61 protein-coding genes and 2 riboswitches (1 of these 63 running past the window's edge) are annotated in these 57,306 nt (G+C 46.1%); of the genes, 18 read left to right on the forward strand and 43 right to left on the reverse strand.

Annotated elements, in window-relative coordinates; translation table 11 throughout:
* Positions 1-188: 188 nt before the first annotated feature.
* The 5 genes from glnA to EDC33_RS11630 form a co-directional block, all read right to left on the reverse strand.
* Entirely contained in the window at positions 189-1,523 is a 1,335-nt protein-coding gene (gene glnA / locus EDC33_RS11610) for a type I glutamate--ammonia ligase (RefSeq protein ID WP_040105376.1), read from the reverse strand.
* Between the two features lie 18 nt (positions 1,524-1,541).
* Positions 1,542-1,874 carry a MerR family transcriptional regulator gene (locus tag EDC33_RS11615; RefSeq protein WP_188358214.1) on the reverse strand — a complete coding sequence of 111 codons (333 nt, stop codon included), beginning with the start codon at positions 1,872-1,874 and terminating at the stop codon, positions 1,542-1,544.
* 217 nt (positions 1,875-2,091) lie between these two features.
* On the reverse strand, positions 2,092-3,432 hold the full coding sequence (locus tag EDC33_RS11620; RefSeq protein WP_124011301.1) for a sodium-dependent transporter: 1,341 nt from the start codon (positions 3,430-3,432) through the stop codon (positions 2,092-2,094).
* Positions 3,433-3,593: 161 nt separating this feature from the next.
* A complete protein-coding gene (locus EDC33_RS11625) occupies positions 3,594-5,951 on the reverse strand; it encodes an FdhF/YdeP family oxidoreductase (RefSeq protein ID WP_124011302.1) in 2,358 nt (785 codons plus the stop codon).
* Between the two features lie 234 nt (positions 5,952-6,185).
* Positions 6,186-7,451 (reverse strand): L-lactate MFS transporter, encoded by a 1,266-nt coding sequence (locus EDC33_RS11630; protein ID WP_094907197.1) that lies wholly within the window; start codon positions 7,449-7,451, stop codon positions 6,186-6,188.
* 114 nt (positions 7,452-7,565) lie between these two features.
* On the opposite strand from EDC33_RS11630, the gene fdhD reads away from it, so the two are divergent.
* The gene (gene fdhD, locus EDC33_RS11635; RefSeq protein ID WP_124011303.1) at positions 7,566-8,393 is read left to right on the forward strand and encodes a formate dehydrogenase accessory sulfurtransferase FdhD; all 828 of its coding nucleotides are present in this window, start codon (positions 7,566-7,568) and stop codon (positions 8,391-8,393) included.
* 14 nt (positions 8,394-8,407) lie between these two features.
* On the opposite strand, the gene EDC33_RS11640 is transcribed toward fdhD, so the two are convergent.
* The 4 genes from EDC33_RS11640 to EDC33_RS12715 all read right to left on the reverse strand — a co-directional run bounded on the left by EDC33_RS11640 (position 8,408) and on the right by EDC33_RS12715 (position 10,390).
* Complete coding sequence (locus EDC33_RS11640; RefSeq protein WP_094907215.1) at positions 8,408-9,190, reverse strand: N-acetylglucosaminidase; 783 nt, start codon at positions 9,188-9,190, stop codon at positions 8,408-8,410.
* A gap of 58 nt (positions 9,191-9,248) precedes the next feature.
* Positions 9,249-9,782, reverse strand: a complete 534-nt coding sequence (locus tag EDC33_RS11645; protein WP_170156420.1) for an NADPH-dependent FMN reductase — start codon at positions 9,780-9,782, stop codon at positions 9,249-9,251.
* 114 nt (positions 9,783-9,896) lie between these two features.
* Complete coding sequence (locus tag EDC33_RS11650) at positions 9,897-10,100, reverse strand: hypothetical protein (RefSeq protein WP_249036099.1); 204 nt, start codon at positions 10,098-10,100, stop codon at positions 9,897-9,899.
* A gap of 113 nt (positions 10,101-10,213) precedes the next feature.
* The gene (locus EDC33_RS12715) at positions 10,214-10,390 is read right to left on the reverse strand and encodes a hypothetical protein (protein WP_170156421.1); all 177 of its coding nucleotides are present in this window, start codon (positions 10,388-10,390) and stop codon (positions 10,214-10,216) included.
* 219 nt (positions 10,391-10,609) lie between these two features.
* On the opposite strand from EDC33_RS12715, the gene EDC33_RS11655 reads away from it, so the two are divergent.
* A complete protein-coding gene (locus EDC33_RS11655) occupies positions 10,610-11,968 on the forward strand; it encodes an aldehyde dehydrogenase (protein WP_124011305.1) in 1,359 nt (452 codons plus the stop codon).
* Positions 11,969-12,036: 68 nt separating this feature from the next.
* On the opposite strand, the gene EDC33_RS11660 is transcribed toward EDC33_RS11655, so the two are convergent.
* The 3 genes from EDC33_RS11660 to EDC33_RS11670 form a co-directional block, all read right to left on the reverse strand.
* Positions 12,037-12,924: an SDR family oxidoreductase gene (locus EDC33_RS11660; protein ID WP_124011306.1), complete on the reverse strand. Its 888-nt coding sequence runs from the start codon at positions 12,922-12,924 to the stop codon at positions 12,037-12,039.
* A gap of 34 nt (positions 12,925-12,958) precedes the next feature.
* Positions 12,959-14,329 (reverse strand): MATE family efflux transporter, encoded by a 1,371-nt coding sequence (locus EDC33_RS11665; protein ID WP_124011307.1) that lies wholly within the window; start codon positions 14,327-14,329, stop codon positions 12,959-12,961.
* 64 nt (positions 14,330-14,393) lie between these two features.
* A complete protein-coding gene (locus tag EDC33_RS11670) occupies positions 14,394-15,704 on the reverse strand; it encodes a Na+/H+ antiporter family protein (protein ID WP_084217680.1) in 1,311 nt (436 codons plus the stop codon).
* Between the two features lie 153 nt (positions 15,705-15,857).
* Between EDC33_RS11670 and EDC33_RS11675 the strand changes: the two genes are divergently transcribed.
* Positions 15,858-16,208: a YflT domain-containing protein gene (locus EDC33_RS11675; RefSeq protein WP_124011308.1), complete on the forward strand. Its 351-nt coding sequence runs from the start codon at positions 15,858-15,860 to the stop codon at positions 16,206-16,208.
* Between the two features lie 28 nt (positions 16,209-16,236).
* Here EDC33_RS11675 and EDC33_RS11680 read toward each other — a convergent pair whose 3' ends face one another.
* The gene (locus EDC33_RS11680; protein WP_124011309.1) at positions 16,237-17,226 is read right to left on the reverse strand and encodes a YeiH family protein; all 990 of its coding nucleotides are present in this window, start codon (positions 17,224-17,226) and stop codon (positions 16,237-16,239) included.
* Between the two features lie 99 nt (positions 17,227-17,325).
* Between EDC33_RS11680 and EDC33_RS11685 the strand changes: the two genes are divergently transcribed.
* The gene (locus EDC33_RS11685) at positions 17,326-18,210 is read left to right on the forward strand and encodes a LysR family transcriptional regulator (protein ID WP_124011310.1); all 885 of its coding nucleotides are present in this window, start codon (positions 17,326-17,328) and stop codon (positions 18,208-18,210) included.
* A gap of 6 nt (positions 18,211-18,216) precedes the next feature.
* Here EDC33_RS11685 and EDC33_RS11690 read toward each other — a convergent pair whose 3' ends face one another.
* Both EDC33_RS11690 and EDC33_RS11695 read right to left on the reverse strand, forming a co-directional pair.
* Positions 18,217-18,531 (reverse strand): DMT family transporter, encoded by a 315-nt coding sequence (locus EDC33_RS11690; RefSeq protein ID WP_124011311.1) that lies wholly within the window; start codon positions 18,529-18,531, stop codon positions 18,217-18,219.
* Positions 18,532-18,533: 2 nt separating this feature from the next.
* Positions 18,534-18,872: a DMT family transporter gene (locus EDC33_RS11695; RefSeq protein ID WP_040105388.1), complete on the reverse strand. Its 339-nt coding sequence runs from the start codon at positions 18,870-18,872 to the stop codon at positions 18,534-18,536.
* A gap of 46 nt (positions 18,873-18,918) precedes the next feature.
* Positions 18,919-19,018, reverse strand: a riboswitch (guanidine-I (ykkC/yxkD leader).
* A 113-nt stretch (positions 19,019-19,131) separates the two neighbouring features.
* Here EDC33_RS11695 and EDC33_RS11700 point away from each other — a divergent pair.
* Positions 19,132-19,662 (forward strand): cysteine hydrolase family protein, encoded by a 531-nt coding sequence (locus EDC33_RS11700; protein ID WP_124011312.1) that lies wholly within the window; start codon positions 19,132-19,134, stop codon positions 19,660-19,662.
* Positions 19,663-19,675: 13 nt separating this feature from the next.
* Here EDC33_RS11700 and EDC33_RS11705 read toward each other — a convergent pair whose 3' ends face one another.
* The 3 genes from EDC33_RS11705 to EDC33_RS11715 form a co-directional block, all read right to left on the reverse strand.
* The gene (locus EDC33_RS11705; protein ID WP_040105484.1) at positions 19,676-20,746 is read right to left on the reverse strand and encodes a YkvI family membrane protein; all 1,071 of its coding nucleotides are present in this window, start codon (positions 20,744-20,746) and stop codon (positions 19,676-19,678) included.
* A gap of 109 nt (positions 20,747-20,855) precedes the next feature.
* The gene (locus tag EDC33_RS11710) at positions 20,856-21,599 is read right to left on the reverse strand and encodes an alpha/beta hydrolase (RefSeq protein ID WP_124011313.1); all 744 of its coding nucleotides are present in this window, start codon (positions 21,597-21,599) and stop codon (positions 20,856-20,858) included.
* Positions 21,596-21,862 carry a hypothetical protein gene (locus EDC33_RS11715; protein ID WP_124011314.1) on the reverse strand — a complete coding sequence of 89 codons (267 nt, stop codon included), beginning with the start codon at positions 21,860-21,862 and terminating at the stop codon, positions 21,596-21,598. The genes EDC33_RS11710 and EDC33_RS11715 overlap by 4 nt, the downstream gene beginning before the upstream one ends.
* Positions 21,863-21,950: 88 nt before the next feature.
* A riboswitch (SAM riboswitch) is annotated at positions 21,951-22,047 on the forward strand.
* A 67-nt stretch (positions 22,048-22,114) separates the two neighbouring features.
* Between EDC33_RS11715 and EDC33_RS11720 the strand changes: the two genes are divergently transcribed.
* Positions 22,115-23,392, forward strand: coding sequence for an O-acetylhomoserine aminocarboxypropyltransferase/cysteine synthase family protein (locus EDC33_RS11720; RefSeq protein ID WP_124011315.1), 1,278 nt, complete (start codon positions 22,115-22,117; stop codon positions 23,390-23,392).
* Positions 23,393-24,307, forward strand: coding sequence for a homoserine O-succinyltransferase (locus EDC33_RS11725; protein WP_040105393.1), 915 nt, complete (start codon positions 23,393-23,395; stop codon positions 24,305-24,307).
* 26 nt (positions 24,308-24,333) lie between these two features.
* Here the strand turns inward: EDC33_RS11725 and EDC33_RS11730 are convergent, their stop codons facing one another.
* Positions 24,334-24,627: a chorismate mutase gene (locus tag EDC33_RS11730; RefSeq protein ID WP_040105394.1), complete on the reverse strand. Its 294-nt coding sequence runs from the start codon at positions 24,625-24,627 to the stop codon at positions 24,334-24,336.
* 23 nt (positions 24,628-24,650) lie between these two features.
* Entirely contained in the window at positions 24,651-25,688 is a 1,038-nt protein-coding gene (gene aroF / locus EDC33_RS11735) for a 3-deoxy-7-phosphoheptulonate synthase (RefSeq protein WP_094907184.1), read from the reverse strand.
* 403 nt (positions 25,689-26,091) lie between these two features.
* Here aroF and EDC33_RS11740 point away from each other — a divergent pair, with 403 nt between their 5' ends.
* Complete coding sequence (locus EDC33_RS11740; protein ID WP_040105396.1) at positions 26,092-26,955, forward strand: prephenate dehydrogenase; 864 nt, start codon at positions 26,092-26,094, stop codon at positions 26,953-26,955.
* Between the two features lie 82 nt (positions 26,956-27,037).
* On the opposite strand, the gene guaC is transcribed toward EDC33_RS11740, so the two are convergent.
* Positions 27,038-28,021: a GMP reductase gene (gene guaC, locus EDC33_RS11745; RefSeq protein ID WP_124011316.1), complete on the reverse strand. Its 984-nt coding sequence runs from the start codon at positions 28,019-28,021 to the stop codon at positions 27,038-27,040.
* Positions 28,022-28,264: 243 nt separating this feature from the next.
* On the opposite strand from guaC, the gene argF reads away from it, so the two are divergent.
* The 5 genes from argF (at position 28,265) to EDC33_RS11770 (ending at position 33,117) form a co-directional block, all read left to right on the forward strand.
* Positions 28,265-29,260, forward strand: coding sequence for an ornithine carbamoyltransferase (argF, locus tag EDC33_RS11750; RefSeq protein WP_040105398.1), 996 nt, complete (start codon positions 28,265-28,267; stop codon positions 29,258-29,260).
* 160 nt (positions 29,261-29,420) lie between these two features.
* Positions 29,421-29,705, forward strand: a complete 285-nt coding sequence (locus EDC33_RS11755; RefSeq protein ID WP_228311879.1) for a metal-sensitive transcriptional regulator — start codon at positions 29,421-29,423, stop codon at positions 29,703-29,705.
* Positions 29,706-29,818: 113 nt separating this feature from the next.
* Positions 29,819-30,916 carry a DsrE/DsrF/DrsH-like family protein gene (locus tag EDC33_RS11760; RefSeq protein ID WP_124011317.1) on the forward strand — a complete coding sequence of 366 codons (1,098 nt, stop codon included), beginning with the start codon at positions 29,819-29,821 and terminating at the stop codon, positions 30,914-30,916.
* A gap of 60 nt (positions 30,917-30,976) precedes the next feature.
* A complete protein-coding gene (locus tag EDC33_RS11765) occupies positions 30,977-32,338 on the forward strand; it encodes an MBL fold metallo-hydrolase (protein WP_124011318.1) in 1,362 nt (453 codons plus the stop codon).
* Complete coding sequence (locus EDC33_RS11770) at positions 32,338-33,117, forward strand: sulfite exporter TauE/SafE family protein (RefSeq protein WP_094907179.1); 780 nt, start codon at positions 32,338-32,340, stop codon at positions 33,115-33,117. The genes EDC33_RS11765 and EDC33_RS11770 overlap by 1 nt, the downstream gene beginning before the upstream one ends.
* A gap of 50 nt (positions 33,118-33,167) precedes the next feature.
* Here the strand turns inward: EDC33_RS11770 and EDC33_RS11775 are convergent, their stop codons facing one another.
* The 4 genes from EDC33_RS11775 to EDC33_RS11790 form a co-directional block, all read right to left on the reverse strand.
* Positions 33,168-33,713 (reverse strand): redoxin domain-containing protein, encoded by a 546-nt coding sequence (locus EDC33_RS11775; RefSeq protein WP_229716759.1) that lies wholly within the window; start codon positions 33,711-33,713, stop codon positions 33,168-33,170.
* Positions 33,706-34,329, reverse strand: coding sequence for a hypothetical protein (locus EDC33_RS11780; protein WP_124011319.1), 624 nt, complete (start codon positions 34,327-34,329; stop codon positions 33,706-33,708). Before EDC33_RS11780 ends, EDC33_RS11775 begins: the two co-directional genes overlap by 8 nt.
* Before the next feature lie 108 nt (positions 34,330-34,437).
* Positions 34,438-35,262 carry an SDR family NAD(P)-dependent oxidoreductase gene (locus EDC33_RS11785; RefSeq protein WP_124011320.1) on the reverse strand — a complete coding sequence of 275 codons (825 nt, stop codon included), beginning with the start codon at positions 35,260-35,262 and terminating at the stop codon, positions 34,438-34,440.
* A 30-nt stretch (positions 35,263-35,292) separates the two neighbouring features.
* Positions 35,293-36,057 (reverse strand): MerR family transcriptional regulator, encoded by a 765-nt coding sequence (locus EDC33_RS11790; protein ID WP_040105404.1) that lies wholly within the window; start codon positions 36,055-36,057, stop codon positions 35,293-35,295.
* Positions 36,058-36,706: 649 nt separating this feature from the next.
* Between EDC33_RS11790 and EDC33_RS11795 the strand changes: the two genes are divergently transcribed.
* The gene (locus EDC33_RS11795) at positions 36,707-37,801 is read left to right on the forward strand and encodes an aminotransferase class I/II-fold pyridoxal phosphate-dependent enzyme (protein ID WP_124011321.1); all 1,095 of its coding nucleotides are present in this window, start codon (positions 36,707-36,709) and stop codon (positions 37,799-37,801) included.
* 123 nt (positions 37,802-37,924) lie between these two features.
* Here the strand turns inward: EDC33_RS11795 and ssuE are convergent, their stop codons facing one another.
* The 7 genes from ssuE to proC form a co-directional block, all read right to left on the reverse strand.
* On the reverse strand, positions 37,925-38,464 hold the full coding sequence (gene ssuE, locus EDC33_RS11800; protein ID WP_124011322.1) for an NADPH-dependent FMN reductase: 540 nt from the start codon (positions 38,462-38,464) through the stop codon (positions 37,925-37,927).
* Positions 38,465-38,477: 13 nt separating this feature from the next.
* A complete protein-coding gene (locus EDC33_RS11805; protein WP_040105407.1) occupies positions 38,478-38,747 on the reverse strand; it encodes a glutaredoxin family protein in 270 nt (89 codons plus the stop codon).
* Positions 38,744-40,090 (reverse strand): LLM class flavin-dependent oxidoreductase, encoded by a 1,347-nt coding sequence (locus tag EDC33_RS11810; RefSeq protein ID WP_124011323.1) that lies wholly within the window; start codon positions 40,088-40,090, stop codon positions 38,744-38,746. Before EDC33_RS11810 ends, EDC33_RS11805 begins: the two co-directional genes overlap by 4 nt.
* 164 nt (positions 40,091-40,254) lie before the next feature.
* The gene (locus EDC33_RS11815) at positions 40,255-40,926 is read right to left on the reverse strand and encodes an amino acid ABC transporter permease (RefSeq protein WP_040105409.1); all 672 of its coding nucleotides are present in this window, start codon (positions 40,924-40,926) and stop codon (positions 40,255-40,257) included.
* A 23-nt stretch (positions 40,927-40,949) separates the two neighbouring features.
* A complete protein-coding gene (locus tag EDC33_RS11820; RefSeq protein WP_124011324.1) occupies positions 40,950-41,732 on the reverse strand; it encodes an amino acid ABC transporter ATP-binding protein in 783 nt (260 codons plus the stop codon).
* 119 nt (positions 41,733-41,851) lie between these two features.
* Positions 41,852-42,760 (reverse strand): LysR family transcriptional regulator, encoded by a 909-nt coding sequence (locus EDC33_RS11825; protein ID WP_052443658.1) that lies wholly within the window; start codon positions 42,758-42,760, stop codon positions 41,852-41,854.
* 175 nt (positions 42,761-42,935) lie between these two features.
* Positions 42,936-43,724: a pyrroline-5-carboxylate reductase gene (gene proC / locus EDC33_RS11830; protein ID WP_124011325.1), complete on the reverse strand. Its 789-nt coding sequence runs from the start codon at positions 43,722-43,724 to the stop codon at positions 42,936-42,938.
* A gap of 134 nt (positions 43,725-43,858) precedes the next feature.
* On the opposite strand from proC, the gene EDC33_RS11835 reads away from it, so the two are divergent.
* Entirely contained in the window at positions 43,859-44,530 is a 672-nt protein-coding gene (locus tag EDC33_RS11835) for a DUF1129 domain-containing protein (protein WP_124011326.1), read from the forward strand.
* A 151-nt stretch (positions 44,531-44,681) separates the two neighbouring features.
* On the opposite strand, the gene EDC33_RS11840 is transcribed toward EDC33_RS11835, so the two are convergent.
* Positions 44,682-46,190, reverse strand: coding sequence for a malate:quinone oxidoreductase (locus EDC33_RS11840; RefSeq protein WP_124011327.1), 1,509 nt, complete (start codon positions 46,188-46,190; stop codon positions 44,682-44,684).
* A 254-nt stretch (positions 46,191-46,444) separates the two neighbouring features.
* Here EDC33_RS11840 and EDC33_RS11845 point away from each other — a divergent pair, with 254 nt between their 5' ends.
* On the forward strand, positions 46,445-46,627 hold the full coding sequence (locus EDC33_RS11845; RefSeq protein WP_124011328.1) for a hypothetical protein: 183 nt from the start codon (positions 46,445-46,447) through the stop codon (positions 46,625-46,627).
* Between the two features lie 20 nt (positions 46,628-46,647).
* On the opposite strand, the gene EDC33_RS11850 is transcribed toward EDC33_RS11845, so the two are convergent.
* The 3 genes from EDC33_RS11850 to EDC33_RS11860 all read right to left on the reverse strand — a co-directional run bounded on the left by EDC33_RS11850 (position 46,648) and on the right by EDC33_RS11860 (position 48,729).
* Entirely contained in the window at positions 46,648-46,977 is a 330-nt protein-coding gene (locus EDC33_RS11850; RefSeq protein WP_124011329.1) for a hypothetical protein, read from the reverse strand.
* 76 nt (positions 46,978-47,053) lie between these two features.
* A complete protein-coding gene (locus EDC33_RS11855) occupies positions 47,054-47,719 on the reverse strand; it encodes an HAD family hydrolase (RefSeq protein ID WP_124011330.1) in 666 nt (221 codons plus the stop codon).
* Between the two features lie 101 nt (positions 47,720-47,820).
* Positions 47,821-48,729 (reverse strand): LysR family transcriptional regulator, encoded by a 909-nt coding sequence (locus tag EDC33_RS11860; protein WP_124011331.1) that lies wholly within the window; start codon positions 48,727-48,729, stop codon positions 47,821-47,823.
* Positions 48,730-48,843: 114 nt separating this feature from the next.
* On the opposite strand from EDC33_RS11860, the gene EDC33_RS11865 reads away from it, so the two are divergent.
* Both EDC33_RS11865 and EDC33_RS11870 read left to right on the forward strand, forming a co-directional pair.
* The gene (locus tag EDC33_RS11865; RefSeq protein ID WP_124011332.1) at positions 48,844-49,947 is read left to right on the forward strand and encodes a 5-methyltetrahydropteroyltriglutamate--homocysteine S-methyltransferase; all 1,104 of its coding nucleotides are present in this window, start codon (positions 48,844-48,846) and stop codon (positions 49,945-49,947) included.
* Between the two features lie 22 nt (positions 49,948-49,969).
* Positions 49,970-51,331: an MFS transporter gene (locus EDC33_RS11870; RefSeq protein ID WP_124011333.1), complete on the forward strand. Its 1,362-nt coding sequence runs from the start codon at positions 49,970-49,972 to the stop codon at positions 51,329-51,331.
* A 58-nt stretch (positions 51,332-51,389) separates the two neighbouring features.
* Here EDC33_RS11870 and EDC33_RS11875 read toward each other — a convergent pair whose 3' ends face one another.
* From EDC33_RS11875 to EDC33_RS11905, 7 genes are all read right to left on the reverse strand, one after another.
* On the reverse strand, positions 51,390-52,739 hold the full coding sequence (locus tag EDC33_RS11875) for an alanine/glycine:cation symporter family protein (protein ID WP_094907159.1): 1,350 nt from the start codon (positions 52,737-52,739) through the stop codon (positions 51,390-51,392).
* 113 nt (positions 52,740-52,852) lie between these two features.
* Positions 52,853-53,914: a PTS sugar transporter subunit IIC gene (locus EDC33_RS11880; RefSeq protein WP_094907158.1), complete on the reverse strand. Its 1,062-nt coding sequence runs from the start codon at positions 53,912-53,914 to the stop codon at positions 52,853-52,855.
* A gap of 297 nt (positions 53,915-54,211) precedes the next feature.
* The gene (locus EDC33_RS11885) at positions 54,212-55,060 is read right to left on the reverse strand and encodes a MetQ/NlpA family ABC transporter substrate-binding protein (RefSeq protein WP_124011334.1); all 849 of its coding nucleotides are present in this window, start codon (positions 55,058-55,060) and stop codon (positions 54,212-54,214) included.
* A 24-nt stretch (positions 55,061-55,084) separates the two neighbouring features.
* On the reverse strand, positions 55,085-55,747 hold the full coding sequence (locus EDC33_RS11890) for a methionine ABC transporter permease (RefSeq protein ID WP_094907156.1): 663 nt from the start codon (positions 55,745-55,747) through the stop codon (positions 55,085-55,087).
* Between the two features lie 13 nt (positions 55,748-55,760).
* Complete coding sequence (locus EDC33_RS11895) at positions 55,761-56,489, reverse strand: methionine ABC transporter ATP-binding protein (RefSeq protein ID WP_124011335.1); 729 nt, start codon at positions 56,487-56,489, stop codon at positions 55,761-55,763.
* A gap of 145 nt (positions 56,490-56,634) precedes the next feature.
* The gene (locus tag EDC33_RS11900) at positions 56,635-57,273 is read right to left on the reverse strand and encodes a hypothetical protein (protein WP_124011336.1); all 639 of its coding nucleotides are present in this window, start codon (positions 57,271-57,273) and stop codon (positions 56,635-56,637) included.
* Positions 57,257-57,306, reverse strand: partial view of a sensor histidine kinase gene (locus tag EDC33_RS11905; protein WP_308809868.1) — the end only. Its footprint extends 1,285 nt past the window's final position; the window shows 50 of its 1,335 coding nt (coding positions 1,286-1,335); the start codon falls outside the window, past its right edge — the gene reads right to left on this strand; it ends in the stop codon at positions 57,257-57,259. Before EDC33_RS11905 ends, EDC33_RS11900 begins: the two co-directional genes overlap by 17 nt.

The following is a 57,306-nucleotide window of genomic DNA, read 5'->3' on the forward strand; positions in this document are numbered from 1 at the left end:
CTCATCTTTGAAAATTCTTTCACCATATCTTTATAATGGTCAGCGTTACCTCATAAACCCCTCCCGAGCACGCTTATCTCCATTCAAAATAAAAAAACACCGCCCTGCGTTATTGATCTTTCATCCAGCATAAAAGCAAGCTGCACAGCAAAAAAAAGGGATGAGGCCATGGCCTCATCCCTTTTCTTCTAATATTGGTTCAAATACTGTTTGAGCTCCCAATCGGAAACTTGTGAACGGTACATATCCCACTCGACGCTCTTATTGCCATGGAACTGTCTGTATATATGGCTGCCCAAAGCGTCAATGATCACTCTGTCTTCCCTCATCGCCTTGAGTGCTGTATAGAGTGTGGATGGCAGGTCCTCTACTCCTACCGCTTCCCTCTCCTCGCGGGACATCTCATAGATGTTTTCGTTTACCGGCTCTGGCAGATCCGTCTTATTCTTGATGCCTTCAAGTCCGGCTTTCAGGATGACGGCAAGTGCGAGATACGGGTTCGCTGCCGGATCGACCGACCTTACTTCTGCACGTGTGGACAGTCCACGGGAGGACGGTATACGGAGCAGTGGTGAACGGTTCTTCCCACTCCATGCAATATAGCTTGGCGCCTCATATCCCGGTACGAGACGCTTGTAGGAGTTCACAAGCGGGTTGCATACTGCCGTGAAGCCGCGTGCGTGCTTGAGGATGCCGGCCATGAAGTATCTCATATCCTGGCTCAGACCGATATCGTCATTTTCATCATAGAAGGCATTCTCTCCACCCTTGAACAATGACACGTTGAAGTGCATACCATTTCCGTTCAGACCGAATAACGGTTTCGGCATGAAAGTAGCATGCAGGTTATGCTTGCGTGCAACCGTCTTGACCACGAGCTTGAATGTCTGGATGTTGTCACACGCTGTGATGGCATCTGCATATTTGAAGTCAATTTCATGCTGTCCGGGAGCCACTTCGTGGTGGGATGCTTCTATTTCAAAGCCCATGTCTTCGAGTTCAAGCACAATATCCCTCCGGCAGTTTTCGCCGAGATCAGTCGGTGCAAGGTCGAAGTAGCCGCCCTGGTCATTGAGCTCGGTTGTAGGCTGTCCTTTTTCATCAAGCTTGAAGAGGAAGAACTCAGGCTCAGGCCCAAGGTTGAATGCAGAGTAGCCCATATCTTCCATCTCTTTGAGCACACGCTTCAAGTTAGATCTCGGGTCGCCGTCGAAAGGCTCTCCATCGACATTATAGATGTCACAGATGAGTCTTGCTACTTTTCCTTTGCCAGCTGTCCATGGGAAGATTGTCCAAGTGTCCAGGTCAGGTACCAGGTACATATCGGATTCTTCGATTCGAACAAATCCTTCGATTGAAGAACCGTCAAACATCATCTCTCCATCGAGGGCTTTGTTCAGTTGGCTGATCGGTACTTCGACATTTTTAATCGTTCCCAAAATATCTGAGAACTGGAGTCGCAGATACCTGACATTCTCTTCTTCTGCAATACGGATGATATCTTCTCTTTTATACTCGCTCATTGTTCACTCTCCTATAAGTTATTGGAAAAACCTTGATAAATCTCCGCGGTTCAATAAGGGCCGTTGATATTCATTATACTTGAGTATTTCAGGTGTATCGACTTTATGAGGTTCATTTAGGATTTCCCCTATCCTTTTCATAGTGAAACCTTTTTCCATGTAGTTTTGGATCGAAAGAAGAATATCCAAGTCATTCATCGAAAAGATCCGATGGTTGCCTGGTGTCCTTTCAGGAGAAATAAGTGATAGGGATTCATAATATCTGATTTGACGTGCTGTGAGCCCGGTCAGCTTCATGGCTGATGACATTGGAAAAATAGCTGTATTACGTCTTATATGATCCTTATCCAAAATGATCACCCCTCGCCATGTTCATAATATTAGCACAACATTTTTCAAAAATCTAATCCATGTAAGATATTCTGACATGTCACTAAACTATAATGAATTTCTTTAAAGGGTAATCTTTTTCATAATGGTCATGCCAGGCTATAATGATTCTTTTGTATGTATAGGCTCTCCCTTCCAAAAACAAAAAGAACTTCCGGCCTGTGCCGGAAGTTCCCATCTAACCTATTATGCTTACCGCGAATACAATCAATATCACTACTGGAAGTACGAATCTCAGCATGAACATCCAGAACTTATAAAATCCATACATTTTGCTGCCTTCATCGACATTCAGCTGGTTCATCGTTACACGCTTGTCGATGACAAAGCCGACAAACAAGGTCGATACAAGGGCGCCGATCGGAAGCATGATATTGGAGACAAGAAAGTCCACATTATCAAAGATCGACCTGCCGAAAATGATGACGTCACTCAGGACCCCATAGGACAGCGCAGATGGAATGCCCGCCAGAAATACGAAGAACCCGAAGATATAGGCTCTACTGCGACGTTTGCTCTCATCGCCCTTTATTGCATTGGCCACATTGATTTCAATCATTGAGATCGAAGAAGTCAGAGTTGCGAACAGGAAGGCTCCGATGAAGAGGATATAGAACAGCACCCCAAGCGGAATCTCTCCAAATACTTGTGGCAGGACGATGAATACAAGTCCCGGACCTTCAGCGGCTTCCATTCCAAGTGATGCGATTGCAGGAAAAATGGCAAGTCCAGCCATGATGGAAATGACAACATTCATGAGTACGATTGAGAGCGCAGATTGCGTAAGATTGTGCTCTTCTCCCAGATATGATGAATATGTAATCATCGTCGTCGCACCAATGCTTAATGCAAAGAAGGACTGCCCCAGTGCATACAGCAGTGCTGTAGAATCAATTCCGCTGATATCCGGCGTCAGGAAGAATGCGATGCCTTCCATCGCTCCAGGAAGAGTCACTGAACGGATGATTACAATCAGGAAGAGGACGAATAGCAGGGGCATCATCACTTTGGATGCACGTTCAAGTCCTTCCTGCACTCCTTTAGCCACAATGAAGGCTGTCAGCAGGATGAAGACGCCCTGTGCCACAACGACATATAGTGGATTGGCGATGATGCCTTCGAAAGCAGCTCCGTAATTATCAATCTGGATCAGGTTGACGGCATCGCCGAGGGCGACAACAAGATAGATCAGTATCCAGCCCCCAATGACACTGTAGAAGGAAAGAAGCAGGAAGACCGCTATATTCCCGAGCCAGCCAAATACCCTGTAGAACTTCTTTCCGCCAAGATATTCGAACCCTTCAATCGGGTTGCGTTGGCTCGAGCGTCCAATAACAAACTCGGAGAGCAGAAGCGGCATTCCAATAAACAATGTCATTATAAGAAATACAAGAAGAAATGCGCCGCCACCATGCTCGGCAGTCATATAAGGAAAACGCCACAGCGCACCAAGTCCAATTGCTGAACCGGCAGCTGCCAGGACAAACCCTATTTTGGAACCCCATCTCACACTATTCATAAACTAACCTCTCTTTACTATTTATTCACTTTATACATTTTTGATAGAGTTCCTAATATAGTAGCATACCTGTTATACATTTGAACACTCCGTGCCGGAAATTCCCTAAGTAAATAACGCAAAAGGGGCGTCCCCATGAAAGGAACGCCCCTCTTAAGATGTTAGTTTGGATTGTCTTCAAGATCCGGCACCGGCTTTTCGTAGTACTGCCTGTCCTTGTTGGCATTGAAGTGATCCGCCTTCTCCAGTTTCACGTCGACTGTATAGTCGGGCATCTTGGCAAAGTTCTCGTAGATTCCTTTAGGCACAAGATAGTTGCCCTCCGGGAACTGGATACCAAGATTCCCAGATCTGATATCCGCACTTCTTGCAAACCCCTGGAAAACGCCGTTCTTGTTATAGAGTACGATCGCTTCACCATCCTGGATGCCTTCACGTTTCGCATCTTCCCTGCTGATGAGCACATCATATCTGCCCATCGCATTGAATGCATCCGTATCACCATAAACCATGGAGTTGAACTGTTTGCCCCTTCTCATCAGAAGCCTGAACTCTCCAGCCTTCTTATTGTTATCCGGTATGTCGATACCGATGAGATTTGCTCTGCCATCCGGCGTCGGACATACGCCTCCCTCACAAAGCCAGGCACCTCCGTATTGATAGACCTCTCCCGCCTTCTTGAGGTACTGTACTCCGTCATACTGCGGATTGGCCTTGGCAATCTCTTCCCTGATCTCCTGTCCGGAGGCAAAGTCGATGAGTTCTGCAGATTCCGGCTTCACGCGTTTGGCGAGGTCCACATAAATCTGCCATTCGCTCCGTGCTTCCTCGATGCGGTTCCGGTTCCCCTCAATTTCCGGGGAGAAATAGACCATCCGCTCTGTTGATGTCGACAGTCCGCCACCGTCCTGCTCATACCTCGTCTTGGCTGGAAGGACAATCACCGTCTCTTTCGCATCAAGCAGTGTTGAAGTATTCAGGATGATGTCCTGATGCACACGTACTTCCAGATTGGAAAGTGCTTCTGCTACAAAATCAGGATCCGGCATCGTCTCAAGGAAGTTCCCGCCTGACATATAATACAGCTTCAGCTTTCTTTCATTGTCTTCAGGCAGCATGGCATTTTCAATCGTGACTCCAACGGAATCCCCCGGCCATTTCGGCAATGAGAAGTTCCATATCTTTTCGATACGTTCCCTGTTCGCATCATCATAGTCGCCTCCAGGCAGAACGAATGGGTCCGCACCCATTTCACCTGAACCTTGGACGCTGGAATGTCCACGCAGGGGCATGAGTCCACAGTTTTCCCTTCCAAGCCAGCCGCGCAGAAGTGCGAGGTTGGCGACTTGTGAGATATTATCCGTCGCATGCTTATGCATAGTCAGTCCAAGTGCCCATACCATTACTCCACTGTTCGACTTCGCCAGGAGTTCTGCAAGTTCCGTAATACGCTCCCGGCTGATGCCGGAAGATTCGACGATATGTTCCCATGTCTGGTTTTCTACAGTTTTCTTCAGCTCATCGTAGTTGTTCACGTGCTCCTCTACAAACTGATGGTTGACCGCCGAGCCGGAGTTTTCTTCCTCCATTTCGAACCAGTGCTTCATGACGCCATGCATCATTGCAATATCTCCACCGATGTTCACTTCGTAGAAGTCATCTGCAATTTTGGTGCCGAACAGTGCGGACTCCGTCACGGACGGCACCCAGTAATTCTCCATTGCAGGTTCCTTATATGGATTGATGACGATGATCTTGGTCCCACGCTTCTTCGCTTCCATCATATACTTTGTGGATACCGGACTCGAGTTTGAAGCCACACTGCCCCAGAATACCAGTACATCCGTACCGAGCCAATCCTGATAGTTGCATGTCGAAGCCCCTACACCAATGGAACGCTTCATGGCCGTCTTGCTTGGTGAATGGCATATGCGGGAAGCATTATCTATATTGTTTGTACCAAGGAACCTCGATACTTTTGCTGCGGTATAATACGATTCGTTGGTGATGCCTCGGCTTGTCAGGTAAAAAGCATACTGCTTTGGATCCAGGGCCTTCATCTTATCCGCCACCGTGTCCATCGCCTCATCCCATGAAATGCGGATGAACTTCCGATCTCCCTTGCGGCGCATCATCGGATACGGGATGCGCCCCAGCTCCCTGAGTTCTGCACTCGTCATCTTCCTCAGTTCATCGATATCCTGGTGCAGGATTTTAGGCTTGATTGGAGGCGCAGTGTTCAGGCGGAGGACGTTGAAGCGGGTTGTGCACATATGCGGACCCTTCAACGTCTGATCCTGCAGACCGGACACCCCAAGGGCACATCCGTCGCATACTCCTTTAGTGATTATATTTTTGGCATAATTGAGGTTATCTTTATTCTTCCATGCAATTTTGGCCGTATCTCTGATGTGATGTGGTTTCAATTTGGTAAGTCCAAATGGCACCGGACTCACCCACAGGTTCGGATCCCATTTTTTCGTTTTGCTTATCGGACCTTGATGCAGAGTTTTTCCCATTACTACACTTCCTCCAAAAAATTATCTTTCCCTATAGTTATTGTATCCCAATTGTCAGTTTTATCAATTCTCTTCTGTTAACTTATTCTCAAAGAATTCACATTTTCATAGAAGGATGACAAATTGGACAAAATTCAAAGACATGCGCTTGAAGGTCAAGTCGCATGTCTTTGAAAAGCGTAGGTTATTAATTTTTCAATCTGTGATTAGTACAATGGGAAGCTTACTTTGATACTAGTTTTCCATGGCAAGTTCCGAATTCCCCTCGTTCTTCGCCTCTCTATTGATTTTCTTGATATCCACCCTGATGAGCAGGGAGACCAGCAGGGCAACCACGAACATACCTGCAAAAATGTACAGTGTCAGTGTGTAGCTCTGGGTCGCCTCGTAGACGGTGGAGGAAATGAAGGGGCCGACCAGTCCGGCGGCTGCCCAGGCGGTCAGGATATATCCGTGGATGGCCCCCAGCTGTTTTGTCCCGAATATATCCCCTATATAGGCAGGAATCGAAGCGAAGCCGCCACCGTAGCATGAAATGATGATGAACAGCATGGCTTGGAAGAGCAGGGCTTGAGTGACTGAAGGAAGAATCAGGAATAACGCGATCTGTATGATAAAGAACATCGTGTAGACATTGGGGCGTCCCATATAGTCGGACACCGTTGCCCACGCCAGTCTTCCGCCGCCATTGAACACACCCATGATTCCGACCATCAATGCAGCTGCACCTGCAGACAGACCGGCGATTTCCTGGGCCATCGGACTTGCCACTGCAAGAATTGCAATGCCGCATGTCACATTTATGAAGAGCATGATCCATAGGAAGTAGAACCTTCTTGTCTTGATGGCCTCGTTTGCCGTAAGCTGTACTGCATCCTGTTTCGCCGTCTTTTCATCTTCCAAGTCTACACCTTCAGGATGATAGCCTTCCGGCGGCTTCTCCAAGTAGAGGCTTGAGAGCAGCATGATTACAAAGTATACTACAGCAACCACATAGAATGTCATTGCGATGCTGAACGTTTCAATCATGAATTCCATTGCCGGACTTGCCAGCATGGCGGCGAAACCGAATCCCATGATGGCAAGACCGGTCGCCATTCCCCTGCGGTCAGGGAACCATTTTACAAGCGTAGACACGGGAGTGATATACCCTATTCCCAGCCCGATTCCACCCAAAACACCGTATCCGAGATATAATAGCCAAAGACTCTCTAGCTGTACTGCGAATCCGGCAATCGCCAAACCCGAGGCAAAGAAGCCTGTCGAAACAAGTCCCGAGATGCGTGGTCCCTTCGCTTCTACGAAATGGCCCATGAAGGCTGCCGACAGTCCGAGAAACAGAATGGCCAGGCTGAACGTAAATGAAACATTACTCAAACTCCATCCCAATTCGGCCTGAAGTGGTGAAGTGAATACGCTCCACGCATAGACCGAGCCTATCGAAATATGTATTCCCACTCCTGCCAATGCGATGAGCCAACGATTTTTCTTTGTTTTCAATTTGAAGCACCCCTTTATTTTCAATGTTTACAAAAAAAACTTTAAGCTATAGAATATGTTTGGCATTCTATAAAGTAATTTGCATTATAATATACCCAGATACATGACCGGAAAATGGTTTCAAAAAGATTGAAAGGAGGGATATCATTGAAAACCACGACCAATAAAAATATTCTACGCTACAGCGACAACAAATTAGTGGAAATTGAGGATGCTGTAGCAGAGGAATTCCCTCTTACGATCTACTTGAACGATGTAGAATTTGCAACGATGGTGTGTTCTCCAGAACACCTTGAGGAACTGGTCATCGGCTTTCTCGCATCTGAAGGGGCGATAAAACGCTTCAGCGATATAGAATCCATGAACCTGGACGACCATGGCGGTTTCTGCCATATCCGCCTGAACAGGGAAATCCCAACCGATCACTTCATATATTCTAAACGCATCCTCGGCTCCTGCTGCGGAAAAAGCCGGCAATTCTATTTCCAGAATGATGTCGACACTGCAAAGGTCTCAATGGCCAAAACGACTCTGACACCTGCCCAGTGCATAGAATTGATGCAGGGTATGCAGGAGCAGAGCACCATCTTCAAGGAAACGGGCGGCATACATAACGCAAGCCTGGGTACACCTGATGATGTCATTGTCCACAGAGGGGATATCGGAAGGCATAACGCATTGGATAAACTGTATGGCCATTGTCTCCAGAACCGCATTCCCGTACGGGATAAAGTCCTCGTATTCAGCGGACGCATCTCTTCTGAAGTCTTGACGAAAGCTGCTAAAATCGGTGTTGGCATCGTACTGAGCAAATCCGCTCCGACAAACCTGGCCATCCAACTGGCTGAAGACCTGAACATCACTGCTGTGGGTTTTATCCGCGGCAATTCCTTCAACATATACAGCCATCCGTGGCGCATTAAAGAAGATTCCGCCCCCTAGAGGACGGAATCTTTTCAGTTCATATAGTAATCCTTCTCGAAATCTTTCCCTTCAATGCCAAGGCTCCGGTAATGCGATTCGAGGATTTGACCGATCTTCAGCGCCCATTCTATATCTGTTGCATAAAGGTGGGAGCCTGGGGAAGACGGATTCCAGCGCATTGCGTACAATGTCTGCTGCCCCTGATCGAGATAGTTTTCGCTGATGAATTCTGCTCCTCCAAGAATGGCCGTTTCCGGAGTAGACCATCCAGCACGGGCTGCGTAGGCTGATCCTTCTTCAACCGCCTTGCGATCAAAAGCACCGATTCCGAAGAAATTATAGTATGCGGCATCTTCAAGCTGGATGCCCTGCGCAAGACGTGATTCTCCATTGCCCGTTTCAAGCTGGGCATGGCTGATCAGATACAGCACATTGACCCCGTGTCTCTTTTGGGCTTCAAGAAAAATATCTCCGCGGCCCTCGAGGATTCCTTTACCCTTCAACAGACGGTTCACCTCTTCAGCAGTAACATCCGCTTTTTCAGTGAGATTCAAAAATTGGTGTGGGACCGCACTTCCTTCGACTTGCATTGCGTTTCTGATTTCTTCATTTTCTGCTGGCCGTGTCCTGCCATCATCAAGCTTCACGTCCACCGTCCCGTTATCAATCTGCCGCTTCACTGCTTCCTCGAAATTATGAATGTTACCCTCCTCCTTGAACAGTGAGGTTTCAGACACCATGAATGCCATAAAGAATATGGCCATGAGACCGAGCAACAGCAGCACCGTCATGTTTTCTTTCTTCCTTTTATTCATCCGGCCACTTTTCCCATCCATTTAAATTCGTGGTGATAATAAAAAAGCACCTGAGGATTCAGATGCTTATCGTCTCGGAATGCGACTGCCTTACCAGCCCGTCGATCATGACACTCAGGCGTTCCCTCAGCGCATCATTGACCAGCCTGTATCCGTCTCCGGTTTTTTCGAAGTCTTCATCACATGTACAGACCTGAAGCGGGAGCACCATCGCATGGACCCCCCGCATCACCATCCTCAGCTGTGTCAGAGGATCTGAGTTCCTCATGCCGCCGCTGTTGCAGAAGAGTCCGACCGGTTTCATTTCAAATTCATCTATCGACAGGTGGTCCAATGCATTCTTCAACAGACCGGAAAATGAAGTATGGTAATTCGGCGTACCTATGATAATGGCATCCGCATTTTCCGCATGCCGTTTCAAAAATTCGATATCCTCCGTCTTCCCCTGCCCGAATATGGGGATATCCTTTTCTCTGAGATCTATATGGGTCACTTCATGTTCAGGCTGTTCCACTAGAGATTCTATCAGCCTGGCAATCGAATGTGTGTGGGAATCTGGAAAAGCACTTCCTGAAAGTATCAACAATTTCATTGGAAAGGCTCCTTTATACATATATTTAAACGTGTATAATATGTTATCATCTGCATCTTTCGAATTAAACCGCCAAAAGTCGTATAAAATAACTGAGATCGGCTTATGCCTACCTCAGTTCATCAATTTATCATTTAAATTTTTAAGCTTATCTATCGTCTCTTGGTCCAGGTCGTCTAAGTCAGCCTGTCCGTCTATAATTGATTGAGCCTGATCAATGGAAATATCGACAGCTCTGCTTATCTGGTAAGCTGTCAGCTTTTCAGTCATTAAATCAAAATTCATACCAATATCCATGCCTTCACCTTCCTCAATCAACTAATTGAATTCAATTATATCACAAGAGGAAGATTAAACAATGAATGTGAATTGCATTTAAACAGTTTCCCGCGAAATGAACGGGAGATGTATAGTCTAACACTACAGGAGTATCAGGAAAACAGTGCACTTTCCAATACAGTGATCTTTGCTTTAACCGCTTCGTCGAGCTGCTCGACTGCAATTTCATTGGTAAGGAGATTCTGTGCCATTTCAATCGGTATGCCAAGGGCTTCACTCAATTGGTAGGCTGTCAGTCTGCCTTCCAATATTTTTAATTTCGTCTCCATATGATCACCTTTTTCATGTAGTAAATTAAGTATAGTCCCATTTGGATAAAAAGCAATCATTTTTACACAAATAATATAAAAGTTTATTATTTCTTAAAATAGTATTGGCTAAATCAAAGAGCCAATAACAATGCAAGATTAAATGTATCCTATTAGATGATGGGGCTACATGTTCCTCACAAATCCGGGTATATACATAAATAAGGAGTGAAGACAGATATGTATGAATCATTATTCAATAGACAGAAGCAGTTTTATCAGTCTGAAAGTACAAGAAGCATCCCGTTCAGAATCAACGCACTCAAACAGCTCAAAAGAAGCATACAGTACTACGAGGCAGCTCTCCTTGATGCCATGAAGGAAGACTTCAACAAAGGTGAGGCTGAAGCATATCTTACAGAAATCGGTTATGCCTATAACGATATCAACTTTACTATAAAGCACCTGAAAGTGTGGGCAGAAACAGAAAAGGTGAAGACGCCGGTCACACATATCGGTTCCACTTCCAGAATCTATAAGGAACCTTACGGCGTTACGCTCATCATCGCCCCTTGGAATTATCCATTCAACCTGACGGTTGCACCACTGATCGGGGCGATCAGTGCAGGGAATACCGCAATCCTCAAGCCTTCGGAACATACTCCGGCTGTAAGCCGTGTAATCAGCGATATCATATCTTTTGCTTTTCCCGAAAAGTATATCACTGCTGTAGAGGGTGGCATTGAGACCAACCAGAGCCTGCTTACCCTTCCATTCAACTATATATTCTATACAGGCAGTTCCCATGTGGGAAGAATCGTCATGGAGAGTGCTGCACAGCACCTTACTCCCGTCACCCTTGAGCTTGGAGGAAAATCACCTGCCATAGTGACGAGAAATGCTGATGTAAAACTTGCAGCCAAACGGATTGTCTGGGGAAAATTCATCAATGCAGGACAGACTTGTGTGGCGCCAGATTTCGTCTATGCAGACGCCTCGATAAAGGAGGAATTGCTCCGACATATGAAATATTATGCCCATAAATTCTATGAGGAGGATGTAAGGGACGGCAAATATATGAGAATAGTCAACCAAAAGCATTTTGAACGCATCGGAGCCTTGATTCACGGGGACGTGGTCCATGGCGGCCATACAGATCCATCCACCCTCACTATAGAGCCGACCATCATCGATAACGCGGATTTCGGTCATGATGCGATGCAGGAGGAGATCTTCGGTCCTGTGCTTCCCGTACTCAGCTTCACTTCCCTGGACAAAGCAATTCTGGATGTCAGGGATCTGCCCGACCCGTTGGCGCTCTATGTATTTACAGATAAGAAATCCGAAGCCGCCAGTGTCATCAAGGCAGTACCATTCGGTGGAGGTGCTGTAAATGATACCATCTTCCACCTCGCAAATCCCCACCTCCCCTTCGGTGGCCGCGGCAACAGCGGGATGGGGAAATACCACGGCAAATATTCATTCGATACCTTCACCCATGAAAAGAGTATCCTCCATCAGACCACCTGCTTCGATTTACCCTTCAGATATCCGAATGCAAAGCTTTTCGGTAAGATGCTTAAATACCTTTGGAAGTAATCCAAAAAGCCCCCATTGGGACGTTAACGTCCCAATGGGGGCTGGTTGTTTCTTCAGTATATTACCATCTACATATTGATCGGCATGCCGCCGGTCACACCGAATACCTGACCGGTGATATAGCTGCCACTATCTGAAGCGAGCAATACATAGGTGTCGGACAGTTCAACCGGCTGACCTGCACGCTGAAGCGGCGTATTCTGGCCAAATTCCGGGATGTTTTCCGGCGGCTGGCCGCCTGAAATCTGCAGGGCCGTCCATACCGGTCCCGGCGCTACACCATTTACGCGTATACCCTTCTCTCCAAGCTCCTGAGCCATTGAAACGATGAATGATACCTGCGCACTTTTTGTCATGGCATAGTCAGCCAGTATCGAAGCTGGACTGAAGGCCTGCACGGAAGTAGTGATGATTACACTCCCACCTTCGGGAAGATGATCCAATGCTTCCTGGAGCATCCATACATTCGAGAACACATTGATGGTGAAAGTATCTTGAAGCTGCTTTGTCTCCAGACCTTTTATATCATTTATATATTGCTGCATACCCGCATTCATGACCAAGGTATCCAGGCCGCCCAATTGTTTTGCCGCGTCATGGACGAGCTGTCTGGCAAATGATTCGTCCCGCAGATCTCCAGGCAGAAGCACAGCCTTCCTGCCTGCGGCCTCAATCACCTCTTTGACTTCCTGGGCATCGGATTCTTCATCAGGCAGGTAGTTGATTGCAACGTCCGCACCCTCTTTGGCATAGGCAATCGCTGCTGCCCGTCCGATTCCGGAATCCCCTCCGGTGACCAGTGCCTTTCTTCCCGTCAACTTGTCGCTGCCTTTATAGGACTCTTCTCCACAATCTGGTACCGGTGTCATTTCATTCTGGACGCCCGGATATTCCTGTTCCTGTCTGCTGAATTTATCTTCAAAATATTTATGCTTTGGATTATTCAAATCTGGCATGTTCATATTCCCCTTCCATGTTGCTTTTGTATAACTATTGCGCACTTTGGGAGACCTTAAACATATTTTTATATTCAATGTACTTCAATCGGATATGGAAGCCGACGGCTGCAGAAGTAAGGCCGACGGAAATGCCGATCCAGAAGCCGTAAACCCCGAGATCTGTTTGGGAGGCCAGGAGGTACCCTGAAACCATGCCGATGAGCCAGTAGGAAACGATGGCGATCATTGAAGGGATTACGACATCCTTGTATCCCCTCAGTATCCCCTGAAAAGTCGCCTGAAGGGCATCAGAGAACTGATAGATGATGGCGAAAAGGAATAATGGCATTGTAACGGCCACCACTTCCGGATCATCCGTATACAAATACGAAATCGGCTCCCTGAAAAAGTAGAGGAATATGGATGCGATTCCCACAAGGCCCAGACTTGAAATGATTCCCATCATTTTATAACGCCTTGCATCCTCATGCCTGCCGCCTCCGGCACTGAAGCCAATCACAATGGTCATTGCCATGGATATACTCAATGGCAGCATGAAAAGCATCGTCGTAAAATTGAGTACCACCTGGTTGGCTGCGATGACATTTGTTGTAAACATCACTCCAACGAGGAGGGTCATCATAGAAAAGATGCTGGTCTCTACAAATATGAGTACACCGATCGGAACCCCTACAGCCAAATGGTGGCGCAGGGTGTGCAACAAAGGCCGGGACCATCCTCTGAATATGTAGAACTCCTTCAATGGTGCCACCCGCAAGACCATGAGGGAGATGAGGAGGAACATGAGCCAGTAGGTGATGGCTGTCGCATAGCCTGCACCGATGCCTCCAAGTTCAGGGAAGCCGAAATTCCCAAAAATCAATGTATAGTTGAAGAATATATTCAGGGGCAACGACGTTGTTATAACGTATAGCGATATCCTTGTGAACCCCTGTGCATCAATGAAATTACGCAATACGCTGAACATGAATAACGGCAGTATACCGGTTGCTAGTCCAACAAGGTAGTGATAGGCGATATGGTGGACCGAGTTCTCCAGCCCCATGACATTAAGCAGATTATCCAGGAAAAATATACCAAGCAACAGGATCAGGACAGTGAGTGCTGCTGCGATATAGATGGCCTGCTGTACGTTATGGCGTACAGCGTCCTTCTGGCCCGCACCGAGAAGCTGTGCAATGATGGCCGTGACTGCCAGAAGGATGCCGTTGATGCCGGTCGAAACCGGCGCCCAGAAACTGGATCCGATGGCCACACCAGCCAGATCCTCTACTCCCGCCCTCCCGGACATCATGGTATCGATCAGATTCATTGAGTATAGAAGTACCTGGGTGATCATGATCGGCCACAGTATTCTGATGAACTGCTTGTACATTTCACGTTTTGAATCTGTATGATACATAAACTCACCTTTTCTTGATGATATAAATCCATCCGGAGCCATGGCTCCGGATGGATTTTAAATGTTATAGGATCATCCCTGCAAAGAAACCTGCAATCAGTACCGGGATGTTCAGGAATATGAAAGTTGGGACACAAGTATCCCATATATGATTATGCTGTCCATCTGCGGCAAGACCAGCCGTAGGACCAAGCGTCGAGTCGGAAGCAGGTGAGCCGGCATCACCCAGTGCACCTGCAGTGCCGATGATTGCAATGATCGCAGGTATCGACAGACCGAGCTCCATTCCCATTGGTATGAATATGCTCGCAATGATCGGAATGGTTGCGAAGGAGGAACCTATCCCCATCGTCACCACCAGGCCTACAAACAGCATGGAGATGACTACAAGTATCTTCTGATCCGATAGGATGTTCGCAATGCCATCGACAAGCGGACTCACATGTCCGGTCTCTGAGATGACGGCAGCAAAACCGTTGGCAGCCAGCATGACGATGCCGATATAGGCCATCATCTTGATGCCGTTGACCAATTCATTATCCAGCCTGCTCCACTTGAACTGGAAGGAGAGGAAGAATACCATGATTCCCGCCAACGCACCGAAAATCATCGAATCCGTCAAGATCTGAACCCCGAATGTCGCAATGATTGCAGCCACTGCAATGGAGACTGTTTTAACACTTACCTCTGCAACACCTTCAGAGGCGATATCCCTCGTTTCATAACGGCGGTTCTTCCTATAATAGAATAATGCCAGGAACAGGCCGACAACAAATCCACTTGCAGGAATGATGAGTGCAGGCGCCACTTCTCCGAAAGCAATCTCCATCCCTGCGGATTCGAACCCCGTCACAATCGTATTTTGGAATATCTGTCCAAAACCGATTGGAAAGAGGACGTAGGGGAAAGTCAGTCCGAAAGTCAATACCACTGCAATGAGACGCCGGTCGAAACCAAGTTCATTCATCAGGCTGAGCAGTGGTGGAATGAGTATCGGAATGAATGCAATATGTACCGGAATGAGGTTCTGACTCATGATCGATACCGCAAGAAGGGCGATGATGATCGAGACTTTCGCAATGATTCTTGCCTTCCTCGACTGCTCCTTCTTCAACGCCTTGATGATGAATCCCACAAGCACTTCTGTAATGCCGCTGTATGCGATAAGCGCAGCAAATCCGCCGAGCAGAGCATAACTGAGTGCAATTTCCGCACCCCCTACGATACCTTCTGTAAATACGGTGATGACCTCACCATATCCCATGCCTGCCACCACACCACCAGCCAGGGCGCCGATGAATAGTGCCAATACTACATTCAATCTGAAGAGACTTAATAAAATCATTATAAAAACCGCTATCAGGACCGCATTCAAATAGAGTCACCTTCCGAACATTATAGTTTTACAACATCGCAATACTAAATACTTTGGCGGCATTTGTCAATACGACGATGTTTAATTGCATCAACAAAGGGAATCATTCCTGTGGATCGTTAATATCATTACATTCAGGAGGAATCATATATCATGAAACCATTCATTAAACCGTATACGAATGATGAAGCACTCCAAGATGATATTAGTAAACTTACTTCCAAAGATGTCAAAGCAGACGATATCTATGTCATCTCCCACGATGATGACCGTACTAAACGCATTGCAGACAACGCTGGTGCCAGCACAGTGGGGCTGAGTGAAATGGGCATTGGTGAAGCAGTGAAATCGACCTTCGAGAAAAAAGGCGACCTGCTCCGTAAACAGTTGCAGAACCTTGGCTTTTCAGAGTCCGAAGCGGAAAGCTTTGAAAGCGAGATGGATGAAGGGAAAGTCTTCCTGATCGTTACAAATAATGACAGCATTGAACAATATCTTTCCTAAAATAAAGCCGTTCCCTCGGGAAACGGCTTTATTTTATAATGTATACCATTACTGAAATCAATATGGAAACAAAGAAGATGATGGCGAAGGGTCTCAGTGTCCGGCCTGCCATATCCTTCATGTTGATGTTCAGCCCAAGTGCAATCATAGCCATCGTCAGGAGCAGTGTAGTCAAGTTGGAAATAAGATCCATAGTGCCTTCCGACAGTACCACTCCGTTTCCAAGTACATAGCTGTTCAACAGGCTCATCAAAATGAAGCCGATGAGAAAATATGGAAAAGCCACCTTGGCCTCTCCTGTCCTGCTCTGTTTTCTTCTCATATACCAGATGAAGATGAAGCATAGGGGTACGAGCAGAAATACCCTTGAAAGCTTTGCAAGGAGTGCAAATGCCAATGCTTCTTCACCTGCTGGTTCTGCAGCAAGCGCGACATGTGCAAGTTCATGCAGACTGAGCCCAGACCATACCCCATATGCAACATCACCGATGGGCAGATAAGGACGGATGATGAGATAAAATATGGAGAACACTGTACCCAGCAGGGCAATGATGCCTACACTGACCGCCGTATCCTCATCCTTCGCTTTGATTATCGGCGCAACCGCAGCAATGGCAGCAGCTCCGCAAACCCCCGTCCCCACACCAAGCAGCATGGACAGGGTCATGTCGGTTTTGAATATTTTCGCCAATGCATATGATAGAAGGATTGCCAGAGCAATGACGATTGCTGATTTCATCAAAAGCGGCAGACCTTCGGTGAATACCGTATCTATATTGAGTTTGAGCCCATATAAAATGATTGCAGCGCGCAACAGCACTTTCGCTGAAAATTGGATACCTGACCTCAGCCTATCTGGGTATCCGAAAATTTGTCTGTATATGAACGCAAGAATGATTGCCGTCGCCAGCGGACCAATATAGGTGAACCCCGGCAACTGGGCGATTCCAAAGCTGATGACTGCTATGAATAATGTAAAAAGAATACCGTACCAGAATTGCAGCTTTTCAGCTCTCATATTATTCGCCTCCCACCTCAATGATAGAATGGTGGGAGACATAAGTGAAATAGTATATAATTATGTTAATTATAACCAATAGGTTATGGAGGATTAAATATGATCACTCAAGTAGCGAAGGTATTCGTATCAGTCGTGGAGGAAGGCAGCTTCACACGGGCAGCGCATATGCTCCATATGACACAGCCCGCAGTATCAGGATATATCAAGCAACTCGAAGAGGAGCTTGATATCACTTTAATTGAACGCTCCACCCGCGGGATACGTCTGAACCCAGCTGGAGAGATATATTATCATCATGCCAAAGAAGCTTTATCCATCGAGTCGAGGATGCACCATCTCATACATGACCTCCAGGAAGAAACGAAAGGTCCTGTGAAGATCGGTGCAAGCTACACTTATGGAGAGTACATACTCCCCGCCATACTCGCAAAGCTCGTAGAAAAATATCCGGGGGTGGTACCTGAAGTGCAGATCAGCAATTCAGCATCCATCATGGAAGGCATAAACAGTTCCAACCTTGATATAGGAATCATCGAAGATGAAATTGCCGACTCCAGGGTCAATGTCACCTATCTTCTCAAGGATTCCATGTATATTGTCGCCAACGCTGCCTTTCCCGACACCTCCCTGAAAAAACCGGATGCGGCAACCTGGCTGATCCGTGAAGAAGGCTCCGGTACCCGGCATTACCAGGAACAGGTTTTCAAACGTCTTGATATACAGCCTAAAACAATCACTTTAAGCAGTACCCAGGCAATAAAGAACGCCGTAGGAAGCGGCATCGGCCTTTCAGTGCTGTCAAGACACACCGTCCAGCATGAACTTGAAACAGGACGTTTACAGCGCATCGATTACAATGACATGAACCTCGACAGATACTTCTATCTCCTCACACCGGAAGTGCGCTTCCATTCAGCCAGCACACTTGCCCTCCTCAGCCTGCTCAATGAAACGGCCATTGAGCCACACGAAGTTTCATGATGAGTATCAGGAAACCAACTTCAGACCGACTACGGCAAAGATGATGAGCATGATGAAGAAGATCCGCTTCCAGTCTTTCGATTCCCCGAAGAAAACCATTCCCAGCAACGCTCCTCCAGAAGCTCCGATGCCTGTCCATACTGCATAGGTCGTACCCATCGGCAGCACTTCAAGCGCAAGCGACAGAAAGAAGAAGGATAGGCCGAAAAATATCAGCAGCTGTATGAGGGAGAATAGAGATTTGTTCCGATGCAGCCTATTAATTGAAAGCACGCCGCACACTTCGAACAGCCCTGCTACAATAAGCGAAATCCATGCCATAGTCATCGTGCCTCCCCATCAGTATTTTCATCGGTAACCACTTTCAATCCGATCACTCCAAAAAGTATAAGCGAAATCAGAACGATCTTTATGGGTACAAATGGTTCACCAAAAAGAATGATCTCAGAAAAAACGGTGCCGAATGCCCCCAGACCAACAAAGACGGCATATACGGTACCTACCGGCAGATATTTGCCTGCATCAATCATCAGATAGAAACTTAAAAATATCGCGATCAGGGTGGCTCCCCATTCATACCATGTCGTCGAATGGGTGAGACCGACAACCCAGCCCACTTCAAAAACACTGGCGATTACAACTTTAATCCATTGCCTAGTCATTTCCTACCTCCTGTAATATAAAAAAAGCCTGAAAGAGAATGGTATCTTCTCCCAGGCTTTTATCCTTCCGTGTCATGAATAAACTTCATGCGCCACCTCTCGGACCAGACCCATCGTCAGATGACGGAACCCTAGGCGACTTTTATATGATTACCTGCATGGTAACTAAAATGAAGAGGATTTTCAAGGGAGACGGTATGAAGGCACGGCAAATGGGTAAATGAATATCATGAACCTTCACTATAAAGGAGTAGATTGAATGCTCATTGCAATAGATCTTCAAAATGATATATTTGATGAAAATGGCACAGGGTACGCAGAATCCACTAAAGAAGTGCGGGATGGCATCGAGTCGCGTATACGACAGGCTATAGATGAGGGCGAGTCCGTTCTCTATACCCGCAATCTCTATCCGGAATTTGAACAGGAGAAGCGGAGCCTGGAAAGCATCCGCTTCGATGAGGAAATCTTTCCGCAGTTCCGCCAGCTGCTCGAAGACCACGGAGATGAATATGTAAAGACGTTCTACGGCATTCCTCCTGAAGAAGCGCGAAAAATCCAGAAGAAGTATGGCGATGAAGTAGAGACCAACCGCACCGTGGAATTTGTCGGTGCTGAGACGAATGTCTGCGTACTTGCAAACATCATGGTCATCCAGAATATTTTTCCCCAGGCAGACATCACACTCAACAAAGATCTAGCAGCCAGTACTGACAGGACACTTCATGATAAGACAATTGATGTCCTCTCCAATATGAACGTCTTCATCATAGGAAAGGGTGGAAAATGAAGAAAGCTCCTCATCATTGAGGAGCTTTCTTTGCCATCATAAGTTTAATCCATTTGAAGAACATCGCCAAACCGAGCAGTAATCCTACATAGCCCATCACCGGATAGACAGTCCCCACAAGGTCGGCAAAACCTACAAAGCTGAGGAAGTAGCCGAGAATCAGCGCACTCGGCAGCAGGATATTGTAGCGACGGCTTTTCGGTTGGCTGAACCTGACAAGAAACGGGTACAGCATGCCGACAGCTGTATTGTAGATGACAAGCAGCATCGCTATCGAGAGCAGGAAGCCGAGTATCGGATGGATTTCGTTGGCCAGAAGCAGCATCGGCAGTTCAAATTCATTCACCTGGTCCATACGGGCCAACAGGCCATTATTAATGAGGAACATGAGCAGAATGATGATGATGCTCCCTATCATGCCGCCCCAGCCAGCTACTTTCCTTGAACTTGAATCAGAACCCATCATCGTAAGGAAGCTGAAGGCTACCGCAATCGTAAAGCCGCTATATGTAATGGCATCCCACCACCACGGCCCGAACGTCGTTTCAGAAGGTTGGGCATGTTGATCCACTTCACCAAGTGATACAGCTGGACTCAGGAAATTGACGACAGCAATGATCACCACAAGTGCAAGCAAGTACGGCGTGATGGCTCCGAGAGCCAGGACAATCCGGTTGAAGCCCATATTCAATGTGATATAGACGCCGATAATCAGTATGAGCGACCCGATCCATGGTGCTACACCAAAACTTTCATAGAAGGTCGAGCCTGCGCCGGCAAACATGATGACGGCTACTCCATACAGGAAGAACGCAAGCACAATGTCGATGATCCGTCCGAATATATTCCCGAACATGTTCAGGAGGGAATCCACATGGGACTCCGCCTTGATGTCGAAACCGACATCCGCCGTCCATTTACCAGTAAAAAGTATCAAAAGACCTGACAATAATATCGCAAAGATGCTCACTGCACCATTATTTGTGAAAAACTGGAGTATCTCCTGTCCGGTGGAGAACCCCGCTCCAACTACTACACCTGTATAGGCAAAGCCTATCTTCAAGGCTTGTCTGAAATTCTGCAATTTGACCACTCCGAATTATCTTAATATTTTAAAAACAATAACTTCATATTAAACTTATTGAAGAAGGTTGGCAAATGAAGAAAGACCTTCTCCCATCATTTTATCTTCGTCACTGCCAGTCGAGCGAATCGAAGAACTTCCGGGTATCCTCAAAAAGCGCTTGCTGATCTCCGCCCCTCGTCATCAGGTGGCCGGTGTCCGCATAGGACTGCAATGTCTTTTCATTATGGCCAATGCCATCATATATATGTTTCGCACTGTCCATGTATGCTTCCGCATCCTTCCCTCCATACTTGACTGCTGCCGGAACACCAATATCTCCAAGATTCCCATGTACTTCGTCGATCAGCTTCCGGAAGTCATCCAGGCTTTCCATCGGATTGTCCTTGTAGTACTGGACCCTCTCCATGATCTTTTCATCATCTTCCCCAGTAAACTTCAGGAAGTTCCTCGTATAGTTCAGGACTCTTCTATTTATATCCCCAACATCTCTGCCCTGGGGCACAGACATGGCCACAATGCCATTGATGCTGTCGAGTTCCTCGGCTGCCCTGAGGGCGAGCACACCGCCCAGGGAAACACCGCCGACTGCTATGCTTTCATGCCCTTGATCCTTGAGCTGATCATATCCATCCAATACATTTTTCCACCAATCTTCAGGGCTGCTCTGTACAAGTACCTCCGGTCCCATGCCATGTCCCTCGAAGCTTGGTACATGGACGGTATATTCGTGCTGCTCAAGGTGCTGGGCCAACGGCTTCATGTCCCTGACCGTTCCGGTGAAGGAATGGAGCAGCATGACTGCCCTGGGGCCACTTCCATAGTTCAACGCTTCAGGCTTTACGATTTTCATGATTTATCCTCCTTCTGGATATCTGGTGTCCGATGATATATGTATTCCGCTTCATCCTCATCGAGTCCATAGTCCTTCTTCATCATTGCAATAATCTCCTCTTTCGTCTTCCCCGCCCCATGCGCTTTTGAAACTCGGTTATACAGTTCTTGAGCATAATTATGGGCGGCCATGCTTTTTGTCGTCCTGCCTAGTTGATAACGGCTCAAAACGAAAAGCACAAGAGCTATGACCATCAGAATGATGACCAGGAAATCGATCATATCCTCTCCTCCTCTCCATTATTTAAATTTTTAAAAGTGTTTGACAAATTGTCCTCCATTATAGTAACATAGTCCCTAATCAAATATTTGCTTATCCAGAGTGGTGGAGGGATTGGCCCTGCGAAGCCCGGCAACCTTTTAAGTAAGGTGCTAAATCCAACAGGTACGTTCCTGAAAGATGAGTGACTCGAGAGTCTCCCTTAATCTTTGGGCAGGCTCTTTTTTATAATATATTACTGGAGGAATGAAACAATGACAGAGAATCATCGCTTCGAAACTAAACAGCTTCATGCCGGACAAGAAGTGGACCCTACCACAAATTCACGCGCGCTTCCCATCTATCAGACGACTTCCTATGTATTCGACGATACTAAGCATGCTGCAGAACTATTCGGCCTGCAAGATGTAGGCAACATCTATACCCGTATCATGAATCCAACGACTGCCGCTTTGGAGACGCGTGTTGCAGAACTCGAAGGTGGAGTTGCCGGCCTTGGCGTTGCATCCGGCATGGCTGCCATTACATACGCCATACAGGTTATAGCAAATGCCGGGGATCATATCGTCTCCTCTGCCAGCCTATATGGGGGTACTCACACACTGTTCACCCATACATTCAAAAAGTTCGGTATCGAGACGAGTCTTGTCGATGCGAAAGATCCTGAGAACGTTTCACGTGAAATCAAGGAGAACACCAAAGCGATCTTTGTAGAGACCATCGGCAATCCGGAAGGCAACGTGGAAGATTTGGAGGCATTAGCGAAAATCGCGGAGGATAATGGTATACCACTTATCGTGGATAACACATTCGCCACTCCGTACCTCTGCCGTCCAATCGAGCACGGCGCACATGTAGTCGTCCATTCGGCCACAAAATTCCTTGGCGGCCATGGCACTTCCATCGGAGGTGTAATCGTTGATGGCGGAAACTTCAACTGGGATAACGGAAAATTCCCTGGACTGACGGAGCCGGATGCTTCCTATCACGACCTTGTCTTCACTGAGGCATTCGGCCCAGCTGCCTATGCGTTCAAGATCCGTACTACCCTGCTCAGGGACACCGGAGCAGCACTTTCTCCATTCAATGCATTCCTGCTCACGCAAGGAATCGAAACATTATCACTCCGGATGGAAAGGCACGTGGAGAATGCAAAGGCCGTTGCAGAATTCCTGGAAAACCACGATAAAGTGGAATGGGTCGACTATGCTGGCCTCGAATCCAGCGAGTATCATGAGCTCCAGAAGAAATACCTGCCGAAAGGTGCTTCTTCCATATTTACATTCGGTGTCAAAGGCGGATATGAAGCCGGAAAGACGTTCATAGAATCCCTCGAACTCTTCTCACTGCTTGCGAATGTCGGGGATGCCAAGTCACTCGTCATCCATCCCGCTTCCACCACCCATTCCCAGCTTAAGGAAGATGAGCAGTTGGCAGGGGGGGTAAGACCGGAAATGATCCGTCTGTCTGTCGGATTGGAGCATGTGGATGACATCATAGACGATCTAAAAAAAGGTCTGGATGCGATTTAAATGCCTATAAAAATCATTGAAGGCCTCCCGGTACGGGAGCGCCTCCATAAGGAAAATGTATATACAATAGAAGCGACCCGTGCGCATACACAGGATATACGTCCGCTGCGTATGTTGATTTTGAACCTGATGCCTAAAAAAGAGGAAACGGAACTTCATCTTTTGCGCCTTCTGGGCAATACACCGTTGCAGATAGATATCGATTTTATGTATATGACCACACACCACAGCAAAAATACGCCGACCAGCCACCTTCAGAAGTACTACCACAATTTGGAAGAGGTACGCAACCGGCGTTATGATGGCATGATCGTCACAGGTGCACCAGTGGAGAAGCTCGATTTTGATCAAGTCGATTACATCGAAGAACTGCGTGACATCATCGAGTGGTCAAGAACCCACGTCTTCTCCAGATTCTTCATCTGTTGGGGCGCCCAATTCGCCTTGAACCACTACTTTGGCATACAGAAATCAATTCTGCCCACCAAGTTGTTCGGCGTCTTCGACTATAATAACCTGATGCCGACCCATCCCCTTCTCAGAGGGTTTGATGATGTGTATCAGGTGCCCCAGTCACGTCACACCCAGGTGGATATGGATGCGATAGATGGCACTGAGGAATTGAAAGTCCTCACCTCACATCCTCAATTCGGCCCGGACATCCTGAGTACAGAGGATCAGCGGGATCTGTTCATATTTGGCCATCTGGAATATGAAAGGGACACACTAAAGAATGAATATGACCGCGATCTGGCCAGCGGCCGTGAGATTGCCATCCCACACAACTACTTCCCTGAAGATAATCCGACGGCGGCTCCAATATTCAGCTGGAAAAGCCATGGCCATCTCCTTTTCAGCAACTGGATCAACGAAACTTATCAGAATACCTACTATGACCTGACAGAATTAAAATAGCCTGCGATAATATCGCAGGCTATTTTTTATAGTTTATGGGAGAGTGGGTAATTCTTCAGGTTTTCATGTTGCCGCTTTCTGGAGAGTGCCATGAGGTGGCTGAAAAATGAAGCGGCATAAACCTCCAAGCTCTGATCCTGTAATCTTCCTACATTTTTACAAATGACCTGCTCTTCCCGCGTTTCATCAAATACGGGAATGTCATTTTCCATCTTGTATTCTGCAATACGGCCTGCAACTTCCATTCTTGCTTCAAATAACGCAATCAGTTCTGCATCCAGCTCGTCGATTCTACGCCTCAATTTTTCATGTTCATTCATGGTCATCCCTCCTTAACCTGGATTTATTGCTGGACGATCTGCTTTCCTGTCGCTGTCTTCTTTTCTATCTCAAGCAGCATATCGATCGTCTGCATCAGTTCTGCAAACTCATCAGGAGTCAGGCACTGCTGTCCATCACTCCATGCATTTTCAGGGTCTTCGTGTACTTCTATCTGGAGGCCGTTCGCTCCAGACATTACTGCCGCTTTGGCCATGGACGGGATGATGTGCCTTACACCTGCTGCGTGACTTGGATCGATGACGATAGGCAGGTGGGACTCCTTCTGGATGACCGGTACAGCTTGAAGATCGAGTGTGTTGCGGGTGGCAGTCTCGAAAGTGCGGATGCCCCTTTCACAGAAGATGACGTTGTCATTGCCCCCGGCCATGACGTATTCTGCAGACATCAACCACTCTTTCATCGTTGCAGACATGCCACGCTTGAGAAGTACCGGCTTATCCGTTTCACCGATTGCTTTGAGCAGATCGAAGTTCTGCATGTTACGGGCGCCCACCTGGATGACGTCGACAGATTCGACGAATTCATCGATGTAGTCTGTAGACATCAACTCGGATACGATTGGAAGTCCTGTTTCTTCCTTTACTACATTAAGGATGCGCAGCCCCTCGAGACCGAGCCCCTGGAAAGCGTATGGAGATGTTCTTGGCTTGAAAGCACCGCCGCGGAAAGTGTTTGCACCTGCGGCTTTAAGCTTCTTGCCGAGCGCCACCATATCGTCCTCGTTTTCAACAGAACATGGCCCTGCACATACCAGGAAGTTTTCTGCGCCTACTTTGACACCATCGATGTCAATCACACTATCGTCCTCGTGGAACTGTCTGTTCGCCTTTTTGTAGGGTGCCTGGATGCGGTGTACGCCATCCACTATCTTGTATTTCGCGAAATCGTTCTCAGTCACTCTTGAAGTATCACCGATCAACCCGATCACAGTCCGGTTCTTGCCATCCGAACGGTTCACCCCGAAACCAGCTGCTTCTATATTCTTGACCAGCTCCTGAATCTCCTTCTCTTTTGAACCATGCGCAACATGAATTATCATAATAAAGACCTCCCAATAGAATTTGTATAAATAAAACCGCCACTCATTGTATAAATAAGTGGCGGTGGAATTTGATAAAATGATATACCTGAACCCTAGCCACTTATTTATATAAATGGCTAGACATCACAAAATGCTTTAGCCATCACTGATACAAACAAATTTGTTTTACGTTTGTACGCAATGATGGGTACAAACGGTATCAAAAATAGCTAAAGTAAAATCGATTATGCTGTTGTTGTTTAATGTGTAACATATAATCGCCTCTTTTGAGATGTGTTGAGAGTCATTATATCCCCCTAATATTATTTTGTCAATACAGAATTATCAGAAATGTCTATATTGCTTAAACATTTATTTCCGTTTATACTACTCTAATATGAATGAAAGTGGAGGTATAGGAATGAACATTGTCATAGTAGGCCTCGGAAACATTGGCGGCTCGTTCGCATTATCCTTGAGGGAAAACGCCCGCGAACACACTGTATACGCAATTGACGTAGACGAAGATACACTGGAGCATGCCGAACATGAAGGCATCATCCGGCAGGGGTTCACCGATCCGGAGAAAATAATTCCCCGCGCAGACCTGATTATTTTTTCAGTATATCCACTCATACTGAAATCATTAGTGGAAAAATACATACCTCTTCTGAAGGAGAACGTCATCCTGACGGATGTCACCGGAGTAAAACGTTCGATAATAGGACAGATCGAACCGCTTCTGCCTGAATCTGCAGACTTCGTCTTCGGTCATCCGATGGCCGGCAGAGAAAACAGGGGACTGAAATATTCCAGCGCTGAAGTGTTCAAGGGCGCAAATTATCTATTTACATTGACAGACAGGAACAGGGACGACAATGTCGAACTTATGACTTCCCTCATCAAAAGGATGGGTTTCAAAAATGTCTCCTCTGTAACTCCCGAATTCCACGATGACGTCATCGGGTTTACAAGCCAGTTGACACACGTCATCGCCCTCTCCCTCATCAACAGCGATGATGTAGAGAGGAATACAAAACAGTATACAGGCGACAGTTACAGGGATTTGACGCGCATCACCAACATCAATGAAAATTTGTGGCCGGAACTATTTGTAATGAATAAGGATTATCTGATTGACCACATCGACCGTTTCAAGTCACAGATGGATCTTTTGAAAGATGCAATAGAAACGGAGGACGTGGAAACAATGCAGGAAATGATGGTGGAAGCCAGGCGCAGATATCATGATCTCCACAACCTCGAAATGCCGGAATCAGAATAATCTTCATACTAAAGATCACCCCCGTTCGTTGAGTACTGACCAACGATCGGGGGTGATTCAAATAGTTGTGAGATTTTAAAAATCAGTAAACATTATCTCCATTGAAGATTGAATTTTTGACCATTACATAATCGACGGTACGGATTGCATCCAACCGATCACCTCCAGCATAGGAGATGGAGGATTGCAGATCCTGCTCCATTTCCTTCAATGTATGGCGCAGCGGTCCTTTATACTCAACATACATCTTCTTGCCTTCCACATTCTTCTTTTCGCCCTTCTGGAACTCTGAAGCAGAACCGAAATATTCCTTATATTTCTTGCCGTCCTTCTCCACAGTTTCTCCCGGTGATTCCTCATGCCCTGCAAACAGCGAACCAATCATCACCATAGAGGCGCCAAAGCGCACGGATTTTGCAATGTCACCGTGCGTCCTTATACCGCCGTCGGCGATAATGGGTTTTGAAGCCGCCTTTGCGCACCATCTCAGAGCAGCAAGCTGCCACCCTCCTGTACCGAAGCCTGTTTTTATTTTCGTGATGCATACTTTGCCGGGTCCGATACCTACTTTTGTAGCATCTGCCCCTGCGTGCTCAAGTTCTCGAACTGCTTCAGGTGTACCTACATTACCAGCAATAAGGAAAGATTCAGGCAGATGCGTCTTGATATACTTGATCATCCCTATGACACTGTTGGAATGCCCATGGGCGATGTCGATCGTAATGTAGTCAGGGACAAGCGCTTCATTTTTCAACTGATCGACAAAATCAAATTCTTCTTCCTTTACACCGACACTGATGGAAGTGATCAATCCTTTCCCTTTCATCATTTTGACGAAGTCCATGCGTTTCTCTGGATCGAAACGGTGCATGATATAGAAATAGCCTTCCTGCGCCAATTTGAGTGCAATTCTCTCGTCAATGATCGTCTGCATGTTGGCAGGAACGACAGGCAGTTTAAATGAATGCCTTCCGAGCGTTACAGATGTATCACATTCTGACCGGCTGTCTACTATACATTTATTCGGAATCAACTGGATATCTTCATAATCAAATACATTTTCCATTAAAATTCTCCTCATAAAACGAATGTTTTTCATAAATAGCTTTGTTAAGTTCGCCATTGGGTAGTTTATGCCATTTTCCTTCTAAAGTCAAGGTACGTAAGAAATATAACATGTAGTGAATATTTATATGAATTTATGCATTATTTTAAATAATTATTTGCTTTTTGGCTATATTAATGTATAATTGGCGTTAAATACTTTTCAGGGAGATGATTACTTGGGGCGGCGAAGCAACTAAAACTCATCAATTTTTATGGCAAGAATTTTTTGAAGGAATATGACTTCGATAAAGATCAGCTGGAGACACTGATCAACTTTGCAGAACACTTGAAGACAAAGGAGAAGCATGGCATCCCCCAGCGCTTCATGAGCGGCAAGCACATCGCACTCATCTTCGAGAAGCAGTCGACGCGTACGCGCTCAGCCTTTACTGTAGCAGCGAGCAAACTCGGGGCAAACGTGGAATACTTAAGCAAGAACGATATGCAGCTCGGGGCCAAGGAATCCGTGGAAGATACGGCGAAAGTGCTGGGATCGATGTTTGACGGCATCGCCTTCAGAGGATTTGAACAGTCGACCGTAGAGGAACTCGGTACGCATGCCGGCGTACCAGTGTGGAACGCCCTCACAAACGAGTGGCACCCCACCCAGATGCTGGCTGATTTTCTGACAATAAAGGAACACCTCGGTACCTACCATGGAAAGACAGTCACTTTTGTAGGGGATGGCAGGAATAATATGTCCCACTCCCTTCTCGTGACCGGGGCGATCCTCGGAGTGAACATCAATATTGTAGCACCCGAGTCCCTGCAGCCTGCACTTTCAGTTCAAAAATTGGCTAAAGAGCTTCAGCAGCAGTCGGGAAGCCGGTCCCTGATCACTTCAGATGTTGAAAAGGGTGTCCATGGAAGTGACGTCATATACACCGATGTCTGGTGTTCCATGGGAGAAGAAGATGCACTGGAGGAACGCTATGAACTTCTCCATCCATACCAGGTCAACCAGCAGATGATGGATATGACTGGAAAGGAAAATACCATTTTCCTCCATTGTCTGCCTGCAATTCATGATACAACCACCGATGTGGGCAAACTTGCCTATGAAAAATTCGGGGTGGATGGACTAGAGGTGACCGACGAAGTATTCAGGAGCAGCTATTCGAAGGTCTTCGATCAGGCTGAGAACAGAATGCATACAATTAAAGCACTGCTCGCTGTAACCTGCGGCGACGTCTATTAGGAGAGCAACTTCACAGTTGCTCTTTTTTGATGTGTAATCTATACGTGCCCGGGTATATAAGGAAGAGATAAAACTTAAGCTCATATACCTATAGGGGTATTTGACAAATGCAATTTCACCCTTTATAATGTTCATATATCAAATAAAGAAGGTGATGTTGTTGGCTACATTAGAAGAACAGACGGTCTACGATAAAGCTGTAATCAATCGCATTAATCGTCTTCAGGGCCAAATCAACGGTGCACTGAAAATGATTGAGGAAGGCAAGGACTGCAAAGATGTCGTCACCCAATTGAGCGCGGCGAAAAGTGCACTCAATCGTACAATGAACGTCATCGTCAGTGAAAATCTTGTCCAGTGCGTGAGGGAAACCATGAACAATCCGGATGAAGATACAGACGAACTTGTCAAAGAAGCAGTTGAATTACTTAATAAGAGCAGATGATCCCATCTGTTTTTATTTATTTAAAAAAATACCCCTATAGGTATTTGACAAATTGAAAAAGCATTGTTATTATACCCCTACAGGTATTAAAAACAGGAGGATGATTTAGCAATATGAGTAACACGCAAACAAAGTACCACATCAATGACGCCGACCAGGTGGTCGAAGCAAATGAATATCTATTGGATGTAAGGGAACCTTTCGAATATGAAATGGGACACATTGCTGAGGCAGACAATGTATCCGTAAATGAAATTGAAGAACGCCTCGAAGAACTTCCAAAGGACAGAAAGATCCATGTATACTGCCAGCGCGGAAAACGCGGTGCAAATGCAGTTGAAATACTGAAACGCAATGGTTTCGACGCAGTGAACCTTGAAGAGGGCTATTCAGCATATACAGGGAAATACGACAGTGCAGGCAAAGCAGGCGAAACTTCAGAGGCATCAACTGCAAATGTTGAAATTGATCCAAACCGGGTAAAGGTCGAAGCAAGTGGGCTCCAATGTCCAGGCCCTCTCCTTAAGGTTAATGAAGTGATGGGAGAGCTGGAGCCGGGACAACAGATGGAAATCACGGTTACAGACTTCGGATTCTGCACAGATGTCGAAGCATGGGCACGCAAGACTGGAAATTCCATTCTTAAAAATGAAAAATCAGAAGATAAGGTTGTAGTAGTGATGCAGAAGAATGCACCACAGGCCAAGGCTGCCGGAGAAGGTCATCAGATGGTCGAAACGAAAGATGGCGCAACGATGGTCGTATTCAGCGGGGATATGGATAAGGCACTAGCTTCATTCATCATCGCCACCGGTGCAAAAAGCATGGGCAAAGATGTCACTATGTTCTTCACTTTCTGGGGCCTCAATGTCATCAAGGACCCGAATGCACCGAAAAAGAATAAATCCGGTCTGGATAAGGCGTTCAGCATGATGATGCCAAAATCCGCCTCTAAACTTCCGATTTCCAACATGAACATGTTCGGTCTCGGATCCAAAATGATCCAATATGTAATGAAGAAGAAAAAGGTAGACGCGCTTACTGAAATGATTGAAAAGGCAGATAAACTCGGCGTCAAAATGGTAGCCTGCACAATGAGCATGGATATCATGGCCATTGACGAAGATGAGCTTCTTCCTAACGTCAATTTCGGCGGCGTAGGCACCTACCTCGGCGATGCAGAAAACGGCAACTTGAACCTGTTCATATAATTGGACAGGTTGCCCTAAGCATCCACACTAACCAATCAAAATTTCAAGGAGTGTATTCAAATGTTCTTTAAACAATTCTTCGATAAAAAACTTGCACAAACTTCTTATATGGTAGCTTGTCAAAAGACACAGGAAGCGATCATCATCGACCCAAAAAGAGTGATTGATGAGTATGAAGAAGTAGCTGAAGCAGAAGGTTTCAATATTACTCAAGTGACGGAAACGCATATCCACGCGGACTTCGCTTCCGGTCTTCGCGATGCTGCAAAACACTTCAATGCGACAGCATACGTATCTGATGAAGGTGACGAAAACTGGAAATACGAAAATATGCCAGAAGATACCGTCTACCTCAAAGACGGTGACATCATCAATGTCGGCAATGTTGAGCTGAAAGTCATCCACACGCCAGGTCATACTCCAGAAAGCATTTCATTTGTCCTGACCGATCGTGGAGGCGGCAGTGATGAGCCTATGGGCATCTTCACTGGTGACTTCATCTTCGTTGGTGACATCGGCCGGCCAGACCTGCTCGAAGAAGCTGCAAAAATGGAAGGTACAACCGAAGAAGGCGCGAATGCGATGTTCGATTCCCTCAATAAGATGAATGACTATCCTGACTATATGCAAGTGTGGCCTGGCCACGGTGCAGGCAGTGCTTGCGGTAAATCCCTTGGCGCAGTACCATTGTCCACTCTTGGATATGAGCGCAAAAACAACTGGGTGTTCGAATACGAAGACAAAGATGCCTTCATCAAGGAACTGACAAGTGACCAGCCAGAGCCGCCAAGCTACTTTGCACAGATGAAGAAAGTCAATAAGGAAGGCTTGCCTGAATTCAAGGTGAAGGAAGTCGAAGTCGGTACACCTGATACGCTTCCAGGCCAACTGTTCGACCTCAGAAGCAAGGAAGAATTCAAAAAAGGATTCAAAAAAGGCGCAATCAACATCCCATACAATGACAAATTCCTTCAATTTGCCGGATGGTATGTAGATTATGATCATCCGATGACAGTAATCGCCAATCCTGAACACAGCAAGACCCTCCAGGAAGATCTTGCATCCATCGGTTTCGACAACCTTAAGCTGATCGTCCCTGAGGATAAAGCAGACAAGTACTTCGATGATTCCTACAAAAATGTAACACCTGAAGAACTGGTCGAGAACCATGAAGATAAGCATATCCTGGACGTCCGTTCCACTTCCGAGTATAAGGAAGGCAACCTTGATAATGCTCATCATGTCCACTTTGGTCATCTCGATGAGAAAGAAGTGCCATTCAACACAGACGATACGATCTATGTCCACTGTCAATCCGGTGTACGTTCAGCCATCGCGATGAGTGCACTTAAAGCACGCGGCTTCGATAATGTCGTCAATATAGAAAAAGGTTATGCCGGCATTAAAGAAGCGATGAACTAATGGACATTACTTTTATAATCGTTATATTTCTGATCGGATTCATCGGTTCCTTCATCTCCGGGATGGTAGGAATCGGTGGCTCCATCATAAAGTATCCAATGCTGCTTTATATTCCATCCATGCTTGGAATCGCTGCATTCACTTCCCATGAGGTGGCAGGCATCAGTGCCGTACAGGTTTTCTTTGCAACGATTGCCGGTGTATGGGCATATAAAAGCAGTGGTTATTTGAACATGAGATTGATTGCTTATATGGGTGGAGCCATCCTGATCGGCAGTCTTCTTGGTGGATACGGATCAGAATTTCTCACCGAGACCCAGATAGACATCGTATATGCAGTACTTGCAACAATTGCTGTAGTCATGATGTTCCTTCCAAAAAAGGAAGTGCCATTCAATCCAGGTGATAACCTCGATTTCAATGGTCCTCTGGCAGCTGCACTTGCATTCATCACTGGGGCTGCAGCAGGTATCGTTGGTGCTGCGGGTGCGTTCATACTCGTACCGATTATGCTTGTAGTGCTTAAGATACCCACCAGGGTAACCATTGCCACAAGCCTTGCCGTCACATTCATTTCTTCCATTGGTACCACAATCGGTAAAGTTGTGACGGATCAGGTACTCTATGGACCCGCAGTCATCATGATCATAGCCAGTCTCATTGCTGCACCTCTGGGTGCCAAGGCAGGCCAGAACATGAATACGAAGATTCTTCAATGGATACTTGCACTACTCATTTTGGGTACAGCAATAAAGATATGGACCGAAATCTTCATGTAGATATACCATTACAGACTAAAAGGCACAGTGCATTTTCTGCACTGTGCCTTTTAGTTTATCTTATCGAAAGCTGAGTTGATTGACCGTTCTGTCATCGGGCCGATGTATTTGGACTCGATGTATCCCTCTGCATTGACGAAGTACGAGGTTGGTATGCTCTTCACCTGGTACATGCCTGTCACAGTTCCGTCCTCATCAAGTGGTACAGGGAAATTCAATTGATAGTCATCATGGAATGCTTTCGTGTCTTCCACGCTGCTTTCCTGATGCATCATATTTACTGCAATGATTTCCACATCATCACTGCGGGATTCATAAAAATTGACCATATGAGGCATTTCAGCTTTGCATGGTGGACACCAGGAAGCCCAAAAATTCAACATGACAGGCTTTCCCACCTCACTCAGCGTAATCTCTTCCCCCTCAAGTGTTTCGAGGGTGAAGTCAGGTGCCTTCGCCCCGATTTCAAGACCAGTCTCCGGATCTGACTCAAGATTCCCGCTCACCCCTATACTGTCCGATAAAGCTTCATAGAGTGTAAACCCAATCACTCCAAGTAATATGATGATGAGGATGACATGGCGCATCCTACTCATCATCATTTCCCTTATTAACGGATAGCAATACATAAACCAGGCTTATGATGATCCACCATTGGATAATGCTTACACCCAAAACTTCAGGACCACTGTAGATGAAGAACCTTCCCAATAACTGCATTATAAATACCGTTGCAGTAATGGCCAATATCGCCCTGAAACGCCTCCACATGAAGTAGATCAGAACCAATGCGGCAAGCGTTATTATTGCCATGGCGATATAAGGCCATTGGGGGAGCGTCCTCAATTCCAGAACACCATAGAATGCAAGCAGCGCCACGGAGAAGATGCAATAGGCTTCTACATAGAATAAACCTCGGGAACGGTAGAAGAGGTAGAAGAAAGTCACTGTCAGAGCCAGCAGAAGGCCTTCAGCCCCGCCATCGAAGTAGAGCACACCCATTGGATTATTAATAAACTCAGACCAGTTGAATGGTATGTATGTCAGTTTATAGACCAAAAACAGGAGGATGATAGCATTCGTCCATTCATTGAACAGTCTTTTCTTATCCTCAGACTCCCACAGCATCAGGTAGGTGACTATAAAGGATAATATGATGGCCATATAGACCGAAGGTATGGAGATGCTACCGATATCAAACGTTTCAAACATGCTATCAATCCAATTCCAATAGATTTAAAGACGCTTATAATGATGCCATGAATTTCGATACATTAAAAGCTAATTGCACTTCCCACCTTCAGAAATTTCATCGATCATCTAATGCAGCCTGCCGATTGCCTGCTTCACGATGGCATCATACATCCTTGCAGGAATCAACCTGCTCATGAAACCTAAAGCAAGCGATCCCCGAGTAGTCCGATAGACTGGTTTTACATGCTCTTCAATCAGAGCTTTTATCATAATATCCCGGGTATGGTCGACTTCCGGTGCCCGTTCGAAGGCTTTCAGCATAAAAGTCTTCAGATCATCCATCTGGTTCTGATAGTCAGGAACTTTCGGTGCCATATAGTTTTCTTCAAGCGCCACTTGCCCAAAAGCGGTTTTCACAACCCCAGGCTCGACCATGACTACATCAATCCCCAATTCCCCGACTTCCTGTCTCAATGCCGTCCCTATAGCTTTGATACTGTGCTTTGTAGCAGCGTAGTAGCCCATTCCTGCACTTGAAACATGCGCAGCTGAGGAACTGGTCAGCACGATGCGTCCTCTCTTCTCCCGACGCATTGATGGCAGGACTGAACGGACCGTTTCCACAGCTCCAAATACATTGACTTCAAACTGGCGCCTGACTGCTTCTTCAGGCACTTCTTCAATAGGTCCATACACTCCGAAGCCGGCATTCACCAGTACTGCATCAATTGGGCCATGATCCGCTTCGATAGCCTCCTGTACCTTTCCTATGTCAGCTGTCTCAGTGATGTCAAGCGGGTAGGCGTGTGCACCCTTTCTGACAAGCATCTCCAAGAGGTGAGCACGCCTGGCACTTACGCAAACGACGTGTTTTCTTTGCTTCAACAGTTGTAAAGCTACTGCCATGCCAAAACCGCTTGAAGCTCCTGTAATCCAAATCACTTTAGCCATGGTCCAACCCCAATCGCATCCTGTCGGATTCTATTTTTTGAACATGCTGAACAACTTGCTGAAGTAACCACCTTTTTCTTCTTCGTCCTGTCTATTCGACTGGGCGGCACTACCAGTTTCTTCTCTTTCGGAATCATCTTCCGCAGCATCATAATTGCTCATATCCACGTTTGAGGCACTACTTTTCTCCTGGTCCCCGATATCGCTTGTATAGATCATTCTTTCGCCAGCATCTTCTTTTTCTCCATCATCTGTCAGAGACGTTTCCTCATACTGTACGTCTTCATATACTTCCGCATCCCCTGATCCAGCAGAGTGATTCCATTCTTCATTCTTATCTTCATCTTTATACTGAAGTGACAGTGTTTGAGAGTATTTTCCGTACTCATCAAGCTTTTCAACCAGCCTATGTACATTGTTCTTGAGCTCCCTGTTTTCCTGCTGCATCGCTTCCAGTTTATCCATGACAACTCCAAGCATTTGATTGATATCGCTATTGGTAACGTTGGCAGGAACATTCTGGGAAGTTTCCGTAACAATGCTCGGTACCTCTTCGATGATTTCGTCTGCCGCTGTCTCCAATGTATAACCTGGCTGTTTTGCAAGTTTGATGAAAGCTTTCAGGACCTCTACATCCCCTTGTGAAAACAGTCTTCTATTATGTTCATCTTTAGCAACTTCGTACTTCCTGTCTTCAAGCAGCCTAACGTACTTTCGAACGTTCTGATCTGACAGTTCCACTTTATCTTTTACTTGAGCAGTAGTATAGTATATCGCCTGATTCATTTCCTTCATAGATTTACCTTCTTCCTTATAATTGTTACCATAATTATAACATTATTCATATACCTGTCCACAATTCACTGAAACGCTTCCGAATAATCTGATGTATCGCTTATGAAACGATGGTGCGAACTGCGTTATACAAATTCAATAAACCTTTTACTGATAGTGATTAACAAGCATAATAGACCTGTTATTTGTCGTGAATAAAGTATCGCTTAATATTGATGTAATTTGATGTCCCATAACCCATTCTACCATATTATTATAACGATAATAAATCATAATATTGAAAATACGAAAAGATCAAACTATTTATATATATCAGATAATGATATTGACTTTATCTCAATAAATCTGTATATTAGTTTAAACTGAATTTTATAGGGCGACATAATGAAGAGAAGAGTAGATTCTAAGGCATTTACAGAGAGCTCCGGCAGGTGGAAAGGAGTAATGGATGATGAATTGAACATGGGCTCGGAGTGTCAATGGCATCTTCCCATTACAGAAGAACAGTATGTAAATACTGGATGAGGTGGAAATAGTGATATTTCCATAAAAAAGGGTGGTACCACGTGAGCTTGGGCTTTCGTCCTTCTGACAGATCAATTCTGCAGATGGATGAAGGCCTTTTTTATTATATTTTAGGAGGAATACCATGGACACTAAACTCGCACAGATAGGAATGACGGCGGATAGTACCGGGGCGACAACAAGTCCGATCTATACAGCTACCGCCTATGAACACGAAGGGCTGGGCATGTCGACCGGCTACGATTATACAAGGACGGCAAATCCCACACGCTCACATTTTGAAGAAGCGTTTGCAGAACTGGAGGGCGGTGCCCGTACTTTTGCCACTTCCAGTGGTATGGCTGCAATCCAGCTTGTCTGCAACCTATTCAAGCCAGGGGATGAGGTGCTTGTAAGCTTTGAACTCTATGGTGGTACCTTCAGAATATTTGAGTTCTACGAAGCGCAGTACGATATAAGGTTCAAATATGTGGATTTCGATGACTTGGAAGATGTGAAAAAAAATCTCAACAGTTCAACAAAGGCATTCTTCATCGAACCGATCACAAATCCTTCAATGATAGAAGTGTCCCTCGAGGAAGTCTACGAATTGGCCCGCGAATACGGAATAATGACCATAATTGACAATACATTCCTCACTCCATACTATTATACGCCTATATCAGATGGGGCAGATATCGTTCTTCATTCAGCGACGAAATACATTGGCGGACACAATGATGTCTTGGCCGGAGTCGTTACGGTAAAGGATGAATCATTGGGGGACACTCTGTCCATACACCATAATATGATCGGTGCTACGCTTTCTCCTTTTGACGGCTACCTGCTTCTAAGAGGATTGAAGACCCTGCACCTCAGAATGGATCGTGCAACAGAAAATGCAAAGCAACTCTCGGAATACTTCACCGGACACGAGGCGATTGATGAAGTCCTTTATCCCGGACGGACAGGCATGCTGAGTCTAAGGCTGAATAAGCAATATGATGTGGGTACTCTACTTGAAAATATAGAGGTCTGCACCTTTGCAGAAAGCCTGGGGGGTACCGAAACTTTCATAACTTTCCCATTTACGCAGACCCATGCAGATATGCCGGACGAAGAAAGGATAAAAAGAGGCATTGATGATCATCTGATCAGGCTTTCAATAGGTATAGAAGACATCAAAGATATCCGGGATGACTTGACCCAGGCGCTTGCCAAATCAAAAAGAGAAGTATGACTCTCCAGAACTGATAGCCGAAACTTTAATCTTCAATGAATGAGAGCTTGGAGGTAAGTATCGGGCAACTCCATTCGGAACTATATAGACAGTATAAAAAGCACGCTCGATCGAGCGTGCTTTTTATGTGTAGGTTTGTTCGATATTCATCTTATCAATCAGGTAGTCTATCTGTTTTTCGGTCCTTGATATGAGTGCACTATCCAGAATGGGTTCGGTGCTTTCCTTGTCAATCTGATTATCCAGGTAATAGACACCTTTAAGGGGAACACCCTTCAGCGTAGAGAGCAGGGGTTTCAATGTATATTCCATCGCAAGCAAGTGGGAGATGCTCCCTCCTGACATTATAGGCAGCACAGGAGTATCTCTTAATACATCCTGCGGAAGTATATCGAAGAGGCTTTTCAACACCCCAGAATAAGCAGCTTTGTATACTGGAGAACCTACAATGACACCTCTTGCATTATGGATGTCTTCAGCAATATCAGTGACTGCTGGACTATTGAAGTTACCGAACATCAAATCTTTGGCTGGCACGTCCCGCACGGATACATGGCGGACGGATAGGCCACGTTCCGCCAATATAACGCCGATATATTTCAAGACACTTTCAGACCTGGAGAACTGCGAGGGACTGCCTGAGACAATCACAACATCGTACATATGACCACCCTTTCTAGACCGACAGCCTGTAATGTTTGAGTGTGTCTTCCAACGCGTCTATCCCCACTTCTGTAACGGCATCATACCGGTTGCCGAAGCCTACTTCCACCACAGGCACATGGCGTATCCCATATTTTACATCAAGGATATCCCTTAGATGGTCGTTTTCTGTTACATCTATAGCCTGATAATCGAAATGATTTTCTTCCAAATACTGCTTCACTTCTTCACAGTAGGAGCAGCCCTGCTTAGACCAGACCAGCACATTCACTTTTTTATTCATTTTACTTCCTCCTTATCCCTTTTATGGACCTCTCTTGTGTAACGGTTCTCCTTGAACCCGAGTCCCAGATTTTCTCTCAGTGTATCGCCGCTATATTGACGTTCATAATATCCTCTATCTTCCAGTATGGGAAGCACATTTTCTATAAATTCGTCGAACTGCCCGTCAAATACTTGTGGGTTCAGCATAAAACCGTCAGCGGCTCCTTCTTCTATCCACTCAATCATACGGGAAGCGACATCTTCGTAGCTTCCATAGAACGGATCTTTTGGAGAAGCCACCTGCAAAGCAACTTCCCGAAGCGTCAATGCTTCTTTTTCCGCCTTCTCTTTAATATTATCAGTCGTTGACCTGAAACTGTTTTTTCCAACCTCTCCAATATCCGGGAAAGGTTCATCGAGGGGGTGGGCAGAAAAATCATAATGATCAAAGAACCTTCCGAGCACTTCCAACGCCTTATCGATGGATATCAAATTCTTAATCTGTTCATACCTTTGTTCAGCTTCCTGCTCTGTCGGAGCAATAATCGGAGAAAGTGATGGGAAGATGAGAATATCTTCTGCTTTCCTCCCTGCTTCTATCGCCTTATTTTTTAACGTGCTGTAGTATTCCCGATTTTTTTCAATACTGTTGGCGTGGGTGAAAATTGCTTCTCCATACTTCGCCGCAAAATCTTGGCCCGTCTTGGACGCTCCGGCCTGAAAGATGACAGGCTGCCCCTGCGGGGAGCGCTGGATATTCAACGGACCCTTCACTTTAAAGAATTCTCCTTCATATCCCAGCGTATGAAGTTTTGTTTCATCCAGAAACTCGCCTGATTCGCGATTCCTGACAAACGCATCATCTTCATAGGAATCCCAAAGGCCCTGCACCACTTCCACATACTCGCTGGCCATCCGATATCTTAGAGAGTGTTCCGGATGATTGCCCTTGTTGAAATTGTCCGCGCTGCCTTCCAATGGCGATGTAACGACGTTCCATCCGGCCCTGCCGCCACTTATATTGTCAATACTCGCAAGCTGTCGCGCCACATTATACGGCTCACTGTATGTAGTCGATACAGTACCGGCGAGCCCGATCTTCGAAGTCACAGGCGCCAATGCCGAGAGCAGGGTCATTGGTTCAAAGCGATTGAGAAAATGGGGTATGGAATGTTTGTTGATATGAAGACCATCTGCGATGAACATGAAAGCAAACCCTGCATCTTCTGCCTTTTGTGTCACATTCAAATAATGGTTGAAATTGATACTGCCATCTATAACAGCATCCTCTGACCTCCAGGACGTCGGATGTGATCCCGGCCCCTGTATCAGCACACCCAGTTTTATTTTTTTCTTTGTCATGCAATCACCACTTTCATATTTTTGTTTCTCTGTCTGCAGACTATTAAAGGAAATCATCCATATGAGGCAAGAGTTCCTTGATGAATTTAAAAAGACGTTATAGTGTCATTATAAAAATTGATCCTTCATGACAGTTAAGACCGAGTTTGACCATAATGCCATGCTCAGACTTCATAAGGCCTGTTGATCCTCGCCTCATACCATCGTTGCACCCAACTGTATATGATCGTCATACCCCAGTAGATGATTCCAACTGCAAGATAGGCTTCAAAGAACTGCAGTGTCGCTGTAGCGAGCAGTTTCCCTTGTGCGAGCAACTCGGTTACACCGATTGTGAAGGCCAAAGAGGAGTTCTTTATCAATCCGATAAACATGTTTCCTGTAGCCGGCACTGCATTTCTTACTGCCTGCGGCAGAACAATGCCCCATACTGCCTGGCGATATGTTAGGCCAGTTGATATCGCCGCTTCCGTCTGGCCCTTGTCCACGGATATCAATGCAGCCCTGAATATTTCCGCCAGATATGCTGAAGTATTAAGGCTGAAGGCAATGATGGCTGCATTCACAGCTGATAATGAATTCAGCCAGGGGAACAACTGGGGCAGGCCGAAGTAGATCATCAACAACTGCACGAGCACAGGAGTTCCTCGGAAGAAAGAAATGTAAAGTTTGGAGAGTTGCAGTAACACGGGAGTTTTGTTGACGAGAAGCAGCGAAAGCACCACACCTATGGCCACTGCAATGATCATCGATACAATTGCCAAGTATAATGTGATTGGTATGTATACCAGCAGTTCCGGAATGATTTCAAGCATATAGGCTAAATCAAAATTCATTATGGTTCCTCCCTTCCATCCAGTTAAGCCATCACCAGTGCAGGCTCTTCTTTATTATTCTCTGTAGAAACCTGTCTGCCATACTTGCTGAGGAATCTTCTCGTCCGTTCATGCTGAGGGTTGTCGAATATATCTTCCGGTTTGCCTTCTTCGACAATATAGCCGTCTGCCATGAAAATGACTCGATCTGCGATATCTCTTGCAAAATTCATTTCGTGTGTAACAATCAACATCGTCTTATCCTTTTGAGCAATATCAGAGATGACATTGAGTACCTCTCCAACCCATTCGGGGTCAAGGGAGGAAGTTGGTTCATCGAAAAGGATGGCATGTGGATCTACAGCTAATGCCCGGGCAATACCGACCCGCTGCTGCTGCCCGCCTGATAGGGATATCGGATATGCTTCCTGTTTATCAAGAATGCCCACCTGTTCCAAAAGATTTTGTCCAACAGTCTCCGCCTCTCCTCTGCGATACTTTTTTGTGGCCGTCAGCGGATAAGTGATATTCTCCAGCACAGTTTTGTTTTTAAACAGATTATAATGTTGAAAAACCATGGAGGTCTGCATCCTCAACTGGTTAACCACGGCCTTCTTCGGTTTTTCTGCATCAATGGCTACTTCTCCCACTTCAATACTTCCTGCCTCCGGCCTCTCAAGGTAATTCAGACACCTGAGCAACGTTGATTTACCTGAGCCTGAAGGACCGATGATGGCCACGGTTTCTCCTTCGTCTACTTTAAAACTTATATCCTTCAATACTTCGTTGTTATTGAATGACTTCTTCAATCCAGAAACTCTGATCATATGGCAACCTCCAAATCCATACCTTTTTAATATGATTAATGTTTTTAAGTATAGCACCCTGCTACAGGTGCTTCAAGATAATACTTATAGTTATTCTCCTCTCCTCTTATAGAGGGTTTCTATATGTAAGAGAGGGGGGATACTCCAGGCCTCTGGGAAGCCGCTTTCCTGATGATGGCGACCATCTCATCAAAGTCGTCAATGTGGATGTCATTATGATGAATCAGATCAGTTTTTAACGAAACATGTGACAGGGCCGGAACATCGATTGCTGCAAGGGAGCCTTCTTCCAGTTCCCTATACACACTGAGTTCCGGAAGAAAGCCAATAGCTGCCCTGTTCAGAATAATCCCTTTAGCAGATTCCATACTATCTACTTCGTACTGTATATCCGGCTGTTCCTTCAGGCTCAAAAACAGATTATGGACCATTGTCCAGTCGAGGGAGCCACATTCAAAAAACACGATGGGTGTTTCAACCAGCCGTTCAATATCGATCGCCCCTCCGTCAGCAAAAGGATGATCCGAAGGAACAATGAGTCGTATAGGGCTCTCAATCACCCTTTCCGCATTCAATTTCGTCTGGGAAACATTGCTGGCAAAACCATAATCAGCCTCCCCATCCGACACCATCCGTGCAACCGTTTCACTTGTCTCTGTCATAATTCTAAACTTCTGGTCGGGAAAACGTTCTTTGAACATCGCCATCAGTCTTGGAACCAGATAGAAAGAGACAAGGCCGGAACATGCGATGGTTATTTCGTTCTTCTCTTCCATATTCTGAAGATGTGCCTTCCCTTTTTTCATCGTGCGTATGATATTTTCCGCAAATGGCAGAAACTCCATTCCTTTATCGGTAATGGTCAGTTGTCTCCCGACACGTCTGAACAGTTCTGCATCCAGTTCCCGTTCAAGGGATTTGATCCTTGATGTGACAGATGGTTGGGAAAGAAATAATGCCTTGGATGCTTTATTTATACTTCCAAAATGATTGACAAAAACAAATGCTTCTATATTATCTATATTCATAGCACCACTCTTTTCACAAGAAATCACAATTGTTCGATATTTAATATCCTATTATATAGATATGATTTAAAAAAGTAAACAGCACAATTGATTATTCATACAGACAAAAAACCTCCTAAGTTTACAGATTTTATATTTCATCTGTAAACTTAGGAGGTAGCAGGTCAAAGTTCTGCTATTTTTTATTTGCATTATTTATCGCTTCCATTGCCTGAATAACACTTTTTCTGAAGCCGTTATTCTCAAGTTCCATCACACCCTGTATGGTGGATCCTCCTGATGTAGTAATCTGATCCTTCAGAACTGCTGGATGGGATTCTGTTTCCAGCACAAGTTTCCCTGCCCCCACCACAGCTTGGGCTGCCAGCATATAGGCCTGCTGGCGTGGAAAGCCTGCGCTCACCGCCTTGTCCGCCATTGCCTCTATCATCAGGAAAGTATAGGTAGGAGAAGACCCCGTAAGCGAAGGTGCATATTTCATCAAAGGTTCCTCCACCCATGCCACCGCAGCAATCCGGTTAAATATTTCATCAAGGGTTTCCTTATCTTCATCCGAAATATGGGCGTTGGCTGCCATTACCATCACGCCCTCCTGGACAGATACAGCGATATTAGGCATATTCCTTACAATCTTATGCTGTGGGAGGATCGTCTCCATTTCATCAATTGATACACCTGCTGCGATGGAGATATGGATTGCATCTTCTCTTGTGTAAGCTCTCACTTCGTTGAAAACATGAAGTGTCTGGTCCGAACTTACACCATTGACGATAATATCGCATTCAGACAGCAGACTATAATCGGTACTTACTTCTATTCCTTTTCCTTCATTGAATTTATCAAGTTTCTGCTGGTTTCTGCCGGTGACGATGATATCATCTTTCATCTCCGGACTTTTCAACAGACCTTTGACAATGTGATTGACCATCTTACCGGCGCCGATGAATCCAATTCTATAACTCATATGCACTTCATCCCCTTAGACTTTATTGAACATTTTAACACGCCTGACTCCCGATGGCTTATAATTTATATAAAATGTTCCAGGTGATATAATTGTCCCCAAATGGGCACACATCCAACAGGAGGGGCACAGATATGGCAGAAAAGAATCTCACCAAAGAAAATAGAAAGCTGCACGAAAAACTTGATCCGAGATACAAAAAAGTTTATGAAGATATCCTCATATATATACGGGTGAATACTAGCTCAGAAAGCCATGAAACAGAAGCAGCACTCAATACATTACTGAAGAAGATCATTCAAACCCAAAGAGAGGGAGGGAGTATAACTTCCGTTACTGGAGAGAACTATCGCGCATACGCCGACAGCCTCATCGAAAAGCTTCCTCAAAGGAACATATTAAGACTGGCAAGCTTCCTGGCTCTCATACTAGTCGGTTTGAACTTAATATTCGATTATCTGATCCAGATATTTTTCAGACTGATTGACAGTGCGGCATTGAGCACTACACTCGTCGTCATTCAATTCACTCTCGAAATGATTATTACAGCAGCTCTGGTAATAGGATTCATATACGCTATATTTCATACCTTCCGTCAAATTGCTTTCAAGGCATGGCCTGCCTGGAAAGAGTATGGGCTGTACTTTCTGATCGGATTCGGCTTCTTCCTCCTTTATATGTTCCTCAATATCCTCCTCACTTCTATAGATTCGGGGCCATCATTCGAAGTGAATATGTTTTTGATAGTATTGCTTGGCATTATCCTACTAGCCCTTGGTATACTAGGGTTTTATAGAAAGAAATAACGCCATGAGATATGAAATTTTGTATCGCATAGCGTTATATTGTTACCCCATAAAGACTTTCTTGAACTTGATGCATGAACTTTAATATTTGTTCCATGAGAAACAGCAGGACCAGAAAAGCCCTGGACCTTATAAGATCCAGGGCTTTTCTCTAGCTGAGCAGTGCGCCTTCTTCTTGAGGTTTCAAATCCAGTTTGTCAGAAACCATTTCATTCAGTTCCTTGAACTTCTCCGGCTGTTCGGAGAGGTTGATTCCATAGGAAGGCACCATTTCTTTTATTTTATCCTCCCACTCAGGAAATTCCTGAGGGAAGCAACGCTGCATTACATCGAGCATGACATCTACAGAGACAGAAGCGCCTGGTGAGGCGCCAAGCAGGGCTGCAACAGAACCGTCTTCTGCAGTAATGACTTCAGTGCCGAACTGAAGTGTGCCCTTACCGCCTTTATCCGTGTCCTTGATGACCTGTACACGCTGTCCGGCCACTACGATATCCCAGTCCTCGCTTTTGGCTGATGGGATGAATTCCCTCAAGTCCTCCATCCTGTCCTCATTCGACTGCATGACCTGCTGGATCAGATATTTCGTCAGACCCATCTCTTTGGCCCCTGCAGACAGCATGGTAAATACATTATTCGGCTTCACAGACCCAATGAGGTCGAAATAGGAGCCGGTTTTGAGAAACTTGGGTGAAAAGCCTGCAAACGGTCCGAAGAGCAGTGATTTCTTCCCTTCGATATAACGTGTATCCAAATGGGGTACTGACATCGGAGGCGCTCCGACTTTTGCTTTCCCATATACTTTCGCATTGTGCTTCTCCACGACTTCAGGGTTCTCGCACACCATGAAAAGACCACTGACCGGGAAGCCGCCTATATTCTTCGACTCCGGTATGCCTGTCTTTTGAAGCAGTGGAAGGCTGCCTCCCCCAGCACCGATGAAGATGAACTTCGATGTATGATATTCGACTTTATCTGTTGCGAGATTTCTGACTTTGACCTGCCATTCCCCGCCCTTTGTCCGTCTGATATCTTCAACTTCATGGCCAAGGTTGAGTGATACGTCCTTTTCCTCGAGGAGGTCGAACAGTTTGCGTGTGAGATTACCGAAGTTGATATCCGTCCCGGTTTCGATACGGGTTGCGGCAATCGGTTCTTTTGAAGCACGCTCCTGCATCATCAAAGGGATCCATTTATTCAGGGTTTCTTCATCATCCGCAAATTCCATTCCTTCGAACAGTGGATTTTTGGATAACGCTTCCACACGTTTTTGTAGAAATTCGACATTCTTCTCCCCTTCTACAAAACTGAGATGGGGGACTGGCATGATGAAATCCTGAGGTTTCTCCATCATTCCCTTTTCAACAAGATGGGACCAGAACTGTTTGGACAATTGGAACTGTTCGTTGATGCGGATTGCCTTGGTGACATCCAAAGAGCCGTCTGCCTGCTCAGGTGTGTAGTTCAGTTCGCACAAAGCAGAGTGTCCGGTTCCAGCGTTATTCCATGCATCGGAACTCTCCTGGGCTGTTGAATCAAGCTTTTCAAACACTTCAATGTCCCATTCAGGTGCAACTTCCTTTAGAAGCGTACCTAAAGTCGCACTCATGATTCCGCCACCAATAAGAATGACGTCAGTTTTGTTCATTACACTGTTCATAATAACTTCAAAGCTCCTTATCAAATTCAAGTATGTGGATGCTACCGGAAAAATTAGTCTAAAAGTCCTTCAGGCGCATCTTGATTCATTAACGCGACCATCTTTATACAAGATGATATAATGTTATTCAGTTGTAGAAATATTTATTATTATTTGTTAATTATACTCCTTTTTCTACGGATATAAAAGGATAATATATTAATATGACACACTGAAATGATAATGTGACATACTAATGAAGTTAGGAGTTCCGAATGAAGAATCTACCTATATTTCTTATTGCACCCCTGCTGCTGTTTCTCTTTCTGATTCTGATCACCGATCTCGCAAACGCCGTCGGCGGCGTATTCATCTACATGCTTGTCATGGGCGCACGATTCCTCCTGGACAAGTTCAAAAAAAGAAAAGGCAACGATACTAAAGGCTCTGGAAACTGATGTTCCAGAGCCTTTGGCAGTTAGCCCACTTTTTGATTTACATACTCTACAAATTCATTGATGTCCCCTTCGGTTACATCAATCATCGCCACTTTTCCCATTCCTTGCGGAAATTCTATGAAAAGGGTGTTGTTCTCGATGATGGCTCTAACAATATCCTGATAGCTGAATACACGCTTGTATGATTCACCATTCATATCAACATTCATGATCATACGCTCGCTCGTCGTAATGTAGGCGCCCTTGAATTGGGTCTGCTCCCCAACCTTATAAATGATGGTACCTTCTACAGCGGGACCCAGCTTTTCTGTTGGATACAGTTCATCGGTGTCTATTTTCGTCAAACTCACTTTATCACACTCCATTTAATATTTTCTCTTTCATTCATCGTACCACTCTGCACACCCCGCCCGCCAATTTCGGAGACTAGTCGGTATGGATCTGCCAATGGTTTCTCGCGGCAATTGCCATGAGCCTCTCATCCGGCTTGACCGCAACGGGCCTTCCTACAAGTTCGAGCATCTTAAGGTCTGCATAGCTGTCACTGTAGGCTTCACTATTCTTCCAATCTATATCTTTTCCTGCAAAATGCTGTCTGATGATATCAATTTTACGATCGGCATAGACGCGTTCAAAGCGGGACTTGGAATCCAGCTTCTCACCAGCATAGTTTATTTTCGATCCTACTATGCAGTCTATTTCATACCCTTGGAATACCGCCTCAAGTAATGGGATGAAGGCGCCGGAAATCAGCATGACATAATAGTTGTCCCTTTTCAGCTGCTTCATCTTCCTTATAAGGGGCGTCCTCAGATCATCTATCATGTCGCCGGCTACCTCTTTGAAGAAAGACTCTATCTCTCCTCTTGAATTCTTTTTGAAAGAGCGGATGTAGTATTCCATCGCTTTGCTCTGCATCGTTGCTTTATTGACCAATTTGAGCTTGTAGAAGAAATATATGGGGGCAAATCTCCTCACAAACCTTTTGTAGTTTCTATTGTATCTGGGATGACGCTTAAGGCGCTCCATCAGAATGTTGAATGTTTCATACGGATACAGGGTCCCATCAAAATCAAACAAGGCCACTTTCATATTATATATCCTTCCTTACTGGGATGTTTCTTCTTGATTCTTCATAGTCCATTCTAACATATTCATCTGGCAATTGTTTACCGGTTGTTTCACGGGAAACATTACAGCATGTGCCTGGTTGTGGCGCTCAATTCTTCAAGATAGATCCTGGCCATACGGCTGAGCTCGACCTTTTTGTTGACGACCCAGCCGACTTTAATCTTATCTTCAACTGCCAGGGGAACCTGTACAATTTCAGAACTATCCAGGTCTTCACTCAATATTCCTGTAGAGATTGTATACCCATCCAGTCCGATGAGAAGATTGAATAAAGTCGCACGGTCACTCACCTGAATGCTTTTTGGGCTTGGTATGGTGCTGAAAACCTCTTCCGAGTAATAGAAGGAATTGTATTCCCCCTGCTCGAAGGCAAGGCGTGGGTATGGATCCAGGTCTTCCAGTGTTACAGAATCCCTCTTCGCCAGTGGGTTCGTCTTGCTGATGAATATATGGGGATGGGCTTCAAACAGCTGGGTGAACTTCAAACCTTTTTCCTTTATCAGCTGCAGAAGCACCTTCTCATTGAACGCGCTGATGTAGAGGACGCCTATTTCACTGGTCAAATTCTTCACATCATCAATTATTTCATAGGTCCTTGTCTCTCTGATCGTAAATTGATACTTGTCGCCACCATATTTACGGATCATCTCCACGAAAGCATCCACTACGAATGAATAATGCTGGGAAGAGACCGAGAACAGCTGTTGAGAGGGTTCAGCATCGAAATATCGTCTTTCGAGCAGTTCCACCTGTTCATTGATCTGCCGTGCGTAGCTCAGGAATTCAGCTCCGTCGGGAGAAAGGGAGATGCCTGTCGAGGTTCGGGTGAACAGGACGATGCCCAAGTCGTTTTCCAGTTCCTTGATTGCCTTGGAAAGTGTCGGCTGTGATATATAAAGTCTTCTGGCTGCCTCGTTGATGGAGCCACTCAGTACAACTTCTATGAAGTATTTCAATTGGTGAAGCTTCATGCGATTCCCCTCCGATATAGCTTATGGTTATAACAGATTATAAAGATAAACCGTTACTCTATATCTTATACGCATGATAATATTTAAACAATATCAATTTGAAAGAGGGATTAGATGAGTACACTGAAGAAAAAGAAAATATATAGGGCGGACCATGTCGGAAGTCTGCTGAGATCTGAAAAGGTCAAGGATGCGAGAAGAAAGTTCTCGGAAGATGCGATAGATGCAGAAGAACTGAAACGCATTGAAGATGAAGAGATCGCACGTATTGTTGAAAAACAGAAGGACCTTGGCCTGGAGGCTGTTACAGACGGGGAATTCCGTCGCTCGTGGTGGCATTTCGACTTCCTTGAAGGCCTTACAGGGGTAGAGGGCTACTGGTCTGGCGATGGCATCGCCTTTAAAGAGAAGACGACTAAATCAAGAGCGATCAAAGTTATAGGCAAACTGGACTTCAATGACCATCCGATGCTGCGTGATTTCGAATATCTTAAGGGGAAGGCAGGGGAGCACACAGCCAAATTCACAATCCCAAGCCCAAGTATGCTTCATTTCCGGGGTGAAATCGATCCCGCTGTATATCCTGATGAAGAAGTTTTCTTCGAAGATCTGGCGAACGCCTATAAAAAAGCATTGGAGGCCTTCTACAAGGCTGGATGCCGCTATCTCCAGCTCGATGATACTGCATGGGCTTACCTGTGTTCCGACGAGCAGAAAGAACAGATGAAGAACAAAGGACTCGATCCGGACCATCTTATCAGGAAATACCTGGAAACCATCAACAAAGCTGTAGCTGACCGTCCAGACGACTTCAAGATCACAATGCACATATGCCGTGGGAATTTCCGCTCCACCTGGATTTCTTCCGGCGGCTATGAGCCTGTTGCGAAAGAAATCTTCGGAGAGCTCGATATTGATGGTTTCTTCCTCGAATACGACAGTGACCGTGCGGGTGATTTCAAACCCCTCCGTCATGTGAACCGTGATGACCTATTCATCGTCCTCGGACTGATCACTTCCAAACATGGTGAACTCGAAGATAAAGATGAAATCAAGAAAAGGATTCAGGAAGCAACTGAATATGTCCCGCTTGAACAATTGGCCCTGAGCCCCCAATGCGGATTTGCTTCCACTGAAGAAGGCAACCTGCTGACCGAAGAGGAGCAATGGAACAAGCTGAAGCATGTAGTTGAGATTTCCAGGGAAGTCTGGTCCTGATAAAAGAGGAGGGAAGAAGTCCATGCGTACAGTACAGGTAGAAAAAGTCATCGATCAGAGCAGGTTCAATAAATTTCATCTGCTCGTTTTCTTTTGGTGTTTCTTTGCGATTTCATTCGACGGTTTCGACATCGCACTTTATGGCATCGGACTGCCGTTGATGATGGATGATTTTAGCCTCAGTTCGGCAGAGGGCGGGGCAATCGGCAGCTATGCACTCATCGGGATGATGCTTGGCACATTCATACTCGGCTCCTTTTCCGATATGCTTGGAAGAAAAAGAGTGCTTGCGCTCTGTTTGGCACTCATCAGCATCTTCAATATGCTTGCGGGATTTGCACCAAATGCCACCTTCTTCATCATCATGCGCTTCATCGCCTCCATGGGGATGGGCGGGCTGATGCCGGTCGTCATTTCTCTGATGACCGAATATTCACCCAAGAAGAACAGGGCGATGACTGTTGCTGTAATGTATTGCGGCTATTCCATCGGAGCCATTCTGGCTTCCCTCATCGCCATGGGTCTTCTGGAAACACTTGGATGGCGGTTCATGTACTGGCTTGGCGTACTTCCTCTCTTCACTCTTCCGTTCTTCCTGAAGCAGTTCCCGGAGTCCCTTCCATACTACATAGCAAGAGGGAAAGGCGACCGGGTGGCCCATATACTGAACCGGACTGATCCTGAAGGGAACTATAGCACCGCAGACCGTTTCGAATATACAAGAGCGGCGAAAGCGGCCAAGGGTGTTCCTGCAGGCAGATTATTCAAGGATGGCCGTGGACGCACTACAGTAGCCTTCTGGATCATGGTATTCAGCTGTCTTATGATGATCTATGGCCTCAATACATGGCTGCCGGCCATCATGCAGGAATCCGGTTTCGGAATCGCCTCAAGCCTTTCCTTCGTCATGATTCTGGCGGTAGGGCAGATCGTCGGATCATTGACAGGAGGTTACCTGGTGGACCGTATCGGCCACCGCAACGTACTTCTATCTATGTATCTCATCGGCGCATTGACCTTTGTGGCATTGAGCCTTACACATGCACCTGTGCTGCTATATATACTCATCGCAATCGGCGGTGCTTGTACCGGAGGTACACAGAACCTTGTCAATCCATACATCAGTTCATTCTATCCTGCTGATATCAGAGGCACAGGCCTGAGCATGGCAGTAGGCATCGGACGCCTCGGCTCCATCTCTGCACCTCTCCTGATCGGGTTTGTGCTCATGACGAACATTGCACCCCAGACAGCCTTCATCGCTTTTGCGATACCGAGCCTGATCGGCGGCGTTGCTCTATTGCTCGTCCAGGAACGTCATGCCAACCATGTCCAGCAAAGACAGAAAAAAGCGGTCCATAATATCCCAGAGACAAGCGTATAACTGCAGTGAAACGAAAAAGTGTCCACCGGCTGAATCAGCCGGTGGACACTTTTTATTGTCATCCAACCTCCTGTTTTTCCCTCTTTCTCAGGCTGATGAATTCTTTTGTCTCAGCAGCGACCACGCCGGACAGAAGCAGCAGGCCGATCAGGTTCGGCACCGCCATCAGACCATTGAAGATATCTCCAAGGTTCCACACGGTTCCAAGTGACATCGTCGCGCCCGGGATGATGGCCAAGACGAATATGACCCTATAGAGCAATGTGAAATTATCTCCGACCAGATAAGTAAAGCATTTTTCACCAAAGTAGCCCCAGCCGAGTATCGTGGAAAAGATGAAAGTAAGCAGTGTAACAGCGACGATTATATCCCCGAAACCTGGAAGCAGCTGATCGAAGGATTGTGCCGTCAATGCGGCTCCTTCTGTTCCACTTGTGTAAAGTCCGGCCATCGTCAGAGACACACCTGTAATCGTACACACGATGATGGTGTCGATGAAGACCTGCGTCATGGACACCAATGCCTGACGCGGCGGTACATCTGTACGCGCTGCTGCTGCTGCAATTCCGCCGGTACCAAGACCCGCCTCGTTCGAGAAGAGCCCGCGTGCAACACCCATTCTGATGACCGTACCCAGGGCACCGCCTGCAACGGCGTTTCCAGTGAAGGCATCCGAAAAGATCAGACCGAAGGCAGCAGGTACCTGATCGATATGTAGCACAAGTATAAGGACCCCGGCTATCAGATAAAGGGCCACCATGAATGGCACGAGTATGCTCGCCGTCTTTCCGATGCTTTTCACACCACCGATGAGAACCAGCCCGATGAGAACAGCGAACACGATCCCTGTGACCCATACCGGTATGTTGAACACATCCAGTGCAACACCTGAAGCCGCATTTGCCTGAATCATGTTTCCGATTCCGAATATGGCAGCAAACACGGCAAAGAATGCGAAGAGTACGCCGAGCCATTTCTGGCCGAGGCCATATTCAAGGTAATACATCGGACCGCCTGACATTTCTCCTTTGGCATTCTTCTGACGATATTTGACGCCAAGGACACCTTCGGAGTATTTCGTCGCCATGCCGACCAGTGCAGTGATCCACATCCAGAAGACCGCTCCCGGCCCCCCGATGACCACAGCAGTCGCAACCCCGACCACGTTGCCCGTACCGACAGTCGCAGCAAGAGCTGTCATCAGCGCCTGGAAATGGGTGATATCCCCCTCGCTTTTCGTATCGGCCTTAGTGAATACAAGCTTTAATGAATAAGGCAGCATACGGAATGAAAAAAATGCAAGTCTGATCGTCAGATATAGGCCTGTACCGACCAGAAAGATGATCAGGGGCAGACCCCAGACAAAACCGCTGATATCTGCCGTGAAATTCTCAAACCATTCTCCCATATTGATTCCTCCCCCTCAATGTCCATCACCTATAATCTATAAGAATATTCAGATAATGTCAATGGACCTGTATTTATAATAAAAAGCCACCCCGAAAGGTGACTTCTCATAAACTATATATCCGCCGGCTTTTTGAAATTATCCGCTTCTTCCACCTCATCCACAACTTTGCCGAAGTCGCTGTTATAGACAGGGAAGTTCCTGAAGAAGTAGGCACCTGCAAGACCTACAAGACCGGAGACGACCGCAACAATTCCTGCATAGAGCAGTACCTGCATTGCCGGATTGTAACCAAACAGCACAAGCAGTCCGGCTGTCGGCGTTGCAGTACCAGGAGCATTGTTGACGAGTCCTGAGAAGGCGATGATTACACCGCTCAGGCCGCCTCCAATGAAGTTGGTCAAGTAGATCGGAAGGGGGTTAGCGGCAATGACGTCAGCTTTGGACAGTGGTTCTATCGCTACCGATAATACTGACTTTGCATTTCCTATCTTCAGCTTATGGAAAAGGGTGCTGTTTATGAATGCTGATCCGAATGCGGCAAGACTACCCACAGCCATCGGTATACCTGTAAGGCCAAGCAGGGCTGTCAATGCCATGGAACTGAGTGGTGACGTACCTACAACGGTAATGATGCCACCGAGCAGCAGACCCATGATGATCGGACTTGATGCTGTAGCCACCTCAATGATCGCCCCGATTTTGAGCAGGGACGCATCGACCAACGGTGTCAGGCCTGCACCGATCAACCGGGTGAGCGGCACAACCGCAATGATCACAATGATGAAGTCCAGACCATTCGGAATTTTCTTCTCGAGATATTTGACGCCGAAAGAAATGATATAGGCTGCAAAGAAGCTTGGTATGAGTCCGATTCCCCCACATGAAACTGCAATGATTGCAGAGTTAAGTGGATTCACACCCATTGTCAGGGCAACGAGGAATGCAACGATGACACCGCTCAGGAGTCCGGCTTCCGTACCTGCCTCCTGGAAGAATCCGAGACTGAATATATCACCGATGACGAAGGACTGCAGCGCTTCAACCAGGAAGGTTGCGATGGCGGCTGCAGCGAGTGCACCCATTGCCTTATCCCCATAGGGAGCGTAGTAGGTGAATAATGTGAAAAATGCGAGTAAAAGTATAAGTAATCCAATACCAATAATCTGTTCCATTGTTCCTCTCCTCTGATTCACTCGATGCCAACGGCAGAATGAATATTTTTCCTTTTAAATTATGTACAATTCATTGTTTCATCAGAGAATTCAATGCAGCGCTGACAACTGCCTGTGTTCTACTTTTTTGAATTCATATATCCATGAATATATTTCTACTTTACACCCAGTCAGTGCGCCGCTTCAATTGAATATTCAAATTATATAAAAATTTATACGAAATAGTTACAGAATTGTTAACGCTTTCAACAATATAGGTAAGAAAAACGGAATGGGAAGTTCCGGTTTTCCAAAAAATTACTCGCCTGCTTCAAATGCAGGCTCCAAATGTCCTTCTTCACTCAATTCCATAAGGAAATCATGTACTTCCTGGGAAGTGAATGCCTCTTCTACAGCCTGAATCTCCTCGGAATCCTGATTGTCTTCACGCGCTACGAGCTGGATGGCGAATGTGTTGTCCTCATCCTCCTCAAGCAGTACAGCATCTTCCGGTGTCAGATCGATGCTTGAAATATACGTCGGATAGTTGAATACAAGCGGTACCCCGTCTTCATATGCACCAGTCAGGTTGAGCAGGTCGATATGTGTAAACTCAAGGTTCTTCGGGTTCTCCTCGATATCTTCCACTGTTGCGGTATGTTCTGCATCAGAAGCCAGGGTGATGATCCCCTGCTGATCGAGTATCATGAGCGCACGTGCTTCATTTGTGGCATCAGAAGGGATCGCCACCTCTGCGCCATCCTCCAGTTCCTCTATGGAATCATAGACAGGCGAATAGAAGCCGACGATTGCATTATAGACTGGCTGAAGCGCAACGAGGTTGCCGTCGCGTTCTTCATTGAAGATTTCCATGAATGGTTCATGCTGGGCGAAATTCGCATCGACTTCTTCATTCAGCAGAGCTTCGTTATACTGGATATTATCCGATACTTCAACCAGTTCTATTTCATACGGATCTTCAATGACGTCGCCTGCAATTTCAACGACATCCGTCATTGGCGGCAGGTGGGAGGCCACCTGAATTACGGTCTTTTCCCCAGAGTTATCGGAACCGCCCTCCTGGGCTTCTTCCGTACCGCTTTCTTCTCCCCCACACCCTGCAAGAACAAGGGCAAGGCCACTTAACAATAATCCTTTTTTAAACATGTTGCTTCATCTCCTCTAGATTTTTTATTTTTTATCAAGTTGCCTGGCAATTCGAAGCCCAAACCATTGGGCCAGAATGACAAATATGATGATTACGACAATTGCGGTATACATGACATCCGTCTCATAGCGCTGATATCCATATCGGATCGCAAAGTCCCCGATGCCACCGCCTCCGACGACACCCATTATCGTGGAGTAGGATATGAAACTGACGAAAGCAGTGGTGAATCCGATGATGAGGGAACTTCGGGCTTCAACATAAAGGAACTTCCATACAAGCTGGGTCGTAGTCGCTCCCATCGATTCCGCCGTTTCCATCACGCCTTTCGGCACATCGTGAAGGGACTGTTCGACAAAACGTGCATACAGCGCAATCGCAATCAGCATCATCGGGAAGGATGCGGCTACAGGGTCTCCTGTTGCACGTCCATAGAAAAAGCGGATCAGCGGCTGCATGACGACGACAAGCAGCAGGAACGGGAAGGAGCGGACGATATTGACGAATACGCTCGCCACCTGATACAGGATTTTGTTATCCATGGGCTTGTTCCTGGATGTCAGGAACAGGAGTGTGCCGAGGGGCAGCCCCAGAAGGATTGCAGCCACCATGGCGAATACCATCATGATTCCGGTCTCATAAAGGCTTTCAAACAATCTTGGGGCATATTCGATGACACGCTCCATATAGAGGCTCAGACTAATCACCTTTCAACACTTCCAATACACGTGCATGATAGGACTTGCCGGATCGTCCATCCTTCTCATGAACCACATCGATCGTGTCGATCAGTCTGCCCTGGTCCAGTACAGCAGCACGATGGCACAGCGTTTTTATGACATTGAGCTCATGCGTGACGATGACGACGGTCATCCCATATTCATGCTGTGCCTTGTGCAGTACATCGACGATTTCATAGGTGGTATTCTCGTCCAGAGCGGATGTTGGCTCATCACACAAAAGGATCTTCGGACGTGTGATCAGTGCCCGGGCGATGCCCACACGCTGCTTCTGACCGCCTGAGAGTTCGGCAGGGTAGCTGGATCTTTTATCGGCAAGTCCGGTGAAATCGAGCACTTCATCTAACGATAATGGAGTTTTATATTTATGTAATGTCAAAGGCAGCCGGATATTATCTTCGACCGTCCTGTTGCCCAATAGATTGAAGTGCTGGAAAATCATCCCGATGTCCTTCTGATGGGTTCTCAGACGTTTCCCCGCCAGTTTCCCGACTTCCACACCGTCGACATATACGTCTCCCGAGTCCGGCGTCTCCAATGCATTGATGAAACGCATCAGTGTAGACTTGCCGGCACCGCTCTCGCCGATGATGCCGAATATCTCCTGCTCCTTGATGGAAAGGGTCACACCATCGACAGCTTTGAAGGGGCCGTCTTTACCTGTAAATGATTTTGATACCTCTGTCATTTCTATCAACTTAAGGACCTCCGTAATACAATCAACACAGGCATCATATCTATCCAAATACCTCAAAAGCCAATGATATCATACCTCTGCATCCAAAGTGTCAGTCTATTGAAAATACCCCTCTAGAATAACATGTCCAAAGGGGTTAATCATCATAATAATCGTCAAATTCTATATAATAGTCGTCCTGATACTGCCTGTTATACTCCTGCAGTTCCTGTGCGAAAGCTTCTATGTCTGGAATATCTTCGAAATCGATGGAGAACCATATCACTTTATCTACCGAGGCTGATTGTGCATCAATGGTGACGAGTGCACCTTCATCATCATCCTCCACAAGTTGGATGACTTGATATTCGACAGGGTGGGCGCCTTCACTCGTCGTAACATGTATGAACTGCCCGCCGACTTCAGCTGCAGCAAGGGCCTTGGCCTCCTCTTCTGTCATGAGCGCCTTCTCCCCGGGATCTTCAGAGCTTTCTTCAGTCTGCTCTTCAGCAACTTCCTTACGGGGAAGTTCCCTTGATTTCATATCCGTGATGCTGCCATCTTCTCGTTCCATCGTAATCTCATACTCGAGATTTTCATCTGACACCCGGACGATGTAGTGCTGACCCTTGGTCTCGACCGCTTCAATCTCACCACCATACCGCTCCATGACCATCGCTCTGACTTCATCTTCTCCAATGTCATCAGGCTTGGCCTGAAAAATTGCCGCCACTATGATCAGTATGACCAGTACAACTGCTCCAGAAGCAATTACCAGCCTAGTTTTCTTCCTCATCATTTCCCCCGCTTTCCATAGTCAGTCTGAAGG

The sequence above is a fragment of the Salinicoccus roseus genome, from assembly GCF_003814515.1.
GTDB classification, from domain to species: Bacteria; Bacillota; Bacilli; order Staphylococcales; family Salinicoccaceae; genus Salinicoccus; species Salinicoccus roseus.

Excerpts from the sequence above, each read along its gene's own strand:
- glnA (WP_040105376.1), bottom strand. The coding sequence starts at position 1,523 with ATGAGCGAGTATAAAAGAGAAGATATCATCCGTATTGCAGAAGAAGAG.
- EDC33_RS11620 (WP_124011301.1), bottom strand. The coding sequence starts at position 3,432 with ATGAATAGTGTGAGATGGGGTTCCAAAATAGGGTTTGTCCTGGCAGCT.
- EDC33_RS11625 (WP_124011302.1), bottom strand. The coding sequence starts at position 5,951 with ATGGGAAAAACTCTGCATCAAGGTCCGATAAGCAAAACGAAAAAATGG.
- fdhD (WP_124011303.1), top strand. The coding sequence starts at position 7,566 with ATGGTTTCAAAAAGATTGAAAGGAGGGATATCATTGAAAACCACGACC.
- EDC33_RS11640 (WP_094907215.1), bottom strand. The coding sequence starts at position 9,190 with ATGAATAAAAGGAAGAAAGAAAACATGACGGTGCTGCTGTTGCTCGGT.
- EDC33_RS11645 (WP_170156420.1), bottom strand. The coding sequence starts at position 9,782 with ATGAAATTGTTGATACTTTCAGGAAGTGCTTTTCCAGATTCCCACACA.
- EDC33_RS12715 (WP_170156421.1), bottom strand. The coding sequence starts at position 10,390 with ATGGAGACGAAATTAAAAATATTGGAAGGCAGACTGACAGCCTACCAA.
- EDC33_RS11655 (WP_124011305.1), top strand. The coding sequence starts at position 10,610 with ATGTATGAATCATTATTCAATAGACAGAAGCAGTTTTATCAGTCTGAA.
- EDC33_RS11660 (WP_124011306.1), bottom strand. The coding sequence starts at position 12,924 with ATGCCAGATTTGAATAATCCAAAGCATAAATATTTTGAAGATAAATTC.
- EDC33_RS11665 (WP_124011307.1), bottom strand. The coding sequence starts at position 14,329 with ATGTATCATACAGATTCAAAACGTGAAATGTACAAGCAGTTCATCAGA.
- EDC33_RS11675 (WP_124011308.1), top strand. The coding sequence starts at position 15,858 with ATGAAACCATTCATTAAACCGTATACGAATGATGAAGCACTCCAAGAT.
- EDC33_RS11680 (WP_124011309.1), bottom strand. The coding sequence starts at position 17,226 with ATGAGAGCTGAAAAGCTGCAATTCTGGTACGGTATTCTTTTTACATTA.
- EDC33_RS11685 (WP_124011310.1), top strand. The coding sequence starts at position 17,326 with ATGATCACTCAAGTAGCGAAGGTATTCGTATCAGTCGTGGAGGAAGGC.
- EDC33_RS11690 (WP_124011311.1), bottom strand. The coding sequence starts at position 18,531 with ATGGCATGGATTTCGCTTATTGTAGCAGGGCTGTTCGAAGTGTGCGGC.
- EDC33_RS11695 (WP_040105388.1), bottom strand. The coding sequence starts at position 18,872 with ATGACTAGGCAATGGATTAAAGTTGTAATCGCCAGTGTTTTTGAAGTG.
- EDC33_RS11700 (WP_124011312.1), top strand. The coding sequence starts at position 19,132 with ATGCTCATTGCAATAGATCTTCAAAATGATATATTTGATGAAAATGGC.
- EDC33_RS11710 (WP_124011313.1), bottom strand. The coding sequence starts at position 21,599 with ATGAAAATCGTAAAGCCTGAAGCGTTGAACTATGGAAGTGGCCCCAGG.
- EDC33_RS11715 (WP_124011314.1), bottom strand. The coding sequence starts at position 21,862 with ATGATCGATTTCCTGGTCATCATTCTGATGGTCATAGCTCTTGTGCTT.
- EDC33_RS11720 (WP_124011315.1), top strand. The coding sequence starts at position 22,115 with ATGACAGAGAATCATCGCTTCGAAACTAAACAGCTTCATGCCGGACAA.
- EDC33_RS11725 (WP_040105393.1), top strand. The coding sequence starts at position 23,393 with ATGCCTATAAAAATCATTGAAGGCCTCCCGGTACGGGAGCGCCTCCAT.
- EDC33_RS11730 (WP_040105394.1), bottom strand. The coding sequence starts at position 24,627 with ATGAATGAACATGAAAAATTGAGGCGTAGAATCGACGAGCTGGATGCA.
- aroF (WP_094907184.1), bottom strand. The coding sequence starts at position 25,688 with ATGATAATTCATGTTGCGCATGGTTCAAAAGAGAAGGAGATTCAGGAG.
- EDC33_RS11740 (WP_040105396.1), top strand. The coding sequence starts at position 26,092 with ATGAACATTGTCATAGTAGGCCTCGGAAACATTGGCGGCTCGTTCGCA.
- guaC (WP_124011316.1), bottom strand. The coding sequence starts at position 28,021 with ATGGAAAATGTATTTGATTATGAAGATATCCAGTTGATTCCGAATAAA.
- EDC33_RS11760 (WP_124011317.1), top strand. The coding sequence starts at position 29,819 with ATGAGTAACACGCAAACAAAGTACCACATCAATGACGCCGACCAGGTG.
- EDC33_RS11765 (WP_124011318.1), top strand. The coding sequence starts at position 30,977 with ATGTTCTTTAAACAATTCTTCGATAAAAAACTTGCACAAACTTCTTAT.
- EDC33_RS11770 (WP_094907179.1), top strand. The coding sequence starts at position 32,338 with ATGGACATTACTTTTATAATCGTTATATTTCTGATCGGATTCATCGGT.
- EDC33_RS11775 (WP_229716759.1), bottom strand. The coding sequence starts at position 33,713 with ATGAGTAGGATGCGCCATGTCATCCTCATCATCATATTACTTGGAGTG.
- EDC33_RS11780 (WP_124011319.1), bottom strand. The coding sequence starts at position 34,329 with ATGTTTGAAACGTTTGATATCGGTAGCATCTCCATACCTTCGGTCTAT.
- EDC33_RS11785 (WP_124011320.1), bottom strand. The coding sequence starts at position 35,262 with ATGGCTAAAGTGATTTGGATTACAGGAGCTTCAAGCGGTTTTGGCATG.
- EDC33_RS11790 (WP_040105404.1), bottom strand. The coding sequence starts at position 36,057 with ATGAAGGAAATGAATCAGGCGATATACTATACTACTGCTCAAGTAAAA.
- EDC33_RS11795 (WP_124011321.1), top strand. The coding sequence starts at position 36,707 with ATGGACACTAAACTCGCACAGATAGGAATGACGGCGGATAGTACCGGG.
- ssuE (WP_124011322.1), bottom strand. The coding sequence starts at position 38,464 with ATGTACGATGTTGTGATTGTCTCAGGCAGTCCCTCGCAGTTCTCCAGG.
- EDC33_RS11805 (WP_040105407.1), bottom strand. The coding sequence starts at position 38,747 with ATGAATAAAAAAGTGAATGTGCTGGTCTGGTCTAAGCAGGGCTGCTCC.
- EDC33_RS11810 (WP_124011323.1), bottom strand. The coding sequence starts at position 40,090 with ATGACAAAGAAAAAAATAAAACTGGGTGTGCTGATACAGGGGCCGGGA.
- EDC33_RS11815 (WP_040105409.1), bottom strand. The coding sequence starts at position 40,926 with ATGAATTTTGATTTAGCCTATATGCTTGAAATCATTCCGGAACTGCTG.
- EDC33_RS11820 (WP_124011324.1), bottom strand. The coding sequence starts at position 41,732 with ATGATCAGAGTTTCTGGATTGAAGAAGTCATTCAATAACAACGAAGTA.
- EDC33_RS11825 (WP_052443658.1), bottom strand. The coding sequence starts at position 42,760 with ATGAATATAGATAATATAGAAGCATTTGTTTTTGTCAATCATTTTGGA.
- proC (WP_124011325.1), bottom strand. The coding sequence starts at position 43,724 with ATGAGTTATAGAATTGGATTCATCGGCGCCGGTAAGATGGTCAATCAC.
- EDC33_RS11835 (WP_124011326.1), top strand. The coding sequence starts at position 43,859 with ATGGCAGAAAAGAATCTCACCAAAGAAAATAGAAAGCTGCACGAAAAA.
- EDC33_RS11840 (WP_124011327.1), bottom strand. The coding sequence starts at position 46,190 with ATGAACAGTGTAATGAACAAAACTGACGTCATTCTTATTGGTGGCGGA.
- EDC33_RS11845 (WP_124011328.1), top strand. The coding sequence starts at position 46,445 with ATGAAGAATCTACCTATATTTCTTATTGCACCCCTGCTGCTGTTTCTC.
- EDC33_RS11855 (WP_124011330.1), bottom strand. The coding sequence starts at position 47,719 with ATGAAAGTGGCCTTGTTTGATTTTGATGGGACCCTGTATCCGTATGAA.
- EDC33_RS11860 (WP_124011331.1), bottom strand. The coding sequence starts at position 48,729 with ATGAAGCTTCACCAATTGAAATACTTCATAGAAGTTGTACTGAGTGGC.
- EDC33_RS11865 (WP_124011332.1), top strand. The coding sequence starts at position 48,844 with ATGAGTACACTGAAGAAAAAGAAAATATATAGGGCGGACCATGTCGGA.
- EDC33_RS11870 (WP_124011333.1), top strand. The coding sequence starts at position 49,970 with ATGCGTACAGTACAGGTAGAAAAAGTCATCGATCAGAGCAGGTTCAAT.
- EDC33_RS11875 (WP_094907159.1), bottom strand. The coding sequence starts at position 52,739 with ATGGGAGAATGGTTTGAGAATTTCACGGCAGATATCAGCGGTTTTGTC.
- EDC33_RS11880 (WP_094907158.1), bottom strand. The coding sequence starts at position 53,914 with ATGGAACAGATTATTGGTATTGGATTACTTATACTTTTACTCGCATTT.
- EDC33_RS11885 (WP_124011334.1), bottom strand. The coding sequence starts at position 55,060 with ATGTTTAAAAAAGGATTATTGTTAAGTGGCCTTGCCCTTGTTCTTGCA.
- EDC33_RS11890 (WP_094907156.1), bottom strand. The coding sequence starts at position 55,747 with ATGGAGCGTGTCATCGAATATGCCCCAAGATTGTTTGAAAGCCTTTAT.
- EDC33_RS11895 (WP_124011335.1), bottom strand. The coding sequence starts at position 56,489 with ATGACAGAGGTATCAAAATCATTTACAGGTAAAGACGGCCCCTTCAAA.
- EDC33_RS11900 (WP_124011336.1), bottom strand. The coding sequence starts at position 57,273 with ATGAGGAAGAAAACTAGGCTGGTAATTGCTTCTGGAGCAGTTGTACTG.